The 56,932-nt window shown below is 67.9% G+C and carries 51 protein-coding genes, 1 tRNA gene and 1 pseudogene (2 of these 53 running past the window's edge); 18 read left to right on the forward strand and 35 right to left on the reverse strand.

Annotated elements, in window-relative coordinates; genetic code table 11:
* The 4 genes in view from ACFOMD_RS13840 to mazG are tightly spaced (at most 52 nt apart) and all read left to right on the forward strand, a layout consistent with a single transcriptional unit that may run on beyond the window.
* On the forward strand, nt 1-94 hold the final stretch of the coding sequence (locus ACFOMD_RS13840) for a TatD family hydrolase (RefSeq protein WP_380862363.1). Its footprint begins 683 nt before the window's first position; the window shows 94 of its 777 coding nt (coding positions 684-777); its start codon lies beyond the left edge, outside the window; the stop codon is at nt 92-94.
* A gap of 11 nt (nt 95-105) precedes the next feature.
* The gene (locus ACFOMD_RS13845) at nt 106-858 is read left to right on the forward strand and encodes an MBL fold metallo-hydrolase (RefSeq protein ID WP_380862365.1); all 753 of its coding nucleotides are present in this window, start codon (nt 106-108) and stop codon (nt 856-858) included.
* Nucleotides 858-1,469 carry a TIGR02281 family clan AA aspartic protease gene (locus ACFOMD_RS13850; protein ID WP_380862367.1) on the forward strand — a complete coding sequence of 204 codons (612 nt, stop codon included), beginning with the start codon at nt 858-860 and terminating at the stop codon, nt 1,467-1,469. The genes ACFOMD_RS13845 and ACFOMD_RS13850 overlap by 1 nt, the downstream gene beginning before the upstream one ends.
* A 52-nt stretch (nt 1,470-1,521) precedes the next feature.
* Nucleotides 1,522-2,310 (forward strand): nucleoside triphosphate pyrophosphohydrolase, encoded by a 789-nt coding sequence (mazG, locus tag ACFOMD_RS13855; protein WP_380862369.1) that lies wholly within the window; start codon nt 1,522-1,524, stop codon nt 2,308-2,310.
* Here mazG and hflX read toward each other — a convergent pair.
* From hflX to dusB, 7 genes and pseudogenes are all read right to left on the reverse strand, one after another.
* The gene (gene hflX, locus ACFOMD_RS13860) at nt 2,307-3,560 is read right to left on the reverse strand and encodes a GTPase HflX (protein WP_380862371.1); all 1,254 of its coding nucleotides are present in this window, start codon (nt 3,558-3,560) and stop codon (nt 2,307-2,309) included. The genes mazG and hflX overlap by 4 nt on opposite strands.
* A 147-nt stretch (nt 3,561-3,707) precedes the next feature.
* Nucleotides 3,708-3,923, reverse strand: a pseudogene (gene hfq / locus ACFOMD_RS13865) (RNA chaperone Hfq); the annotation flags it as partial.
* Between the two features lie 161 nt (nt 3,924-4,084).
* Nucleotides 4,085-5,491 carry a nitrogen assimilation response regulator NtrX gene (ntrX, locus tag ACFOMD_RS13870; protein ID WP_380862373.1) on the reverse strand — a complete coding sequence of 469 codons (1,407 nt, stop codon included), beginning with the start codon at nt 5,489-5,491 and terminating at the stop codon, nt 4,085-4,087.
* A 2-nt stretch (nt 5,492-5,493) separates the two neighbouring features.
* Nucleotides 5,494-7,761 (reverse strand): sensor histidine kinase, encoded by a 2,268-nt coding sequence (locus tag ACFOMD_RS13875; RefSeq protein ID WP_380862375.1) that lies wholly within the window; start codon nt 7,759-7,761, stop codon nt 5,494-5,496.
* Between the two features lie 65 nt (nt 7,762-7,826).
* The gene (gene ntrC / locus ACFOMD_RS13880; RefSeq protein WP_380862377.1) at nt 7,827-9,284 is read right to left on the reverse strand and encodes a nitrogen regulation protein NR(I); all 1,458 of its coding nucleotides are present in this window, start codon (nt 9,282-9,284) and stop codon (nt 7,827-7,829) included.
* The gene (locus ACFOMD_RS13885) at nt 9,281-10,390 is read right to left on the reverse strand and encodes a two-component system sensor histidine kinase NtrB (RefSeq protein WP_380862379.1); all 1,110 of its coding nucleotides are present in this window, start codon (nt 10,388-10,390) and stop codon (nt 9,281-9,283) included. Before ACFOMD_RS13885 ends, ntrC begins: the two co-directional genes overlap by 4 nt.
* The gene (gene dusB, locus ACFOMD_RS13890; RefSeq protein ID WP_380862381.1) at nt 10,387-11,385 is read right to left on the reverse strand and encodes a tRNA dihydrouridine synthase DusB; all 999 of its coding nucleotides are present in this window, start codon (nt 11,383-11,385) and stop codon (nt 10,387-10,389) included. Before dusB ends, ACFOMD_RS13885 begins: the two co-directional genes overlap by 4 nt.
* A gap of 85 nt (nt 11,386-11,470) precedes the next feature.
* Here dusB and ACFOMD_RS13895 point away from each other — a divergent pair, with 85 nt between their 5' ends.
* The gene (locus tag ACFOMD_RS13895; RefSeq protein WP_380862383.1) at nt 11,471-12,619 is read left to right on the forward strand and encodes a bifunctional 2-C-methyl-D-erythritol 4-phosphate cytidylyltransferase/2-C-methyl-D-erythritol 2,4-cyclodiphosphate synthase; all 1,149 of its coding nucleotides are present in this window, start codon (nt 11,471-11,473) and stop codon (nt 12,617-12,619) included.
* A gap of 1 nt (nt 12,620) precedes the next feature.
* The gene (locus ACFOMD_RS13900; RefSeq protein ID WP_380862385.1) at nt 12,621-13,118 is read left to right on the forward strand and encodes a CinA family protein; all 498 of its coding nucleotides are present in this window, start codon (nt 12,621-12,623) and stop codon (nt 13,116-13,118) included.
* Here the strand turns inward: ACFOMD_RS13900 and ACFOMD_RS13905 are convergent.
* Nucleotides 13,073-13,540 (reverse strand): type II toxin-antitoxin system RatA family toxin, encoded by a 468-nt coding sequence (locus tag ACFOMD_RS13905; RefSeq protein WP_380862387.1) that lies wholly within the window; start codon nt 13,538-13,540, stop codon nt 13,073-13,075. The genes ACFOMD_RS13900 and ACFOMD_RS13905 overlap by 46 nt on opposite strands.
* A gap of 144 nt (nt 13,541-13,684) precedes the next feature.
* Nucleotides 13,685-14,590, reverse strand: a complete 906-nt coding sequence (lipA, locus tag ACFOMD_RS13910; RefSeq protein ID WP_380862389.1) for a lipoyl synthase — start codon at nt 14,588-14,590, stop codon at nt 13,685-13,687.
* A gap of 140 nt (nt 14,591-14,730) precedes the next feature.
* Between lipA and ACFOMD_RS13915 the strand changes: the two genes are divergently transcribed.
* The 3 genes from ACFOMD_RS13915 to ACFOMD_RS13925 all read left to right on the forward strand — a co-directional run bounded on the left by ACFOMD_RS13915 (nt 14,731) and on the right by ACFOMD_RS13925 (nt 17,617).
* The gene (locus ACFOMD_RS13915; protein ID WP_380862391.1) at nt 14,731-15,372 is read left to right on the forward strand and encodes a carbonic anhydrase; all 642 of its coding nucleotides are present in this window, start codon (nt 14,731-14,733) and stop codon (nt 15,370-15,372) included.
* Nucleotides 15,373-15,418: 46 nt separating this feature from the next.
* Nucleotides 15,419-16,495: a PA0069 family radical SAM protein gene (locus ACFOMD_RS13920; protein WP_380862393.1), complete on the forward strand. Its 1,077-nt coding sequence runs from the start codon at nt 15,419-15,421 to the stop codon at nt 16,493-16,495.
* A 75-nt stretch (nt 16,496-16,570) separates the two neighbouring features.
* Nucleotides 16,571-17,617, forward strand: coding sequence for a hypothetical protein (locus ACFOMD_RS13925; protein WP_380862395.1), 1,047 nt, complete (start codon nt 16,571-16,573; stop codon nt 17,615-17,617).
* Here the strand turns inward: ACFOMD_RS13925 and ACFOMD_RS13930 are convergent.
* The 4 genes from ACFOMD_RS13930 to ACFOMD_RS13945 all read right to left on the reverse strand — a co-directional run bounded on the left by ACFOMD_RS13930 (nt 17,614) and on the right by ACFOMD_RS13945 (nt 21,625).
* On the reverse strand, nt 17,614-19,245 hold the full coding sequence (locus tag ACFOMD_RS13930) for a 3-(methylthio)propionyl-CoA ligase (RefSeq protein WP_380862397.1): 1,632 nt from the start codon (nt 19,243-19,245) through the stop codon (nt 17,614-17,616). The genes ACFOMD_RS13925 and ACFOMD_RS13930 overlap by 4 nt on opposite strands.
* Before the next feature lie 75 nt (nt 19,246-19,320).
* Nucleotides 19,321-19,647, reverse strand: coding sequence for a hypothetical protein (locus ACFOMD_RS13935; protein ID WP_380862399.1), 327 nt, complete (start codon nt 19,645-19,647; stop codon nt 19,321-19,323).
* Nucleotides 19,648-20,045: 398 nt separating this feature from the next.
* Nucleotides 20,046-20,891 carry a CDP-alcohol phosphatidyltransferase family protein gene (locus ACFOMD_RS13940; protein WP_380862401.1) on the reverse strand — a complete coding sequence of 282 codons (846 nt, stop codon included), beginning with the start codon at nt 20,889-20,891 and terminating at the stop codon, nt 20,046-20,048.
* Nucleotides 20,888-21,625, reverse strand: a complete 738-nt coding sequence (locus ACFOMD_RS13945) for a phosphatidylserine decarboxylase (RefSeq protein WP_380862403.1) — start codon at nt 21,623-21,625, stop codon at nt 20,888-20,890. Before ACFOMD_RS13945 ends, ACFOMD_RS13940 begins: the two co-directional genes overlap by 4 nt.
* Before the next feature lie 85 nt (nt 21,626-21,710).
* On the opposite strand from ACFOMD_RS13945, the gene ACFOMD_RS13950 reads away from it, so the two are divergent.
* From ACFOMD_RS13950 to ACFOMD_RS13960, 3 genes are all read left to right on the forward strand, one after another.
* Nucleotides 21,711-22,253, forward strand: coding sequence for an LOG family protein (locus tag ACFOMD_RS13950; RefSeq protein WP_380862405.1), 543 nt, complete (start codon nt 21,711-21,713; stop codon nt 22,251-22,253).
* Nucleotides 22,254-22,331: 78 nt separating this feature from the next.
* A complete protein-coding gene (locus ACFOMD_RS13955) occupies nt 22,332-23,543 on the forward strand; it encodes an NADP-dependent isocitrate dehydrogenase (protein WP_380862407.1) in 1,212 nt (403 codons plus the stop codon).
* A gap of 75 nt (nt 23,544-23,618) precedes the next feature.
* Nucleotides 23,619-25,424, forward strand: coding sequence for a cation:proton antiporter domain-containing protein (locus ACFOMD_RS13960; protein WP_380862409.1), 1,806 nt, complete (start codon nt 23,619-23,621; stop codon nt 25,422-25,424).
* Nucleotides 25,425-25,563: 139 nt separating this feature from the next.
* Here ACFOMD_RS13960 and alaS read toward each other — a convergent pair whose 3' ends face one another.
* The 11 genes from alaS to dapA form a co-directional block, all read right to left on the reverse strand.
* Nucleotides 25,564-28,230, reverse strand: coding sequence for an alanine--tRNA ligase (alaS, locus tag ACFOMD_RS13965; RefSeq protein ID WP_380862411.1), 2,667 nt, complete (start codon nt 28,228-28,230; stop codon nt 25,564-25,566).
* Nucleotides 28,231-28,280: 50 nt separating this feature from the next.
* Complete coding sequence (locus ACFOMD_RS13970) at nt 28,281-28,697, reverse strand: hypothetical protein (RefSeq protein ID WP_380862413.1); 417 nt, start codon at nt 28,695-28,697, stop codon at nt 28,281-28,283.
* Between the two features lie 59 nt (nt 28,698-28,756).
* Complete coding sequence (locus ACFOMD_RS13975) at nt 28,757-30,367, reverse strand: ShlB/FhaC/HecB family hemolysin secretion/activation protein (protein ID WP_380862415.1); 1,611 nt, start codon at nt 30,365-30,367, stop codon at nt 28,757-28,759.
* Between the two features lie 61 nt (nt 30,368-30,428).
* Entirely contained in the window at nt 30,429-31,862 is a 1,434-nt protein-coding gene (locus ACFOMD_RS13980) for a hypothetical protein (RefSeq protein ID WP_380862417.1), read from the reverse strand.
* Between the two features lie 340 nt (nt 31,863-32,202).
* Nucleotides 32,203-33,891 carry a hypothetical protein gene (locus ACFOMD_RS13985; protein ID WP_380862419.1) on the reverse strand — a complete coding sequence of 563 codons (1,689 nt, stop codon included), beginning with the start codon at nt 33,889-33,891 and terminating at the stop codon, nt 32,203-32,205.
* Nucleotides 33,892-34,049: 158 nt separating this feature from the next.
* Nucleotides 34,050-34,126: transfer RNA gene (locus ACFOMD_RS13990), tRNA-Pro, on the reverse strand.
* A 93-nt stretch (nt 34,127-34,219) separates the two neighbouring features.
* Nucleotides 34,220-36,307 (reverse strand): M13 family metallopeptidase, encoded by a 2,088-nt coding sequence (locus tag ACFOMD_RS13995; protein ID WP_380862421.1) that lies wholly within the window; start codon nt 36,305-36,307, stop codon nt 34,220-34,222.
* A 79-nt stretch (nt 36,308-36,386) separates the two neighbouring features.
* Entirely contained in the window at nt 36,387-37,034 is a 648-nt protein-coding gene (locus tag ACFOMD_RS14000) for a sulfite oxidase-like oxidoreductase (RefSeq protein WP_380862423.1), read from the reverse strand.
* A gap of 8 nt (nt 37,035-37,042) precedes the next feature.
* On the reverse strand, nt 37,043-37,579 hold the full coding sequence (locus ACFOMD_RS14005) for a DUF2062 domain-containing protein (RefSeq protein WP_380862425.1): 537 nt from the start codon (nt 37,577-37,579) through the stop codon (nt 37,043-37,045).
* A 111-nt stretch (nt 37,580-37,690) separates the two neighbouring features.
* On the reverse strand, nt 37,691-38,170 hold the full coding sequence (gene smpB, locus ACFOMD_RS14010; protein WP_380862427.1) for an SsrA-binding protein SmpB: 480 nt from the start codon (nt 38,168-38,170) through the stop codon (nt 37,691-37,693).
* Nucleotides 38,170-39,042: a 4-hydroxy-tetrahydrodipicolinate synthase gene (gene dapA / locus ACFOMD_RS14015; RefSeq protein ID WP_380862429.1), complete on the reverse strand. Its 873-nt coding sequence runs from the start codon at nt 39,040-39,042 to the stop codon at nt 38,170-38,172. Before dapA ends, smpB begins: the two co-directional genes overlap by 1 nt.
* Nucleotides 39,043-39,140: 98 nt before the next feature.
* Between dapA and ACFOMD_RS14020 the strand changes: the two genes are divergently transcribed.
* Together ACFOMD_RS14020 and ACFOMD_RS14025 are read left to right on the forward strand one after the other, a co-directional pair.
* Complete coding sequence (locus ACFOMD_RS14020) at nt 39,141-41,153, forward strand: lytic transglycosylase domain-containing protein (RefSeq protein WP_380862431.1); 2,013 nt, start codon at nt 39,141-39,143, stop codon at nt 41,151-41,153.
* 10 nt (nt 41,154-41,163) lie between these two features.
* Nucleotides 41,164-41,649, forward strand: coding sequence for a GreA/GreB family elongation factor (locus ACFOMD_RS14025; RefSeq protein WP_380862434.1), 486 nt, complete (start codon nt 41,164-41,166; stop codon nt 41,647-41,649).
* Here ACFOMD_RS14025 and ACFOMD_RS14030 read toward each other — a convergent pair.
* The 4 genes from ACFOMD_RS14030 to aspS form a co-directional block, all read right to left on the reverse strand.
* Nucleotides 41,646-42,431: a polyphosphate kinase 2 family protein gene (locus ACFOMD_RS14030; protein ID WP_380862436.1), complete on the reverse strand. Its 786-nt coding sequence runs from the start codon at nt 42,429-42,431 to the stop codon at nt 41,646-41,648. The genes ACFOMD_RS14025 and ACFOMD_RS14030 overlap by 4 nt on opposite strands.
* Nucleotides 42,428-42,868: a hypothetical protein gene (locus tag ACFOMD_RS14035; protein ID WP_380862438.1), complete on the reverse strand. Its 441-nt coding sequence runs from the start codon at nt 42,866-42,868 to the stop codon at nt 42,428-42,430. The genes ACFOMD_RS14030 and ACFOMD_RS14035 overlap by 4 nt, the downstream gene beginning before the upstream one ends.
* A gap of 97 nt (nt 42,869-42,965) precedes the next feature.
* Nucleotides 42,966-43,526 (reverse strand): hypothetical protein, encoded by a 561-nt coding sequence (locus ACFOMD_RS14040; RefSeq protein ID WP_380862440.1) that lies wholly within the window; start codon nt 43,524-43,526, stop codon nt 42,966-42,968.
* Between the two features lie 102 nt (nt 43,527-43,628).
* Nucleotides 43,629-45,401 carry an aspartate--tRNA ligase gene (aspS, locus tag ACFOMD_RS14045; RefSeq protein WP_380862442.1) on the reverse strand — a complete coding sequence of 591 codons (1,773 nt, stop codon included), beginning with the start codon at nt 45,399-45,401 and terminating at the stop codon, nt 43,629-43,631.
* Between the two features lie 89 nt (nt 45,402-45,490).
* Between aspS and rnd the strand changes: the two genes are divergently transcribed.
* On the forward strand, nt 45,491-46,657 hold the full coding sequence (gene rnd, locus ACFOMD_RS14050) for a ribonuclease D (protein WP_380862444.1): 1,167 nt from the start codon (nt 45,491-45,493) through the stop codon (nt 46,655-46,657).
* 147 nt (nt 46,658-46,804) lie between these two features.
* Here the strand turns inward: rnd and ppx are convergent, their stop codons facing one another.
* Genes ppx through ACFOMD_RS14075 form a run of 5 tightly spaced genes read right to left on the reverse strand, consistent with a single transcriptional unit; the run spans nt 46,805 to nt 53,526 of the window.
* Nucleotides 46,805-48,322, reverse strand: a complete 1,518-nt coding sequence (gene ppx / locus ACFOMD_RS14055) for an exopolyphosphatase (protein ID WP_380862446.1) — start codon at nt 48,320-48,322, stop codon at nt 46,805-46,807.
* Nucleotides 48,323-48,375: 53 nt separating this feature from the next.
* On the reverse strand, nt 48,376-50,511 hold the full coding sequence (locus tag ACFOMD_RS14060) for an RNA degradosome polyphosphate kinase (protein WP_380862448.1): 2,136 nt from the start codon (nt 50,509-50,511) through the stop codon (nt 48,376-48,378).
* A gap of 35 nt (nt 50,512-50,546) precedes the next feature.
* Nucleotides 50,547-51,149 (reverse strand): HdaA/DnaA family protein, encoded by a 603-nt coding sequence (locus ACFOMD_RS14065; protein ID WP_380862450.1) that lies wholly within the window; start codon nt 51,147-51,149, stop codon nt 50,547-50,549.
* Nucleotides 51,146-52,225 (reverse strand): AI-2E family transporter, encoded by a 1,080-nt coding sequence (locus ACFOMD_RS14070; protein ID WP_380862452.1) that lies wholly within the window; start codon nt 52,223-52,225, stop codon nt 51,146-51,148. The genes ACFOMD_RS14065 and ACFOMD_RS14070 overlap by 4 nt, the downstream gene beginning before the upstream one ends.
* On the reverse strand, nt 52,225-53,526 hold the full coding sequence (locus tag ACFOMD_RS14075) for a heavy-metal-associated domain-containing protein (RefSeq protein ID WP_380862454.1): 1,302 nt from the start codon (nt 53,524-53,526) through the stop codon (nt 52,225-52,227). The genes ACFOMD_RS14070 and ACFOMD_RS14075 overlap by 1 nt, the downstream gene beginning before the upstream one ends.
* Before the next feature lie 74 nt (nt 53,527-53,600).
* On the opposite strand from ACFOMD_RS14075, the gene purM reads away from it, so the two are divergent.
* Genes purM through ACFOMD_RS14090 form a run of 3 tightly spaced genes read left to right on the forward strand, consistent with a single transcriptional unit; the run spans nt 53,601 to nt 55,942 of the window.
* Nucleotides 53,601-54,722 carry a phosphoribosylformylglycinamidine cyclo-ligase gene (gene purM, locus ACFOMD_RS14080; RefSeq protein WP_380862456.1) on the forward strand — a complete coding sequence of 374 codons (1,122 nt, stop codon included), beginning with the start codon at nt 53,601-53,603 and terminating at the stop codon, nt 54,720-54,722.
* Entirely contained in the window at nt 54,712-55,296 is a 585-nt protein-coding gene (purN, locus tag ACFOMD_RS14085; protein ID WP_380862458.1) for a phosphoribosylglycinamide formyltransferase, read from the forward strand. The genes purM and purN overlap by 11 nt, the downstream gene beginning before the upstream one ends.
* A complete protein-coding gene (locus ACFOMD_RS14090) occupies nt 55,289-55,942 on the forward strand; it encodes a hypothetical protein (protein ID WP_380862460.1) in 654 nt (217 codons plus the stop codon). Before purN ends, ACFOMD_RS14090 begins: the two co-directional genes overlap by 8 nt.
* On the opposite strand, the gene ndk is transcribed toward ACFOMD_RS14090, so the two are convergent.
* Entirely contained in the window at nt 55,909-56,331 is a 423-nt protein-coding gene (ndk, locus tag ACFOMD_RS14095; RefSeq protein WP_380862462.1) for a nucleoside-diphosphate kinase, read from the reverse strand. The two genes, ACFOMD_RS14090 and ndk, sit on opposite strands and share 34 nt — an antisense overlap.
* A 307-nt stretch (nt 56,332-56,638) precedes the next feature.
* On the reverse strand, nt 56,639-56,932 hold the 3' portion of the coding sequence (locus ACFOMD_RS14100; protein WP_380862464.1) for a DNA polymerase III subunit chi. The gene runs 159 nt beyond the window's last position; only the last 294 of its 453 coding nucleotides appear in the window; the start codon falls outside the window, past its right edge — the gene reads right to left on this strand; its stop codon occupies nt 56,639-56,641.

A 56,932-nucleotide genomic window follows, 5' to 3' on the forward strand; every position in this document is an offset into this window, starting at 1 on the left:
CTTCGTTGCCGAGCTGCGCGGCATGTCGGATACCGCGCTGCGTGAGCTCACCACGACCAACTTCTTCAATCTGTTCGGAAAGGCCCGCGCCTAGTGCGGGTGACGATGCTGGGCTCCGGCACGTCGAGCGGCGTGCCGCGCATCGGCAATGACTGGGGCACCTGCGATCCAAGCGAACCGAAGAACCGGCGCCGCCGCGTATCGATCCTGGTGGAAGAGGGGGCTACCCGCGTGCTGGTCGATACCAGCCCGGATTTCCGCGAGCAGATGCTGTCGGCGAATGCCGACCGGCTCGACGCCATCCTGTTCACTCACGACCATGCCGATCACACGCACGGCATCGACGACGTTCGCCAGATCTTCCACGCGATGCGGCGGCCGGTCGATTGTTATGCGCATCCGGCGACCTGGAAGCGGATGCGGTCGCGCTTCGACTATGTGTTCGAAGGGCGCGACGGCTATCCGCCGACCTGCTTCGCGCACGACATGCCCGAAAAGCTGGTGATCGGGGCGTTAACCATTACCCAGTTTGAGCAGGTGCACGGTAACATCGGCTCGTCGGGTTTTCGCTTCGAGGCCGGCGGCAGGGCTGCGGCTTATTCGACAGATGTGAATGAATTGCCGCCGGAAGCGGATGGCGCGCTGCAAGACCTCGACCTGTGGATCGTCGACGCGCTGCGCCGCACGCCGCACCCGACGCATGCGCATCTCGACCGAACGCTCGGCTGGATCGAGAAGTATCGGCCGGGGCGCGCGGTGCTGACGCATATGGACCAGTCGATGGATTATGCGACGCTGCGTGCCGAGCTGCCGGCCGGAGTCGAGCCGGGCTATGACATGCTGGTGATGGAGCCCTGATGTTCGACGGCCTTGGCGATATGGACAAAGCGCAGGCGCTGTACCTGTCGATCATCCTGGTGGCGGTGCTGCTTGGCTCGCTGTCGCTGCGCCGGATCGGCTGGCGGCGCGGCTTCGGCATGGCGGCGGCGTGGATCGCGATCTTCGCAGTAATTATCACCCTGGCATCCTATCGCGATGATCTGGGCGGGATTTTCGGCCGCATGATCGGCAATGTCGATCCGGCGAGCGGTTACACAGAGGGCAATGAATTCCATGTCCGCGCACGCGACGACGGCCATTTCTGGGTGCGTGCCCAGATCGACGATCAGTCAGTGCTGTTCCTTATCGATACCGGCGCCAGCGGCATCGTGCTGACCGAGGATGCGGCGCGGCGCGTCGGCATTGATCCGGCTGCACTGACCTTCACCGGCTTGGCGTCGACCGCCAACGGCCAGGTGCGTGTCGCCAGCACGCGCGTCGCGAAGCTCGAGGTCGGCGACATCGTCCGCACCAACGTCGTGGTCAACGTCACCGAGGGCGAACTTGACGCCAATCTGCTCGGCATGGCGTTCCTGCGGACGCTCGGCAGCTGGCGCGTCGAGGGCGAAACGCTGGTGATGCGCCCCTGAATATAATATTAACTTAACATAATATATATTATCGGACTTGCGGAGTGATTGAATGACGGCCCCCTCAGGCGACGATTTCGCCCCCGCCGGCGCGGCGTTCGCCAGGCTCGCCGCCGTCATGCGCAAGCTGCGCGATCCGGATGGCGGCTGCCCGTGGGATCTTGAGCAGAATTTCGCGACGATCGCGCCCTACACGATCGAGGAAGCCTATGAGGTCGCCGACGCCATCGAGCGCGGTGACATGGCCGAGCTGCGCGAGGAACTCGGCGATCTGCTGCTGCAGGTCGCCTATCACGCGCAGATGGCCGCCGAGGCCGGCGCCTTCACGCTCGCCGATGTCGCCGCCGGCATCGCCGACAAGATGGTGCGCCGCCATCCGCATGTGTTCGGCGACGCCGAGGTTGCCGACGCCGCGGCGCAGACCGACGCCTGGGAAAAGCTCAAGGCCGCCGAGAAGCCGCGTTCCGGCGCGCTCGACGGCGTCGCGCTCGGCCTGCCGGCCATGATGCGGGCGCAGAAGCTGCAGAAGCGCGCCGGCCGGGTCGGCTTCGACTGGCCCGATGCGGACGGCCCGCGCGCCAAGATCGACGAGGAACTGGCCGAGATCGCCGAGGCGTCGGACGACACCCGCGCCGAGGAAGTCGGCGACCTGTTGTTCGCGGTGGTTAATTACGCCCGCCATCTCGGCATCGACGCCGAGGAAGCGCTGCGCGCCGCCAACGGCAAGTTCGAGCGGCGGTTCGTGGCGATGGAAGCCGCCGCCGGCACCGGCTTCGCCGCGCTCGACCTCGACGCCAAGGAAGCGCTCTGGCAGGCGGTCAAAGCTAAGAAATCAGGTTAACGATTGCCCTCAAAGCGTGCGCGGGCCTCGTCTTCAAGCCGGACGCGTAAGGTAACGCTGCCGTCCTCCTCGTCGCGGCGTTCGACCACCTCGCCATGCTGGTGCAGCCAGGCGATGCGACGCCCCTCTTCCGGCTTCAGCGTGTAGTCGTAGACGCGCGCCGAGCGCTGCAGGGTGGCGCTGATCTGCGCCTGAAGCGCGTCGACACCCTCCCCGGTCACCGCCGAAATCGCCACCGCGTCGTCGTCGCGCGCCGCCTGCTCGACCAGCGCGGTGCGGGCCTCGCCGTGCAGCAGGTCGATCTTGTTGAGCGCCTCGATGATCGGCGCATTGTCCTTGCCGGCATCGACCACGCCCAACTCGCGCAGCACCGTCTTCACGTCAGCAAGCTGCGCCTGGCTGTCGGGATGCGCCACGTCGCGAACATGAACGATGACATCGGCTTCCAGCACCTCCTCAAGCGTGGCGCGGAACGCCGCGACCAGCTGCGTCGGCAGTTCGGAGACGAAACCGACGGTGTCGCTGAGGATCACCTTGTCGAAGCCGGGCAGTTCGATCGCGCGCATCGTCGGGTCGAGCGTGGCGAACAGCAGATCCTCGGCCATCACATCGGCGCCGGTCAGCCGGTTGAACAAGGTCGACTTGCCGGCATTGGTGTAGCCGACCAGCGCCACGACCGGATACGGCGCCTTCTGCCGCCGGGTGCGGTGAAGCGAGCGGGTGCGCTTCACATCGTCGAGTTCGCGCTTCAGCTTGGCGATGCGGTCGCGGATCAGGCGCCTGTCGGCCTCGATCTGCGTTTCGCCGGGACCGCCGAGGAAACCGAAGCCGCCGCGCTGCCGTTCGAGGTGGGTCCAGGACCGCACCAGCCGGCTCGCCTGATAGTTGAGATGCGCCAGCTCGACCTGCAGCGTGCCTTCGCGCGTGCTGGCCCGTTCGCCGAAGATTTCCAGAATCAGCCCGGTGCGGTCGATGACCTTGGCGCAGAGCGCCTTCTCGAGATTGCGCTGCTGGATCGGCGAGACGGTGCCGTCGATGATGACGACTTCCGCCTCCATCGCCGCGATGGCGGCTGCGATCCGCTCCGCCTGCCCCTTGCCGAACAGGTGCGACGGCGACGCCTTGCGAATCTTGACGATTTCGCTGTGGACGACGTCGAGGGCGATGGCCTCGGTCAGGCCGACGGCTTCGGCGAGCTTGGCTTCCGAATCCCTCCCCTCCCCGGTGCCCCGCCCGAAATCGGGCAGCACGACGACGGCGCGGCTTCCGGTGCGGATGCCGCGCTGCGCGTCGAAGCCGCCCTGCGGGGCGACTTCCTGACGTTCGGTTTTGGACGACTCGACGGGGGCGTCAGTCAGGACTCAATCCTCCTCTTCGCCCCCCTGCGGTCCCTCGAACAGCTGCACGGGATTGGCCGGCATAACGGTCGAGATCGCGTGCTTGTAGACGAGCTGCGAATGCCCGTCACGGCGCAGCAGCACCGAGAAGTTGTCGAACCAGGTAATCACCCCCTGCAGCTTCACGCCGTTGACGAGGAACATCGTCACCGGAGTCTTCGCCTTGCGGACGGTGTTGAGGAAAACATCCTGCAGATTGTTCGATTTGTCAGCCATTTGCGGCCTTTCTCTTATTGGCAGGCTCCACTGGCCTGCGCCCGCACCGTTAAGCCGGCGTCGGGGGTTACACGCGAAAACGCTGCGCTGAATCAACGAGTAGCCGAGCGCAGTGTTGCGCGGCAATCGCAAAAAGCCTTCACGATGGTCTAATCTAGGTATCAGGCGACGATGTCGTCGCCCTCCTCCCCTTCTCGCGCGCCATCGGTGAGGCCGAGGGCCTTCAGCTTCCGGTGCAGCGCCGACCGCTCCATGCCGATGAAGGCGGCGGTGCGCGAGATATTGCCCGAGAAGCGGCGGATCTGGACGCGCAGATACTCACGCTCGAACGCCTCGCGCGCCTCGCGCAGCGGCGTGCCCATGATCGAGCGCGCCGCCTGGTTCGGGAACAGCTTCGCCGGTTCGCTGGTCACCTCGGCGGGCAGCATGTCGATCTCGATGCGGCCGATGCGCTCCGAGGGGCTGAGGATCAGCGTGCGCTCGACGACGTTGCGCAGCTGGCGCACGTTGCCCGGCCAGTCATAGGCCTGCAGCGCCGCCAGCGTGTCCTCGCTGATCGTCGGCGTCGGCAGGCGGCGTTCGGAAGCGAGCCGCGCGAGGAAGTAATGGACGAGGTCGGTGACGTCCTCGCGCCGCTCCTGCAGCGCCGGCAGGCGCACCGGCACGACGTTGAGACGATAGTAGAGATCCTCGCGGAAGCGGCTGTTGGCGATCTCCTGCGCCAGATCGCGCGCGGTCGAGCTGATGACGCGCACATCGACGCGCACATTGTGCGAGCCGCCGACGCGCTGGAACACCTGCTCGGTCAGCACGCGCAGAATCTTGCCCTGCGTCGGCAGCGGCATGTCCGCCACCTCGTCGAGGAACAAGGTGCCGCCATGCGCCTGCTCGAACAGGCCGGTGCGCTGGACGGTGCCGCCGTCCTCACGACCGAACAGTTCCTCCTCGACGCGCTCCGGCGTCATGCGCGCGGCGGAGACGACGACGAAGGGGGCGTTGTTGCGCGACGACCATTGGTGGAGCAGCCGCGCCGCGACTTCCTTGCCCGACCCGGCCGGGCCGGTGATCAGCACGCGGCTGCCGGTGGCAGCGACGCGCTTGATGGTGGCGCGGACGTTGTTGATCGCCGCCGAGCCGCCCGACAGCTCAGTGTCGAGGCCGGCGCGGATGCGCAGCTCCTCATTCTCGCGCTTCAGCCGCTCGGTCTCGGTGGCGCGTTCGACGGCCAGCAGCAGCTGGTCGGCCTGAAACGGCTTCTCGATGAAGTCGTAGGCGCCGCGCTTGATCGCGGCGACGGCGGTTTCGATGTTGCCGTGGCCGGAAATGATGATGACCGGCAGGGTCGGATCGCTGTCCTTGACCTGCTCCAGCAGCTCGATGCCGTCGATCTTCGATCCCTGCAGCCAGATGTCGAGCACGATCAGCGACGGCCGCCGCTCGCGGATCGCCGCCAGCGCCTCGTCGCTGTTGGCGGCGGTGCGGGTGCCGTAGCCGTCGTCCTGCAGCACGCCGGCGATCAGCTCGCGGATGTCGGCCTCGTCGTCGACGATCAGGATGTCCAACGCCATTCCTACCCCTGTCCTCGCTTCGGCTCGGGCATCTCGCTGCCCGCGTCCGCTTCCATCCGTTCGATCAGTGCCTTCGGGTCGAAGATCATGCGCGCGACGGTGCCGCCACCCGGCGCATCTGCCAGGTCGAGCGTCCCGCCATGCTCCTCGACGATCTTCTTGACGATCGCAAGGCCAAGCCCGGTGCCCCGTACCCGCGTCGTGACGTAGGGTTCGGTAATCCGGTCGCGCAGCTCGGGTGGCAGCCCGACGCCATTGTCGGTGACCGCGATCACCAGCCGATCGCCGCTGGCCTCGACCGACAGGCTCACATGTCCGGGTGCGCCGTCGCGCTCCTGCCGGGCCGCGACGGCTTCGGCCGCGTTCTTCAGCAAATTGGTCAGCGACTGGGCGATCTGGCGGCGGTCGCAGACCAGCAGCGGCAAGGTTTCGGGCACCTTCATCGCAAAGGTTACCGCCGGATGCGCGACCTCCTGCATGAACAGCGCCTGCCGGGCGATATCGAGCACCGGCTCGGGGCGGAACACCGGCTTCGGCATGCGCGCGAAGGAGGAGAATTCGTCGACCATGCGGCGCAGGTCGCCGACCTGACGGATGATCGTGCCGGTCAGGCTGCCGAAGGTCTCGGGATCCTCGGTGATCTGCTTGCCGTATTTGCGCTGCAGCCGCTCGGCGGAGAGCTGGATCGGGGTCAGCGGGTTCTTGATCTCGTGCGCGATGCGGCGCGCCACATCGGCCCAGGCGGCGCGGCGCTGGTCGGACAGCTGCTGGCTGATGTCGTCGAAGGTCAGCACGAAGCCATTCGCGAAGGCCGCGACCTGCACCGCGAGCGTCTGCGTGTCGGCGCCACGGGCAATGCGCGCCTCGCCGCGGGCATGGCCGGCGCCGGTCGCCTCGTCGAGCAGGTCGGCCAGCTCGGGCACCGCTTCGGTGAGCGGCACGCCCGACAGGTCGACGGCGTCGCGCTCGAGCAGCTCGCAGGCCGACTGGTTGGCGATGCGGATGATACCGTCGTCGCCGATCGACAGCACACCGGCCGACACGCGCGACAGCACCGCCTCGGTAAACTCGCGGCGGCGATCAAGCTGCTCGTTGGCGCTGACCAGCGCGTTCTTCTGCGCGTCGAGCTGCGTCGTCATGCGGTTGAAGGTGCGCGCGAGCGTCGTCATCTCGTCGGTGGTGCCGCGCACCGGCACCCGCGCCCCGAAATCGCCGGCGCCGACGCGCTCGGCGGCGTCCACCAGCCGGCTCATCGGGGCGACCAGGCGATTGGCGAGCCACAGCGCGAACCAGATCGCGGCGGCGAGGATCAGCAGCGACACGACGACGAGCATCAGGTTGAAGCGCCACTGCATCGCGCGCGACCGCTCGATCAGCGACTTATACTCGCTCAAGGCATTCTGGGTGCGCGCCACCTGGTTGAGCACCTGCGGCGACACCTTGCGGCTGACATAGACGTAGCGTTCGAAGATCGGGTCGATGCGGGCGATCGCCTCGACGCGGTCGCTGGCGCTGGCGATCACCACCGCCTCGCCGGACTGGGCGCGCTGCAGGTCGAGCGTCAGGATGCGGCTGCGCAACGGGCGGTTGTCGAGGCCCGAGGCCGCATAGACCACCAGCTCCTCGCCCTGCGGCGAGAACACCGCCGCCTCGGTCAGGTTGCGGTAAAGCACCTGCAGGTCGAGGTTGTCGCGGAAGTCCTTGCTCAACAGGCCGAACTGCTCGGTATTGGCGCGAAGATCGGCGGCCATCGGCAGGATATCGCCGACGATGCGCTGCTTGTTCTCCTGCACATAGGCCTGCGCGACGCGGTCGGCATTCTCCAGCACGGTGCGCGCCCGGTCGGAGAACCAGAACTGCACGCCGAACTGGAACAGCAGCGAGGCGAACACCACGACCAGCAAGGTCGGTACCGCGGCGATGGCCGCGAACAGCCCGACGAGGCGGACGTGGAGGCGCGCGCCGGCCTGCCCTTCCCTGCGCTTGCTGAGCAGGATGGCGAAGCGGCGGGCGATGAGCACGATCAGGCCCATCAACGGCACCAGGATCGCGACCAGCAGCAAGGTCACCATCCACGGGTCGAAGCCCTCGGCGGGCGCCCTCTCGCCGGTCAGCACCGCATAGCCGGTGATGCCGAGCACGGTCGCGAGCAGCGCGAAGCCGATTTCCAGCCGCGGATAGAAATCGACGCGCGTCACCCAACGATTGAAGCGTCGGCGCCACATGCGCCAGCGAAGCGGCGTCGAGGCAGACGGGTTGAGCGGCGTCATCGCGGACAGCCTAGCAAAGTTCGTGGCGCTTTGACCACATTGTTGCCGTGGCGCGACGCTTCACCTCAGCGAACACCGCGCAAGGTGGCGGCATCGATGCGCAAATCGTTCAATTTCTTGCGCAGCGTATTGCGGTTGATCCCGAGCAGCTTCGCCGCGCGGATCTGATTGCCGTTGGTGGCGAGCAGGCTGAGCGTCAGCAGCGGCCGTTCGAGTTCGGCGAGGACGCGGTCATAGAGTCCATCGGGCGGAAGATCGTCGCCGAAGGTGATGAAATAGCGCGACAAATGCGCCTCGACCGATCCGGCAAGGCCGCGGCCGTCGCCGGTGTCGACATCGCTCGCCACCGGCCCGCCTTCGCTGAGGCCGTTCTCGACGGCGGCGGCGGTGATCGTCTCCTCGCGGGCAAGCGCTGCGAGGCGGCGCATGAGATTTTCCAGCTCGCGGACGTTGCCCGGCCAGCTGTGCGCGCGCAGCCGCTCGATCGCGGTCGGGTCGAGCAGCTTCCTGGGCAGCCCTTCCGCCTCGGCGCGGGTCAGGAAATGCCGCGCCAACTCACCGATGTCGTCGGCGCGGGCGCGCAACGGCGGCAGGCGGATCGGCACGACGTTGAGGCGGTAGAACAGGTCCTCGCGGAACTGGCCGGCATCGATCAGGCGGCGCAGGTCCTTGTGGGTGGCGGCGATGATGCGCACGTCGGCGCGCATCGCCCGGCTGCCGCCGACGGTGGTGAACTCGCCCGACTGCAGCACGCGCAGCAGCCGCGTCTGCGCATCCATCGGCATGTCGCCGATCTCGTCGAGGAACAGTGTGCCGCCCTGCGCCTGCTCGAAGCGGCCCGACACGCGCGCCGCCGCGCCGGTAAACGCGCCGCGCTCATGGCCGAACAGCTCGGATTCGATCAGCTCGCGCGGGATCGCCGCCATGTTCACCGGCACGAACGGCCCGGTGCGGCGCGGCCCCATATTGTGCAGCGCCTGCGCCACCAGCTCCTTGCCGGTGCCGCTTTCGCCGAGGATCATCACCGTGAGGTCGGTCGGCACGACGCGCGCCATCGTCCGGTAGACGTCCTGCATCGCCGCCGAGCGGCCGATCAGCGGCAGATTGTCGTCGACCCCGCCGCGCGTGTCCGCCGCCTTCGACCGCGCCATGCGCGACTGTTCGAGCGCACTGGCAACCGCGCGGGTCAACTCATCAAGATCGAAGGGTTTCGGCAGATATTCGAACGCGCCCTGCTCGGTCGCGCGCACTGCCGTCGCCAAAGTGTTCTGCGCGCTCATCACGATCACCGGCAGGCCGGGCCGCTTGTCGAGCAGCGCCGGAATGGCGTCGAGGCCGTTGGCGTCAGGCAGCATGACGTCGGTGATGACGACATCGCCCTGCCCGTCCTCGGCGAGCTTCCACAGCCCGGCGACGCTGTCGGTGGTGCGGACGTTATAGCCGGCGCGGACCAGCGCCTGCCGCACCACGGTGCGGATCGCGGCATCGTCGTCGGCGACGAGGACGGTGGCGGCCTCGCTCACGCGCGGTTCTCCTGCTGCATCGGCAGCAGCACCCGGAAGATGGTGCGCGGCGGCAATTGCGTCCGCTCATATTCGACGATGCCGCCATGCTCGCCGATGATCTTGGCGACGAGCGCGAGGCCCAGCCCCTGGCTCGACCGCTTCGAGGTGACGAAGGGATCGAACAGATGCTCCTCCATGTCGGCGGGCGCGCCCGGGCCGTTGTCGATGACGCAGACCTCGAGCGGCACCGACACCCGGCGCTCGGAGCCCTTCACCGCGACCTTCAGGCCATGGCGATAGGCGGTGGTCATCATGATTTCCCCACCGTCACCAGCCGCTTCGGCGGCGTTCTTCACGAGGTTGAGGAACACCTGGATCAGCGCGTCGCGGTTGCCGAGCACGGGGGGGAGCGACGGATCATAGCGTTCGCGAAAGGTCAGCGCGTTGGCGAAGCCCTGCTCGGCGACGCGGCGGACGTGGCTCAGCACCGCGTGGATATTCTCCGGCTCGCGCTCGACACGGCGGGTGTCGGTGAAGCTCTCCATGCGGTCGACGAGATTGCGGATGCGGTCGACCTCGGTGCAGACGAGGTCGGTCAGCTCGCGGCCATCGTCATCGACATTGTGCGCGAGCAATTGCGCCGCGCCGCGGATGCCCGACAGCGGGTTCTTGATCTCGTGCGCCAGCATCGCCGCCACGCCCACCGCCGAGCGCGCCGCGCCCTGGTGGACAAGCTGCCGGTCGACGAGCGAAGCGACGGCGCGGGTCTGAAAGGCCACCGTCAGCCAGCCCTGCTGATAGCCGATCGGCGCGATCAGCACGTCGGCACGGAAGCGCACCCCGCCGATCAGGTGCAGATCGAGGTCATAGGCGGCGAAATTGCCCTCCCCGCCCTGCGCATCGGCGAGCAGCGCGCGGAACGGGCTGTCGGCGGACAGCAACGCGTCCCAGCCTTTCTCGCGCAAGGCGGCCTGCGAGGTGTTGAACAGGCTCTCGGCGGCGATGTTCGCCTGCGCAATGCGGCCATCCGGGTCGATGACCAGCACCGGGATCGGCAGGAAGCTGAGGATATCGGCCGCGGCCGGTGCGTCGTGAACCAGCGTCGGCGACGCCGCCGGGTTCACGCTGCCGCCCGAAGGCGGTACGGCGCGTAAAAGGCCTCGATCATCGACAGCGCGCGCTTCGGATCGTCCTGTTGGTTCACCGCATGGCGGAACTCAGCCGAATCCGGCATCCCCTTGGTATACCAGCCCAAATGCTTGCGCATCAGGTTGACGCCATTCTGCACGCCATAGTGCGACAGCATCATGTCGTAATGCTCGACGATCAGGTCGTACTGCTCCGACAGTGACGGCTCGGCGGGCCGTTCGCCGCGCGCCAGCCAGGCCATCGCCTGGCCGAGCAACCACGGTTTGCCATAGGCGCCGCGCCCGATCATCACCGCGTCGGCACCCGACTGTTCGAGCGCGGTGTCGACGTCCTCCAGCGAGCAGATGTCGCCGTTGACCACCACCGGCAGCTTGACCGCTTCCTTGACGTTGCGCACGAACGCCCAGTCCGCCGTGCCCTTGTAGAGCTGGCAGCGGGTGCGGCCGTGCACGGTAATCAAATGAACGCCCAAATCCTCGGCAATGCGCGCCAGCTCGGGCGCGTTGAGGCTGGCATGATCCCAGCCCATGCGCATCTTCAGGGTGACGGGCACCTTCACCGCCGCGACGGTCGCCTTGATGATCGCGGCGGCGAGCGGCAGGTCGCGCATCAGCGCCGAGCCGGCGTCGCCGTTGACGATCTTCTTCACCGGGCAGCCCATATTGATGTCGATGATCGCGGCGCCGCGATCCTCGTTGAGCTTGGCGGCTTCCGCCATCACGCCGGGCTCGCAGCCGGCGAGCTGCATCGACACCGGCTCCTCGCTCGGGTCCCAGGCACATTTCTGCAGCGACTGGCGCGTCTCGCGCACCATCGCCTGGCTGGCGATCATCTCGGTCACCGTGAGCCCGGCGCCATAGCGCTTCACCAGCTTGCGGAACGGCAGGTCGGTCACGCCGGTCATCGGCGCGAGGATGACCGGCTCGTCGATGGTCACGGGACCGATGCTGATGGGCTTAAGCTTGGGCATACCGACATTCTGCACAAAAATGAGGCGTCGCAGATAGCGGCAACGGCCCTTTTCGGCAAGGCGGGGGCGCGGTAAGAGCGCGCCCATGTCGCGGCCCCGCACCCTTGCGCTGATCGTCGCCGCCGGCCGGGGCCACCGCGCCGGCGAGGGATTGCCCAAGCAGTATCGGACGATCGGCGGCCAGGCGGTGTTGCGGCGGACGGTGCAGGCCTTTCTCGCGCACCCGCAAATCGACGGCGTTCAGGTGGTCATCCACCCCGATGACCGCGAACTTTATGACGCGGCTGTCGAGGGTCTCGACTTCCTCCCGCCGGTGAACGGCGGCGCGAGCCGGCAGGAATCGGTGAAGCTCGGCCTCGAAGCGCTCACTGCCGATTGCGTGCTGATCCACGACGCCGCCCGCCCCTTCGTCGCGCCGGCCGTCATCGATCGCGTGCTGGCGGCGCTCAACAATGAGGACGGCGTCATCCCCGCCCTCCCCGTCAGCGACAGCCTGCGACGCGGCGGCAGCCATATCGAGGCGGAGGTCGAGCGCGAGGGTCTCTACCGCGCGCAGACCCCGCAAGGCTTCCGCCATGCCGCCATTCTCGCCGCGCACCGCGCGGTGAGCCTGGCGGCGACCGACGATGCCGCCGTGCTGCGCGCCGCCGGTGGCAGGGTGGCGATGGTCGAGGGAGACGAGGCCAACATGAAGCTCACCACCCCCGCCGACTTCGCCCGCGCCGAGACGTTGCTCGCCGCCGCCATGACGTCACGGACGGCGATGGGTTACGATGTCCACCGCTTCGGCCCTGGCGACCATATCTGGCTGTGCGGGCTGCAGATTGCGCATACGCACGGCCTGATCGGCCATTCCGACGCCGACGTCGGCCTCCATGCGATCACCGATGCGCTGCTCGGCACCATCGGCGATGGCGACATCGGCCAGCATTTCCCGCCGAGCGATCCGCAGTGGAAGGGTGCCGCCTCCGATCGGTTCCTCGCGCATGCCGCACAGCTGGTGCGGGCACGCGGCGGCCGCATCGACCATGTCGACCTGACCATTATCGCCGAGGCGCCCAAGGTCGGCCCGCATCGTGACGCAATGCGGCAACGCATCGCCGCCATCCTCGGGATCGGCTTCGGGTCGGTCAGCGTCAAGGCAACGACGACCGAGGGGCTGGGCTTCACCGGCCGCCGCGAAGGCATCGCGGCGCAGGCGGTGGCGACGGTGCGGTTGCCGGCGGAGGATTGAGATGATCGACGCGGATATCCTGAAGCTCGCCGAAGAGGTGCTGGCCGCCAATCGTGCCGCCGGCAAGACGATCGCGGTCGCCGAAAGCTGCACCGGCGGGCTGGTCGCGGGCGCGCTGACCGAGATCGCCGGCTCGTCCGACGTGTTCGACCGCGGCTTCGTCACCTATTCGAACGAGGCCAAGCACGAGATGCTCGGCGTCAGCCACGACATCATCGATACCTTCGGCGCCGTGTCGATCGCGGTGGCCTGGGCGATGGCGCAGGGCGCGCTGGCGAAGAGCAATGCCGATGTGGCGGTGGCGATCACCGGCATTGCCGGCCCCGGCGGCGGCACCGAGAAGAAGCCTGTCGGCACCGTGGTGTTCGCCCGCGCGCGGCGCGGCGCCGACCCCAAGGAGATCGTCGCCGACCAGCATCAGTTCGGTGACTTGGGTCGCAGCGCGGTGCGCGCTCAGGCGGTACGGATGGCGCTCGAACTGCTGATGCCGGCGCCGTAGAGCTGCTGCGCGCGCGTTTCGAAGGCGCCGATCATCTTCTTCAGCGCGTCCGCAAACACCGCGCCGGCCAGCGCCTCAAACACCCGCGAGCGGAACTCGAAATCGACGGTGAAGTGGACGAGCGTGCCGCCGTCGGGCGCGGGCTCGAACCGCCAGTCGTTGTAGAGCTGCTTCAACGGCCCTTCGAGATAATCGACATGCACATGGTGCGGCCGTTCGAGCAGCACCTTCGAGGTGAAGGTCTCGCGCAGCATCTTGAAGCCGACGACGAGGTCGGCGACCAGCTCGTCCTCGCTCTTCGAGCGCACGCGCGTACCGATCACCCAGGGCAGGAACTGCTGATATTTGCCCACGTCGGCGACGAGATCGAACATCTGCGCTGGCGTGTAGGGCAGATGGCGGGTCTCCGAATGGCGCGGCATCAGACCGGCCCCCACCCATCCGTCATCCCCGCGAAGGCGGGGACCCAGCACAAGCAGAAAGCGCCTGCGAAAGCAGGCAGCATCTTTGCATGGACTGGGTCCCCGCCTTCGCGGGGATGACGATAGGGAGCGGATCGCACCGCGTTACTTCACCTTCGCCATGCGCGCCGCGCGCAGCCGCTCGAAGTCGGCGCCGGCGTGATAGCTCGACCGGGTGAGCGGGCTCGACGCCACCAGCAGGAAGCCCTTTGCCTTCGCGATCGAGGCGTAGGCGCGGAAGGTGTCGGGCGTTACGAACTCCTCGACCTTCGCATGGCGCGGCGTCGGCTGCAGATACTGGCCGATGGTCAGAAAATCGATGTCTGCCGAGCGCATGTCGTCCATCACCTGATGGAGTTCCAGCCGCTGCTCGCCGAGACCCACCATCACGCCCGACTTGGTGAACACCGTCGGATCGAGCTTCTTCACCGTCTCGAGAAGGCGCAGCGAATGATAATAGCGCGCGCCGGGGCGGATGGTCGGATAGAGCCTCGGGACGGTTTCGAGATTGTGGTTGTAGACGTCGGGCCGCGCCTCGACGATCGCCCGCACCGCATCCTCCGCCTTGTTGCGGAAGTCGGGCGTCAGGATCTCGATGGTGGTTTTCGGCGCGCGGGCGCGCAGCTCGCGGATCACCTTCACGAACTGCGAGGCGCCGCCGTCGGGCAGGTCGTCGCGATCGACGCTGGTGATGACGATATGCTCGAGGCCCAGTTCGCCCGCCGCTTCGGCGACATGCACCGGCTCCAGCAGGTCCACCGCCTTCGGCATGCCGGTCTTGACGTTGCAGAAGGCGCAGGCGCGCGTGCAGGTGTCGCCGAGGATCATCACCGTCGCGTGCTTCTGCGTCCAGCACTCGCCGATGTTCGGGCAGGCCGCTTCCTCGCAGACGGTGTTGAGGTTCAGCCGCCGCATCAGCTTGCGGGTTTCGGCAAAGCCGGTGCTGGTCGGCGCGCGGACGCGCAGCCAGTCGGGCTTGCGGACGCGGATGGCGGGATCGCTCTCGGACATGGGGGCTAGATAGCGACGGTAACGTCCCCTGCCAACCGATGGCGGCGACTTGCCCATGCGGTGCGGACATGGCGGCGATGCACGGTGCGGTTGGCCGGTGAAGGCTTGCGCCGCGCGCAACAGCGGATTACCCCGCCGCCATGGCCGATTTCTCCTCGCTCCTCGACGGCTACCGCCGCTTCCGCACCACCAACTATCCGGCGCAGCGCGCGCGCTATGACGCGCTGGCCGGCGGGCAGGCGCCGAAGACGATGATCATCGCCTGCTCCGACAGCCGCGTCGATCCGGCGCTGATCTTCGACGTGTCGCCGGGCCAGGTGTTCGTGGTGCGCAACGTCGCCAATCTGGTGCCGCCCTACGAAACCGGCGGCGGTCGCCACGGCGTTTCCGCCGCGCTGGAATTCGCGGTGACGCAGCTCGAAGTCGAGGACATCGTGGTGATGGGCCACGGCGGCTGCGGCGGCGTCGCCGCCTCGCTGTCGCACCGCTTCGACGACGCCGGCGTCGGCGAAGGCTATTTCATCCGCCACTGGATCGACCTGCTCGACGACGCCCGCGACAGGATCGAGGCCGCCCACCAGCACGACCCGTCGCTCAACGCCCAGCGCGCACTGGAGCAGGACGCGGTGCGCGTCAGCCTTGCTAACCTACGCACCTTTCCCTGCATCCCGCCCCGCGAAGGCAAGGGCCGCCTGAGGCTGCACGGGGCGTACTTCGCCATCGGCGAAGGCGTGCTGCATGTGCTGGATGCCGAGACGGATAGGTTCGCACCCGCCGTCTAGCGGCGTTTGTTCTTGTTGTGTTCTCATGTCGCCGTAGAATGGCGGCATGGCGACTCCCCCACCCCTGCGCGGCCGCGGCGCGACGTTCAACGCGAAGTCGTCGCGGTTCGACGACACCGCGCGGGAGGATGATGGCGACTGGCTGGATGCGCGCGAGGACATCGACGGCGGGCCGCCGCCGCTTCGGACGACGGTGACGATCGAGAAACCGAAGACCATCGTCAGCTATCAGCGCTCGCCCGACATTCCCTTCGACCGCTCGATCAACGCCTATCGCGGCTGCGAGCATGGCTGCATCTACTGCTTCGCGCGGCCGACGCATGCCTTCCACAATCTGTCGCCGGGGCTCGATTTCGAGAGCAAGCTGTTCGCCAAGCCGTCGGCCGCCGACTTGCTGCGCGCCGAACTGATGAAGCGGACCTATGAATGCCGGCCGATCGCGATGGGCACCAATACCGATCCCTATCAACCGATCGAGCAGCGCTGGAAGATCACCCGGCAAATCCTTGAGGTACTGCAGGAATTCAACCACCCCTTCACCATCACGACCAAGTCGGCGCGGGTGACGCGCGATCTCGATATCCTCGCGCCGATGGCGGCGATGAACCTGGCCGCGGTGATGCTGTCGGTCACCTCGCTCGACCCGAAGATTGCCCGCACCTTGGAGCCGCGCGCTTCGGCGCCGCACCAGCGCATCCGCGCGATCAAGGCGCTCGCCGACGCCGGGGTGCCGGTGTTCGTGTCGATTTCGCCTGTCGTGCCGGCGATCACCGATCATGAGATCGAGGCGATCGTCGAGGCGGCCGCCGAAGCAGGGGCGCGCGGCGCCTTCTCGTTGATGGTGCGGCTGCCGCACGAGGTGGCGCCGATCTTCCGCGCCTGGCTCGACGAGCATTTCCCCGACCGCAAGGCGAAGGTGATGGCGCTGATCCGCGAGGCGCGCGGCGGCAAAGACAATGAGGGCCATTACTTCGCGCGGTTCCGGCCGCAGGGCGCCTATGCCGCCATGCTGCGGGCGCGCTTCGAGAAAGCCTGCCGGAAACATGGGCTTATCCATGATCGGATGACACTCGATACCAGCCGCTTCCGGCGCCCAGGGCCGGAGCAGCTCGGTCTGTTCTGAGCGCACCGCAACCTTTTCGCGGCAGCAATGGTTTCGGATTTCGAGGGTATGTTTTGCGTTGAGGGAGATAGGCCGGTGAACAGGCCGTTGCTCTGGTTGATCCTGCCGCTGCTGGCGGCCTGCGGAGGCGGCGGCTCGAATGAGGGCAGCAGCGGCACCCCGCCGATCGCCACGCCGAGCCCCGCGCCAGCCCCTGCCCCCGCTCCTGCGCCGGCGCCAGCCCCGACGCCGTCACCGACGCCCACGCCGACGCCCGGCGATTTCCTGTCGCGCGCCGCGGCGCTCTATGACGAGGCGCCCGACATCGCCGCCTGCCGCGCCGGCCGCATGAAGCCCGCCGTGACCGCGCAGGTGCTGGCGACGCTCAACGAGATCCGCCGCCTGCATCGCCTGCCCGCCGTCGGCTATTCGACCGCCGACGACAGCACGGTCATGGCCGCCTCGCTGGTGCTGTCCGCCAACGAGGCGCTGACCCACGAGCCGCCGCCCAGCTACCGCTGTTACACAACGGCGGCGCTCGCCGGCACGCGGTCGAGCAACCTCTATGGTGGCGCCTCGCCTTTCCTCGGCTTCGAGACCGACGACAATATCATGATCGCCTGGCTGACCGACGTGACCAACGCGGTCGCCGACAGCGTCGGGCACCGCCGCTGGCTGCTCGATCCGTTCCTCGGGACGGTCGCCTATGGCCGGGTCGCCGGGGCCTCGGCGGCGTCGGGGCGGGTCGATACCGCGTCGCTGCGGGTGTTCAACAGCAGCACGCCCTCGCCTGCGGTGACCAGCGGCCTGCCGCAGTTCGTCGCCTATCCCTATGAGGATTACCCGGCGCGCTTCTTCGATACCCGCGCGCTGCTGTCCTTCGGCGTCATCGTCAGCGCCACCAACCGCAACGCTAACGCCTCGGTCAACTATACCAATGCGACGGTGACGGTGCGGCCTCGCGGCGGCGACGCGCTCGCCATCTCGAACCTTCGCTTCGACAATCAGGGCTTCGGCTTGCCCAACAATATCCAATTCAACGCCGCCGGGCTGCAGCGCAACACCACCTACGACGTCACCATCGGCAACGTCGTGGTGAGCGGGTCACCGACCAGCTACAGCTATTATTTCCGTATCACCTAGGCCGCGGTCGGCAGCGTGTAGCCCTTGAACTGCTCGCGCAGCGCGGTCTTCTGGATCTTGCCGGTGGCGGTGTGCGGGATCGAGTCGACGAACACTACGTCGTCGGGCATCCACCATTTGGCGATCTTGTCCTTCAGATGAGCCAAAATCTCATCCTTCGAGACGCTTGCGCCGGGTTTCCTGATGATGATCAGAAGCGGACGCTCGTCCCACTTCGGGTGCGGCAGGCCAATGACCGCGGCCTCGGCGACGCCTTGGCAGCCGACCGCGGCGTTCTCCAGCTCGATCGAGCTGATCCATTCGCCGCCCGACTTGATGACGTCCTTCGACCGGTCGGTGATCTGCATGTAGCCGCGCGGATCGATGGTCGCGACGTCGCCGGTGTCGAACCAACCGTCGGCATCGAGCACCACGCCGCCGTCGCCCTTGAAATAGGTCTCGACGATCCACGGCCCGCGCACCATCAGCCGGCCGAACGCCTTTCCGTCGCGCGGCAGCTCGTTGCCGTCATCGTCCTTCAAGGTCATCTCGACGCCGAACAGCGCCCGGCCTTGCTTGCACTTCAAATCGAGCTGCTTCTCCGGCGTCTCGGCGAGCCCGCCGGCGCAGAGCATGCCGACCGAGCCGAGCGGCGACATCTCGGTCATGCCCCAGGCGTGGGCGACGGTGACGCCATGGTCGCGCTCGAACGCCTCGATCATGAAGCGCGGCGCCGCCGAGCCGCCGATGACGACGCGCTTCAGCTTGCCGAGCTTCTTACCCGTCGCCTCGAGGTAGGTGAGCATGCCGAGCCAGACGGTCGGCACCGCGGCGGTCAGGTTGACGCCCTCGTCGATGATCAGGCGATGCAAGGTCTCGGCATCGTTGTTCGGTCCACCCATCACGAACTTCGCGCCCGAGGCGGCCGCTGCATAGGGCAGGCCCCAGGCGTTGGCGTGGAACATCGGCACCACGGGCAGCACCACGGTGTTCGACGACATGGCGAAGGCATCGACCTGGCAGGCGGCGAAGGTGTGGAGCACGTTCGACCGGTGGGTGTAGAGCACGCCCTTCGGATTGCCGGTGGTGCCCGAGGTGTAGCAGAGGCCGGCCGGGGTGTTCTCGTCGAACTCGGGCCAGTCGTAGGCGCCGTCCTCGGCGGCGAGGAGATCCTCGTAGCAGAGCAGGTTGAGCGATGAGTTCGCGGGCATATGCGCGCGGTCGGTCATCAGGACATAGTGCTTGATGCTCTCGAAGCGCGGCGCCAGCTCCTCGACCAGCTTGAGGAAGGTCAGGTCGAAGAACAGGACCTGATCCTCGGCATGGTTGGCGATATAGGCGATCTGGTCCTGGAACAGCCGGGGGTTGATAGTGTGGGCGACCGCCCCCATGCCCGAGATGCCGTACCAGCATTCGATATGGCGCCAGGTGTTCCAGGCCAAGGTGGCGACGCGATCACCCGGCTTGATGCCAAGGCGGATCAGCGCCTGCGCGATCTTCTTCGACCGGCCGTGCAGCTCGAGCCAGTTCGTGCGGTGCAGCGGCCCTTCGACCGACTGCGTCACGATCTCGACGGTCGGATAGGCGCGCGCCGCATGGTCGATCAGCTTCGACACCACCAGCGGCCAACCCTGCATCGCACCCAGCATCGAAAACCTCCCCTTTGTCTGTTGGGGAGACGCTAGCGCAGCGGGCGCCGCGCGATCAATCCGCGCCGTACAGGTTCAGTCTGCGAAAGTCAGTTTGCCGCGCATCTTGCAATGGGTGCAGACGATGCGCTTGGTGCCCGACGACAGCCGGACGCGGCCGTTCTCGCGCAGCGGTCCCTGCCACACCGGCTCGACCACCGAGGTGGCGACGCCGATGTCGTCCTCGCACGTCCGGCATAGCCACATTTTCGGCGCCGGCGGCGCCTCGACCGGCCGGCCGCCGTCGATCACCGCGAAGCGGCCGGGCATCCGCACGACCTTTCCGCCGTTGGCAGCGACCGCCAGATCGAGCTCGGCTTCGGAAAGCGGCGGCGCGGCCCCCGCCGCACGCCCCGTCATCATTCGATCATTGTCTACGCAGTCCATGCTGGTCCCCCGACCCTGCTTGTCCTGATTGCGAGCTTAACCCGCCGGTCTTTCGCTGTCCTGAACCAAAATTACCTGCGGCCAACGGTTCGTCGATTCCGACGAGCCGAAAAGCCGTAACGGAGGCGATTTGACAGGAGAGAACAAATCATGAACATTGGAACTGTTGATTCGGGAGATGGTTCTCAACCCATCTCGCAGGGTTTGGTGGGAGGCTTGAATGGTTGAGGTCGTTTTCGGGTCGGTGGTAAGCATCGGCGTTACCTTGTTCGCGCTGTCGGCGATCGCCGGCGAATTCAAGGCGCGGTGGACGCAGATCGGCGCCGCGCTCGCTTTCGATGCGAACGCACAGGCCCTCTCCCAGCTTCAGAAGATCAGACCGACGGCGGCTCCGGCTCGGTCCTGGCCGGCGCCGGCTCGGATTGGGGCACGGATTGGCTTCCGGCCGCAGCCGCGCGCCGCTGCCGCTTGACCTTGCCGTAGGCGAGAACACTGAACGGGATCGACGCGGCATAGGCGACGATCGTCAGCGACAAGGTCATCCACGGCGCCGAGAACAGCGCGCCCGCATAGAGCGCGACGGCGAGCAGCGCGAAAATCCGCCACTCGCGACGGATGCGCACCTTCTTCCACGAATAGGTCGGCAGCGCCGACACCATCAGCAGCGCAGCGCCCGCGACGATCGCGCCGGTTACCACCGGCTGGCGGAAGAATTGCGTGTCGAGCCACAGGTCGAGCGCCATCGGGCTCAGCGCCAGGCCGGCACCCACCGGCGCGGGAACGCCGGTCAGGAAGCCGGCCTGCTTGTGCGGCCCGGCCTCGAGATCGATGCCGGTGTTGAAGCGCGCGAGGCGCAGCGCGGCACAGGCGGCCAGCGACAGTGCGATCAGCCAGCCGGCCCCCGGCAGATACTGCAGCGACCAGAGATAGAGGATCAGCGCCGGCGCGACGCCATGCGCGGTCAGGTCGGACAGCGAATCGAGCTCGGCACCGAAGCGGCTGGCGCCCTTCAGCAGTCGCGCGATCTGGCCGTCGATGCCGTCGAGCACGCCCGCCAGTACCACCGCGGCGATCGCCCGCTCCCAGTCGCCGGCAATGGCGAGGCGGACACCGGTGAGGCCGAAGCACAGCGCGGCGAGCGTGATCGCGTTGGGGATCATCGCCCGCATCGGCAGTGCGCGGCCAAGCCGCTGGCGGCGGGTGAGCACGTCGTCGGTCATTGCGAGATGCCGGCGGCGGCGTCGGTCTGGCCGAGGCGGCCGAGGATCGTCTCACCGGCGATGGCGCGCTGGCCGAGCGCCACCGTCGGCGCGGTGCCGGCCGGCAGGAACACGTCGACGCGGCTGCCGAAGCGGATGAGGCCGATACGCGCGCCGGCGGCGACGGTGTCGCCTTCCTTCACGAAGCGCATGATGCGGCGCGCGACCAGCCCGGCGATCTGGGTGAAGGCGATGCGGACGCCGTCGGCGTTCTCCACCACGAAATACTGCCGCTCATTGTCCTCGCTGGCCTTGTCGAGGTCGGCGTTGAGGAATTTGCCGGGGACATAGACCAGCTTGCGAACCGTGCCGGCGATCGGCGAGCGGTTGATATGGACGTCGAACACGCTCATGAAAATCGACACGCGGGTGTAGCTGCCGATGGCGAGCCCATTCTCGCCTGCCACCTGGCGCGGCGCCTCGACTTCGGCAATCTGGCAGACGAGACCGTCGGCGGGCGACACCACCAGCCCCGGCCCCTGCGGGGTCACACGGACGGGATCGCGGAAGAAGGCGGCCACCCACAGGGTGATTCCGGCCATCAGCCAGCCGAGGATATCCCAGTCCACCAGCCACCACAGCGCCGCGGTGATCGCAGCGGCGATGACGACGAACTTGATACCTTCGGGGTGCACCGACGGGGTGCGATATTTGACGGTCGGCGTGGTGACGCCCTGCGTTGCCAGTGAGCTCATGGCTCCATCATTAGACGGTTCGGTCACGGCCTGACAACGCACAGCGCCTTTCATGGTCGCATCGCCCGTGGCATGTCGGTTGGCCATGACCCGAATCCGCTCGCTCTGCCTGTTCTGCGGCTCGCGACCCGGCGCCGACCCCGCGCATGCCGAAACCGCCGACGCGCTCGGCCGCCTGCTCGCCGCCAACGGCATTACCCTCGTCTATGGCGGCGGCGCCGTCGGGCTGATGGGGATCGCCGCGCGCGCCGTGAAGAAGGCGGGCGGCAGCGTCGTCGGCGTCATTCCGCGTACGCTGATGCGCGACGAGATCGCGCAGCAGGGGCTCGACGAACTGATCGTCGTCGAAACGCTGCACGAGCGAAAGGCGCTGATGCACCTGCGCTCCGACGCCTTTCTCGCGCTGCCGGGCAGCATCGGCACCCTCGACGAGCTGTTCGAGGCGCTGACCTGGCGCGAGCTCTCCATCCACGGCAAGCCGATCTGGCTGCTCGGCGCCAACGGCTATTGGTCGCCGTTCATGGCGCTGCTCCGCCACCTCGACACGGAAGGTTTCGCGCCGGCGGACCTGTTCGACATCGTCGAGGAACTGCCCGGCCTGCCGGCGCTCGCAGAGCGATTGATATAAGGCCGCGCCGCCTCTAAACGACGCTCACATAGTTTCGATCGCGCTCCTCCCCAGGGCGCCAGCTCACAAGGGAAACCGATGGCGAAGATCAAGGTAGCGAAGCCGGTCGTCGAGCTCGACGGCGACGAGATGACCCGCATCATCTGGCAGTGGATCCGCGAGAAGCTGATCCTGCCCTACCTCGACGTCGATCTTCATTATTACGACCTCAGCATCGAGAACCGCGACGCGACCGACGACAAGGTCACCGTGCAGGCGGCGAACGCCATCAAGGAGCATGGCGTCGGCGTGAAATGCGCGACGATCACCCCCGACGAGCAGCGCGTCGAGGAGTTCAACCTCAAGAAGATGTGGAAGTCGCCGAACGGCACGATCCGCAACATCCTCGGCGGCGTCGTCTTCCGCGAGCCGATCGTCATCAAGTCGGTGCCGCGCCTCGTGCCGGGCTGGACCGACCCGATCGTCATCGGCCGCCATGCCTTCGGCGACCAGTACAAGGCGACCGACTTCCTGATCCCCGGCGCCGGCAAGCTGACCATCAAATGGGTCGGCGAGAATGGCGAGACGATCGAGCATGAAGTTTTCGACTTCCCGTCGTCCGGCGTCGCCATGGCGATGTACAACCTCGACGATTCGATCCGCGACTTCGCGCGCGCCAGCTTCAACTATGGCGTCGCCCGCAAATGGCCGGTCTATCTGTCGACCAAGAACACGATCCTCAAGGCCTATGACGGCCGCTTCAAGGATCTGTTCCAGGAAGTTTTCGACAAGGAATTCAAGACGCAGTTCGACAAGCTTGGCATCGTCTACGAACATCGCCTGATCGACGACATGGTCGCCTCGGCGCTGAAGTGGTCGGGCAATTTCATCTGGGCCTGCAAGAACTATGACGGCGATGTGCAGTCGGACACGGTCGCGCAGGGTTTCGGCTCGCTCGGCCTGATGACCTCGGTGCTGCTCACCCCGGACGGCAAGACCGTCGAGGCGGAAGCGGCGCACGGCACCGTCACCCGCCACTACCGCATGCACCAGCAGGGCAAGCCGACCTCGACCAACCCGATCGCCTCGATCTTCGCCTGGACCGGCGGCCTGAAGCATCGCGGCAAGGTCGACGGTACGCCGGAGGTGACCAAGTTCGCCGAAACGCTCGAGCGCGTCTGCGTCGAGACCGTGGAGGCTGGCCACATGACCAAGGATCTGGCGATCCTGATCGGCCCGGATCAGGCGTGGATGACCACCGAGCAGTTCTTCGACAAGATCGTCGAGAACCTCGACGCCGCGATGGACTGATAAAATCCCACAATTTTCGTAAGGATTAGGCGTCGGCCCTGCTGACGCCTTTTTCTTTGCGTGTAGAGTGGCCCGATGGCCGTCGATATCCACCCTACCTCCGCCATCAGCGACGCGATCGTTATCCTCGGCGCCGTGGGGCTGGTGATCCCCGCCTTCGCGGCGGTGCGGATCAGCCCGGTGGTGGGGTTCATCCTGATCGGCATGCTGGTCGGGCCCTACGGCCTCGGCGGCCTCGGCGACGAAACCTCGCTGCTCCGCTGGATCACCATCTCCAATCCCGAGACGGTCAGCACCTATGGCGAGATCGGCATCGTGCTGCTGATGTTCGCCATCGGCCTCGAGCTGTCGTTTGACCGCTTGCGGGTGATGCGGCGGCTGGTGTTCGGCCTCGGCACCGCGCAGGTGCTGATCAGCGGCGCGGTGATCGCGGGCGGCCTTGCCATCGCCACCGGCATGGGCGGCGCCACCGCGCTGGTGATCGGCGCCGCGCTCGCCCTTTCCTCCACCGCGATCGTGCTGCCGATGCTCACCGCCGAGCAGGCGCTGGTCACCTGGGCGGGGCGCGCCTCGCTCGGCATCCTGCTGCTGCAGGACCTCGCGCTGATCCCGCTGCTGTTCGCGATCTCGGTCGTCGGCGGCACCGAGACCTTCGACGCCGCCGACCTCGCGGCGCTGGCCGCCAAGGGAGCCGCCGCCATCGCGCTGCTGCTGCTCGCCGGCCGGCTGTTGTTGCGCCCCGCCCTCGCCCGCGCCGCGCGGACGCGCAGCCCGGAAATGTTCATGGCGGCGTCGCTGCTGATCGTCATCGCGGCGAGCGCGCTGACCGCCGCCGCGGGCCTGTCGCTGGTGGTCGGCGCGCTGCTCGCCGGGCTGATCATCGCCGACACCGAGTTCCGTCAGCAGGTCGAGGTGACCATCGAGCCGTTCAAGGGCCTGTTGCTCGGTGTGTTTCTCATCTCGATCGGCATGGGGCTCAACCTCGAACGGCTGGCCGAGGCGCCGATCGGATTCGTTGCCGGCGCGGCGCTGCTCGTCGCGGTGAAGGCGCTGATCGTGTTCCCGCTGCTGCGCGGCTTTATCGGCAACCATGCCGGCCTCGCGCGCGTGTCGCTGCTGCTCGGCCCCGGCGGCGAGATGAGCCTGATCATCCTGTCGGCCGCCGCCGCCGCGCGGATGCTGAGTCCCACGGTCGCCGCCGACGCGCAGCTGGTCACCGCGCTCGCCATGACCACCCTGCCGCTGTTGTCGCGGCTCGGGACCTTGGTCGAGGACCGGCGCAAGCGCGAGCTGACGCATCTGTTGCCGCCCGCCGCCGAAGCGGAAGCGCCGCGCGTCGTCGTCATCGGCTTCGGCCGCGTCGGCCGGCTGGTCGCCGACATGCTGGAGCGGCACAGCATTCCCTATCTGGCGGTCGACAGCGACGTCGACGAGATCGCCCGGTCGCGCGCCAAGGGGCGCTCGGTCTGCTACGGGGACGCCAACAACCTCGATCTGGTCAACCGGCTCGAACTGGGCCTTGCCCGCGCGCTGGTGGTGACGATGGACGAGCCGCGCACCGTGGCGCGCATCGTCAAGGCGGCGCGCGCCGACCATCCCGACCTGCAGATCATCGCCCGTGCCCGCGACGCGCGCCACGCGGCGGAACTCTACCGCCTTGGCGTCACCGACGCGGTGCCGGAGACGGTCGAGGCCAGCCTGCAACTCTCGGAAGCCGTGCTGGTCGACATCGGTGTGCCGATGGGTCCGGTGATTGCCTCGATCCACGAAAAGCGCGCCGACCTGCGCGAGCAGATCCAGGCGCTGGTGCCGGGGCTCGAGGCGCCGCCGACCTTGGGCCGGCGGACGCTGCGGGAAGCGAAGCCGAAGCCGGGGCTTTAGCTGGTCGCCAGTCCCGGTTTTCCACAACTGTCATCCCCGCGAAGGCGGGGACCCACCCTGACACAGCCACCTGCGCTCGAAAGTGGGTCCCCGCGTTCGCGGGGATGACAGTGAAGGAAGAGGCGTGGTGGCTAACAGCTCAGGCCGCGATCGCTGCGCTCTCCAGCGCCGCTTTCACCGCCGCCACGGCCTCGGCCGCCTTCGATCCGTCGGGACCGCCGGCCTGCGCCATGTCGGGGCGGCCACCGCCGCCCTGCCCGCCGAGCGCGGTGGCGGCGACCTTGACGAGGTCCACGGCTGAGAAGCGCGCGGTCAGGTCGTCGGTGACGCCGACCGAGACGCCGGCGCGGCCTTCGTTGACGGCGATCATCACCGCCACGCCGCTGCCGAGCTTCTTCTTCGCCTCGTCGACGAGGCCGCGGAGATTCTTGGCGTCGAGGCCGTCGATGACCTGACCGATGAAGCCGACGCCGGCCACCTGCTCGGTCGCCGAGGCTTCCTCGCTGGCGCCGCGCCCGCCACCCAGCGCCAGCTGGCGTTTGGCGTCGGCGAGTTCGCGCTCCAGCCGGCGGCGATCCTCGACCAGCGCGGCGACGCGCGCCGCCACTTCGTCGGGGCGTGCCTTCAGCGTGGCGGCGGCGGCCTTCAGCCGCTCTTCCTGCTCGGTGAGGTAGCTGCGCGCCGCCTCGCCGGTCAGCGCCTCGATACGGCGGACGCCGGCCGACACGGCGGATTCGGCGATGATCTTGAACAGGCCGATGTCGCCGAGCGCCGTGACATGGGTGCCGCCGCACAGCTCGACCGAATAGCTCCGCTCGTCGCCGAGACCCATCGACAGCACGCGAACCTCGTCGCCGTACTTTTCGCCGAACAGCGCCATTGCACCCTCGGCGATCGCCTCGTCGGGCGTCATCAGGCGGGTGTTGACCGCATTGTTCTCGCGGATATGCGCGTTCACCTCGGCCTCGACCGTGGTGATTTCCTCCGCCGACATCGCCTTCGGATGGCTGAAGTCGAAGCGCAGGCGGTCGGCGGCGACCAGCGAACCCTTCTGGGTGACATGCGCGCCGAGATGCTTGCGCAGCGCGGCGTGCAGCAGGTGCGTCGCCGAATGGTTGGCGCGGGTGCGGGTGCGGCGGTCAGCATCGACCTGCAGCTTGACCGCGTCGCCCACCTTCAACTCGCCGCTCTCGATCGTCGCCCGGTGCGCATGCAGTTTGCCGAGCGGCTTCGACGTATCCTCAACGACGGCCCGCAAGCCATTGTCGCCGCTGATGATACCCGCGTCGCCGGCCTGGCCGCCACTCTCGCCGTAGAAGGGCGTCTGGTTGGTGACGATCGCCACTGTCTCGCCGGCCTTGGCGCTGTCGATGGCCTTGCCGTCCTTGACCAGCGCCACGACGACACCCTCGCCGTCATGGCCGGTATAGCCGATGAACTCGCTGGCACCGTTAACTTCGGCGATGTCGAACCAGACGGTCGCGTCCTTCGCCTCGCCCGATCCGGTCCAGGCGGCGCGCGCGGCGCGTTTCTGCTCGGCCATGGCGGCGTCGAAGCCGGCGCGGTCGACGAGCAGATTCTGCGCCCGCAGCGCGTCCTCGGTCAGGTCGTAAGGGAAGCCGAAGGTGTCGTAGAGCTTGAACGCCACGTCGCCGGCGAGCGTATCGCCGCTTTTAAGCGAGCCCGTCGCCTCGTCGAGCAGGCGCAGGCCGTTCTGCAGGGTCTGACGGAAGCGCGTCTCCTCGAGCTTCAGCGTTTCCTCGATCAGCGGCTGCGCGCGCACCAGTTCCGGGTACGCCGCGCCCATCTGGCCGATCAACGCCGGCACCAGCCGGTGCATCAGCGGCTCCTTGGCGCCGATCAGATGCGCGTGGCGCATGGCGCGGCGCATGATGCGGCGGAGCACATAGCCGCGGCCCTCACTTGCCGGCAGCACGCCGTCGGCAACGAGGAAGCCCGCGGCGCGCAAATGATCGGCGATGACGCGGTGCGATGCCTTGAACGACCCTTGCGTGTCGGTGCTGGTCAGCTCGCCGCTCGCCTGGATCAGCGTCTTGAAGGTGTCGGTGTCGTAATTGTCATGCGTGCCCTGCAGCACCGCGGCGACGCGCTCGAGGCCGGCGCCGGTATCGATCGACGGCTTGGGCAAGTCGACGCGGGTCGCCGGGTCGATCTGCTCATATTGCATGAACACGAGGTTCCAGATCTCGACGAAGCGGTCGCCGTCTTCGTTCGGCGATCCCGGCGGGCCGCCCGGGATGTGGTCGCCGTGATCGTAGAAGATCTCGGAACAAGGCCCACAGGGGCCGGTGTCGCCCATCGACCAGAAATTATCCGAGGTCGGGATGCGGATGATCCGGCTGTCGGGCAGCCCGGCGATGCGCTTCCACAGATCGAAAGCTTCGTCGTCGGTGTGATAGACGGTCACCGTCAGCCGGTTGGGATCGACGCCCCACTCCTTGGTGACGAGGCCCCATGCCAGCTCGATCGCGCGTTCCTTGAAATAGTCGCCGAACGAGAAATTCCCGAGCATTTCGAAGAACGTATGGTGGCGCGCGGTGTAGCCGACATTGTCGAGGTCGTTGTGCTTGCCGCCGGCGCGAACGCACTTCTGCGACGAGGTCGCCGTCGAATAGGGGCGCGTTTCGAGGCCGGTGAACACGTTCTTGAACGGCACCATGCCCGCGTTAACGAACATCAGGGTCGGGTCGTTCTGCGGCACCAGCGGTGCCGACGGCACGATCGAGTGGCCGGCCGAGCCGAAATAATCGAGGAATGAGCGACGGATGTCGTTGGTCGATGTCATAGCCGGGATGACTTAGGCGACGCGCGCGCCCGTGAAAAGGCCGCGCGTCGTCAGGGCGTGAGGCTGAGCGGCAACTGTTGTGTCCGTGCCGCGCGGCGCACCGGGCGCCGCAAAGGCTTGGCGGGTGGTGGCGTAGCCGCGCCGACCGCCAGTTCGAACTGCCCGTCCCCGTTCATCGGCGGCAACGGCGGCGGGCGACGGAACACGACGATCTTCGGCGGCGGCGCCTCCCCGCCCCGGCGCCAACGGTCCAGATATTTGCGGGCGTCGCGCAGCGGATCGCCGCTGGCGGGCGCGACGCCGGCGTCGGCTGCGCCGTCGAACGGGCCGACCCACACGCCGCCGCGCGCCACGCGGAAATACCAGCCGGCGGGATTGAGCGGCGGCACCGCATCGTCGGCGCACCACAGCTCGCCCTCGTCGAACGAAGCGATCTCGCGCTCGCGCTGCCTGCCGACCGCCGTCACGCCGACTCCCTTGCCACCTCGCGCCTATAGACGATGTTCTCGTCTTGTTCGCAAGATGATCAGAGCGACAATTGCCAGCTCACCGCCACGCGCCAGCTGTCGCCGGTGCGGGCGAACGGCTCTTCGAGCGCATAGGCGCCCTCGACACCGACCCATGACTTGCCGCCGAGCACCGCGCGGACGCCGAGGCCGGCCGAGGCCAGTTCCCAGTCCTGCTGCGCGATGAGCAGCGGGCGCTCGCGATAGCGGGCGAGACCGCCGTCGATGAAGCTGTAGACCTCCGAGCCCTTGAGGAAGCCCGGCATGCCACCCGGTCGCCAACCGAGTTCGGCCGAACCGGCGATGCCGCGGTCGCCCGTCACGATCGCACTTTCGAAGGCGCGGCCGAACTCGCCGCCGAGCGTGAACTGCTCGACGCTGGGCAGATTGTCGCCGCTGTACTGGCCGGCGGCGCGCAGACGCAGCGCGATGCTGTCGGACAGCGCCTGGTCGAACTGGGCGCGGACGTTGATCTTGGTGAACTCGGTCTCGCCGAGCAGGCTGTCGCGGGCGTCGAGGATGTCGAGCCCGCGACTCGCGGTGACGCTGCCGCCCATCGTGCGCTTCGCCGAACCTTCCACCGCGGCGATCGAGGCGCGCAGCGCGCGGCTGTGCTCGCTGGAGAAGGTCTGGCCGAACACCGCGTTGTCGCTGTTCACGCCGTCGAGCGAGCCGATCAGGGTGACGTTGCGCGTGTAGCCGCGGACCAGCGGGTAGCTGAGCTGCAGGCTGGCGGTGCGCGCGTCGCCGTTGATCGGCGGGCTCTTGGGGCGGGTGCGAAGGTAGCCGAAGCTGCCCTGCGCGCGCATCCCCTCGCTGCCGAGCGGCGTCGAATGGGTGATCGAGGCGTAGCGGTATTTCTCGAAATCGCTCGCCGACGAAGCGTAGAGCTGCGTCTGGTCGCCCTCGCGCAGCGCGCCGTTGGCGGTGAGCGTCGCGCCGAACTGCACCCGGCCCAATCGCGCGGTGCCGCGGTTGTCGAGCGACGTGGTGAAGGTGAGCGGCTTTTCCTTGAGGTCGAGGGCGAGATTGACGGCGCCCGGACGCCCGGCGCGCAGCAGCTCGGCCCCGACGGTGAGGCCGGGTATGTCCCGCATCAGCGACATATAGCGTTCCAGCGTCGCCTTCAGTAGCGGCTTTTCGCCCTTCAGCTTGTTGGCGTAGCGGCGGACCAGCTTGTGGTCCCCTTCCCCCTTTATCGTCACGTCGGCGATATAGCCTTCGGAAACGACGAGGCGGACGACGCCCTGCGACATGTCCTGCTGCGGGACATAGACGGTGTAGAGCGCGACGACCGAGTCCGCGTAGACGGCGGCGACCGCGTCGCCGAGCTGCTTCAGCAGCGCCGGGGTGACCGGCTGGCCGATGAACTTCTGGGTCGCGCCGCCGATGGCGTTGCGATCGACCGAGGCGCCTTCGACGCGCACCTGCTGCAAGGCGACGCCGGTGGCGTCGGCACTGGATTCGGTTTCGACCTGGCCGCGGTCGACGGGCGGCGTGGTCGGAGCCGGGGTCGGCAGCGGCGCCCGGTCGGGACGGTTTCGATCGATGATCAGCGGCCCGGTCTGGGCGAACGCCGCGTGAGAAAATCCGATGAGGCCCAGGACAAGGGCGCGGCGCGCGTTGATCATTCAGCTTCCTGTCGTGATGGATGGGGCGGAGGCCCCGCGAACGAAGCCTCCGCCACCGGGACTAGTTGTTAGGGCCGCCGAGCAGATTGCCGACCTTCGCGTCGAGCAGCTTGCCGTTGGTGCCGACGCCGACGCCGACAGCCGCAGGCGTGCTGCTGTTGCCGAGGAGCTGCGTGCCTCCGACGTTGACGTTGGCGATGCCGCCCAGCGCATTGCCGAGCGCCGAGGTTGCCGAGGCCGCCGGGGCGGTGACCGGCGCGATCGCGGCCGGTGCCGGGACGCCGACGCTCACCAGCTCGCCGCCCGAGGCCACGCCAACCGTGGCAAGGCTGCCGGCGGGCGTGGTCGGGGCGAGCGCACCGACACCGACCAGCGGCGCCGCGCCGCCGTTGACGACCGTGGTATTGCCGACGCCGACCGTGGCGAGACCGGCGGTCGCGCCATTGGCGCTCGGCACTGTCGCCGTGACCAGCGACCCGCCCGAGGCGACGCCGACCGTGGCGACGCTGCCCTGCGGCGTCGTCGGCGACAGGGCGCTGACCGCGATCGCCGGGGTGGTACCCGCGGCCCCGCCGATCACGTTGCCGCCGCCGACGTTGACGTTAGCGACTTCGCCGAGCGAGACGGCGCCGGCGCCCGAGCCGACCGTGGCATCGATCAGCGAGCCGCCCGAGGCAACGCCCACCGAGGCGAGGCTGCCGGCCGGTGTCGCCGGCGACAGGGCACCAACGCCGACGAGCGGCGTGTCGCCCGCCTGGCCGGAGCCGACCAGCGTCGTTCCGGCGACGTTGACGTTGGCGACCGCGTTGGTCAGCCCGTCACCGACACCGGCGACCGTGTCGACGACACCGCCCGCGACCGGCAGGCCGCCGAGGCCGTTGTTCTGAAGACTGCCGCCGACCGTCGTGACCGTGTTGCCGACGGTCTCGACGAGGCCCGCGGCCGGGGTGCCGGACGTGGCGCCCGCCACATCGAGCAGCGCGTTGCCGGTGGTGACGAGCACGCCGCCCGCCACATTGCCGGTCGCATTACTGACGCGGTCGATCAGGCCGGTGCCAACGACCACGGTGCCGGTGCCGCCGCCACCGTTGTTACCGCCGCCGTTGTTACCCCCGCCGTTGTTGCCGCCGCCGTTGTTGCCGCCGCCGTTGTTACCACTGCCATTGTTACCACCGGTCCCGCCGGAACCGCCGCCGGCGCCGTCACCGCCGGAGCCGCTGCCCGAGCCGCCGCCCGAACCATCGCCTCCACTGCCCGAACCCGAACCGGTCTGGCCGCCGCCCGAACCGGCGCCGCCCGAGCCGTCGTTCGCGCCGTTGCCGGACGAACCACCGGAGCCATCCGACCCGGCGCCGCTCGATCCATCGGAACCGCTGCCGCCCGAGCCGTCGCTGGAGCCATCGCCATTACCGCCGCTGTCGCCGGCCGGGCCGCGCCCGGAATCGAGGCCGAAGCGGCTGGAACTGTCACAGGCCGCGACGGCGAGCAACGCCACGATCGAGGCCGTGCGAAGTAGTTTCGAAGCAACTGAATACTCTGACATCTCAACCTCCTGGTACCTCCGGCAGGAGCGCCGGAGGGGCGAAATACTGGGCTGCAAAATCAGATACTTCTCAGCGTTTCTTTGGTTGTAGGTGTGTCCGGAACGGAGCAAGAAGTTCGGCCGCGCCCGAGAGCCGGCGCCGAACGGCCGCTCGCTCCATTTCGGAGAGAAACCGGTTCACCCGCCGTTGCGAGGCGCGGAGCATCGCCGGCGTGAACAAGCATAAGCGCTTCATGAACGGCGGAATTCGCGTGGGTGGCGGAGGCCGGCGAACCGGCCCCCGCCCCCCGCCTCAGTTCTTGCGACCGAACAGCCCGCTGATGCCCTGCGCGACGCCCTGCGTCGGCGAAGACGTCGGGCTGGTCGCGCCGGTCAGGCCGCCGAGCACGCCGGTGACGGTGCCATTCACCGCGCCGACCGTGCTGCCGACGACGCTATTGACGGTGCCGACGACAGCCGCCGTCGTCCCGTTGAGCGCGCCGGCCGTACCGCCGACGCCGCCATTGACGACGCCGCTCACCGCCGCGCCCGCATCGGGCAGCACCGAGGCGGCCGGGGCTGCAGGGGTGACGCCGGGAACGTCGACGCTGAGGATGTTGCCGCCCGACAGCGCGCCGACCGAGGCGACGCTGCCGTCTGGAACCGACGGCGACAGCACACCGATGCCGATCGCCGCCGGCTGGCTGCCGATGACGTTGGCGTTACCGACGTTCAGGTCGACGACGCTGACGGCCGGCGCCGACGGCGGCGCGACCGAAACGTCAATGACCGAACCGCCGCTGGCGATACCGACCGCCGCGACCGAACCCGACGGGGTGGACGGCGACAGGATACCGACGCCGATGGCCGGGGTGGCGCTGCCGCTGCCGACGACGCTGTTGCCGCCGACCGAGACATTGGCGATGCCGACATTGCCGGTCGGGGTGGCGACGCTGGCATCGATTAGCGCGCCGCCCGAGGTGACGCCGACCGAGGCGACTGAACCGGTCGGGGTGGTCGGCGACAGGATCCCGACGCCGAGCGCCGGAGTCGCGCCGGCGCTGCCGACGACGGTGGCGCCAGCGACGCTGACATTGGCGATGCCGACATTGCCGGTCGGGGTGACGATGCTGACATCGACCAGCGCATCGCCCGAGGCGATGCCGACCGAGGCGACGCTGCCGGTCGGGGTGGTCGGCGCGAGCACGCCGACGCCGATCCCCGAGCTGGCGTCCAGCTGGCCCGAACCGACGACGGTAGCGCCGCCGACGTTGACGTTCGCCAGCGCATTGGTGAGGCCGTCGCCGACCGCGGTGACGCTGTCGACGACACCGCCGACCAGCGGCAGGCCGCCGAGGCCGTCGTTCTGAAGATTGCCGCCGAGGCCAGCGACGGGGGTGCCGACGCCCGCGACGGTGTTGACTACCGTGCTGACAAGGCCGCTCGCCGGGGTGTCAGGCAAGGTCGGCAGCGCCGCCGCGACATCGAGCACCGCGTTGCCGACGGTGACGAGCGCCGGGCCGGCGATGCCACCCGCTGCGCCGCTCACCCGGTCGAGCAGGCCGTTGCCGCCGACGATGACTGTGCCGCCACCATTGTTGCCGCCGCCATTGCCGGGACCGCCGATGCCCGGGCCGCCCGTGCCCGGAATGCTGGTGCCAGGGCCGCCCGTGCCTGGAAGGCCCGTGCCGGGCCCTGTGCCGCCGTTGCCGCCGCCGAGACCGCCGCCGGCGACCGTGACGATATCGTCGCCGTCCGCACCGGTGCCGGCGCCGCCCGACGAGCCGCCCGAACCGGCGGCATCGGCCATGCCCGAGCCCGAGCCGCTGCTCGACCCGTTGCCGTCAGCTTCCCGGCTGTCGCCATCATGATTGTTGCCGGAATCTTCGGCGGTCGCTCCGCGGCCGGCATCGAGGCCGAAGCGGGCGGAGCTGTCGCAGGCTGCCACGGTGAGCAGCGCGACGATCGAAACAGAACGCAACAAGGTAACCGACTTATACATACGCAACCTCCCTGACCCGCGAACAAAACGGGCGAATACACTGGGTTGCGGCCAGCCATCGACATCATTGGTAAGTTTCAGATTAAGCTTGGACCGGAATGGACCGGATAGCGGCGCGCGCTCTCAGGGGCGGCGGCAATATCCATTTCGGAAAGGAGTGGTCGGGGAGACAGGATTCGAACCTGCGACCCTCTGGTCCCAAACCAGATGCGCTACCAGGCTGCGCCACTCCCCGACGGCGCTCAGGTAAGCGCGCACGGCGCAGTCGTCAAATGAAAGGGGCCGGTGGAGTGATCCGCCGGCCCGCCTTCTAGCTTTTGGCCCGTTCTTACCAGACCTTCACCCGCTTGTCGGGGGCGAGGTAATATTTGCCGCCCGGCTTCACGTCGAACGCAGTGTACCAGGCGTCGAAGTTGCGCACGACGTAGGGGCGGAAGTGGCCCGGGGTGTGCGGATCGGTGGCGATATACTGGACCAGCAGCGGGTCGCGGTACTTGTTGCGCCACACCTGCGCGAAGCCGAGGAAGAAACGCTGGTCGCCGGTGAAGCCGTCGAGCACCGGTGCCGGCTGGCCGCCGAGCGACTTGTGGTAGGCATTGAGCGCGATGGTGAGGCCGGCGAGATCGCCGATGTTCTCGCCGAGCGTCAGCTCGCCGTTGACCTTGTTGCCCGGCAGCGGCTCATAGGCGTTGTACTGCGCCACCACCTGGTCGGTGTAGGCCTTGAAGCGGGTGACGTCGCCCGGCGTCCACCAGTCGGTCAGGCGGCCGTCCTTGTCGTACTTGCGGCCCTGATCGTCGAAATGGTGGCTGATCTCATGGCCGATCACCATGCCGATGCCACCGTAGTTGATCGCCGGGTCGGCGTTCGGATCGAAGAACGGCGGCTGCAGGATGGCGGCCGGGAACACGATCTCGTTCATCGTCGGGTTGGCGTAGGCATTGACCGTCATCGGGGTCATGAACCACTCGCCGCGGTCGACCGGCTGGCCGATCTTGGCGAGGTTGCGGTTATATTCGAAGGTGTTGGCGCGCTCGGCATTGCCATAGGCATCGCCGCGCACGACCTGCAGCGCGCTATAGTCGCGCCACTTGTCGGGGTAGCCGATCTTCGGCGTGAAGCTGGCGAGCTTGGCGCGTGCCTTCACCCGCGTTTCGGGCGCCATCCATTCCAGATTGGCGAGCCGCTCGTCCATCGCCGCGATTATGTTCTTTACGAGCTCATCCATCTTGGCTTTTGATTCCGCCGGGAAATATTTCTCGACGTAGAGCTTTCCGACCGCTTCCCCCATCGCGTTGTTGACGCCGTTGACGCCCCGCTTCCAGCGCGGCTGGTTCTCGGGCTGGCCCGACAGCACGGTGCCGTTGAACGCGAAGTTCTCGTCGACGAACGCCTTCGACAGCATCGGCGCCGCATCCTTGGCGGTGTGCAAGGTCGCCCAGTCCTTGAGCGTGGTCAGCGGTGTCGAGGCGAACACCTTCGCCATGCCGGTAAAGGCGGTCGGCTGGCTGACGATGAACGCGTCCTGGTTCGCGAAGCCGGCGGCATCGAGATAGGCGGTCCAGTCGAAGCCCGGCGCCTTCCGCGCGAAGTCGGCCTTCGCCCATTTATTGTAGGTCTTGTCGTCGTCGCGGCTCTCGACGCGCGACCAGTGCACGCGGGCGAGCTGGCGCTCGAACTCATAGATGTTCTTCGCCTTCGCCGCCGCGCGCGCGGCCGGCACGCCGGTCAGCTGCAGCATCTTCGCGGCATGCTCGAGGTACTTGGCGCGCGTCTCGACATATTTCGGGTTGTTGACGAGATAATAGTCGCGGTCGGGGAGCCCGAGGCCCGCCTGCAGGAAGTAGGGAATGTAGGTGTCCGGCGCCTTGGCGTCCTGGTTCACGTAGAAGGGGAACAGGCCGGGGCCGAAGCCCTTCAGCGAGTTACCGAGCGCGCGGGCGAAGGCCGCCTTGGTCTTGGCGTTCTGGAACGGCGCGAGGTCGGTCTGCAGCGGGGCTGCGCCCTTCGCCTCGACCGCCGCCTCGTCCATGAAGCTGGCGAAATAGTCGCCGACCTTCTGCGCTTCGGTGCCCGCCGCGGCGTTCGACGCCGCCGACGCCTCGATGATCTCGCGCGTGCGCTCGCGCGACAGGTCGTCGAGCTTGACGAACATGCCGTAGGACGAGCGATCCGCCGGAATCTCGAGGTTCTTGATGTAGGTGCCGTTGGCGAATTCGACGAAATCGTCGCCCGGCGTCACCGCGCGGTTCATGCCGGCGATATCGAGGCCAAAGCTGCCGATCTCGGCCTTCGGCGCGGGCGCAGCGGGTTCGGCGGCAGGCGCCGGCGCGGCGGCGGGCGCCTCGGCCTTCTGCGGCGGCGTGCAGGCGGTCAGCGCCAGCACCGCGGTCGACAACAGCATGATACGCTTCATACGACTCCACTCCCCGGGATTGTCGTTTCTGAGATGGCGGGGAACCTAGCGCGGCGAACGGCGCGCGCAAGAGCGGGCCTTACCCGTAGCGCTGTTCCAGCCACGGATCGCCGACGTTGTGATAGCCGCGGACTTCCCAGAAGCCCGGCTGGTCGGCGGCGAGAAACTCGATGTGCTTCACCCACTTCGCCGATTTCCACAGATAGTAGCGCGGGATGATCAGGCGGGCCGGGCCGCCATGCTCGCGGCCGATCGGCACACCATCATGGCTGTGCGCGATCAGGCAGTCCTCCTCGGCGAAGGCGGCGAGGCTGACGTTGGTGGTGTAGCCGTCGTAGCTGTGGAAGACGACGTGCGCGGCTTGCGGGGTCGGCTTCACCAGATCGATGACATGCCGCGTCGAGACGCCGGTCCAGCGATTGTCGTAGCGCGACCACTGCGTGACGCAGTGGATGTCGGACACATCCTCGGCCTGCGGCTGCGCCATGAAGGCGTCCCAGTCCCAGGTGACGGGATTGTCGACCGCGCCGTCGATGGTCAGCCGCCAGTCGGCCTTGGGCACGTCGGGCTGGATCCCGAGGTCGAGCACCGGCCAGTTTTCAACGAGGCGCTGGCCCGGCGGCAGGCGGTCGGTTTCCGGATCACCGGTCGTGCCGGTCAGCAGCCGGCCGGCGCGCGCCCACGCCTGCTTGGTGGCGATCAGCTTGTCCTTGAAGCCGTCCGCCATCGCTGCCCTCAGCCTTTCCGCGGATGGCGGACGCGGCGGCGGCTCGCCCAGCGGCGGGCCACCCACCAGCGCCAGCCGACATGCGTCGCGCCATAGGCGATCAGCGCTGACACCACCGAGAACAGCAGCAGCCCGAGCGCAGTTGGCAGCGCGAGGTCGCCGAGCCATTCGAGCGTCTGCATCAGCCAGCCATCAGCGGGCGCACGCGCGTGATGCGCCGCCGATTGCAGGCGCAGCAGCCACGACCCCGTCTCATAGGCGCCGAACAGGATGGCCGGCGTGGTGAACGGGTTGGTGATGAAGGTGGCGAGCGCCGCGACCGCGATATTGCCGCGCGTCGGCACCGAGACCAGCGCGGCGACCGGCGTCTGCGCCACCGGCACCATGATGCCGATGAAGATTCCGACGGCGAGGCCGCGCGCCACCGAATGGCGGCTGAAATGCCAGAGGCTGGGGTCGGCCAGATAATGGGCGAACGGGCGCACGAAGCGGTTCTCGAGGATCTCCTCGCGCTTCGGCAGCTTACCCTTGGCCCACTTCCTCAACCGATGTCCTCTCGCTCGGGCGATGCGCCCTTATAGGCCGGTCCTTGGCGAAATTGTGATGACAGCCGTCACGCCAGAGAAACGTGCCGGCCCGCTGGATGGATGCGCGGCTTACCCGCGATCGCGCAGCAGGCGCCCCTGCTCGCGCTTCCAGTCCTTTTCCTTCTCGTGCTCGCGCTTGTCGTGGAGCTTGCGGCCCTTGGCGAGCGCCAGCTCGACCTTGGCCCGGCCGCGCGCGTTGAAATAGACCGACAGCGGGATGAGCGTCATGCCCTGCCGCGAGATGGCGCTGTGCAGCTTCCCGATCTCGCGCTCGTGCATCAGCAGCTTTCGCGGCCGCTTCGGTTCATGGTTGAAGCGGTTGCCGTGGCTGAACTCGGGGATGTTGGCGTTGACCAGCCAGAGCTGGTCGTCCTTCACCTCGGCATAGGCCTCGGCGATCGAGCCCTCGCCGAAGCGCAGGCTCTTCACTTCGGTGCCGGTCAGCGCGATGCCCGCCTCGAACGTCTCGTCGATGGCATATTCGTAGCGAGCGCGGCGGTTCTCGGCGACCGTCTTGACCTTGACGACGTCGTGCTGGGGGCGGGCCATCAGCCGAGGCCGGCGTGGGCCAGCGCCGCATCGACTGCACGGCGCGAGGCGTCCGACGCCGGCGTCAGCGGCAGGCGCAGCTCGCCCGACATCTTGCCGAGCTTTTCGAGCGCGTACTTCGCCGGCGCCGGGCTGGCATCGGTGAACAGCGCGGCGTGCAGCGGATAGAGCTGGTCCTGCAGCTTCCGCGCCGTCGCCCAATCCTCATTGCGGCAGGCGTCCTGGAACTGCGCGCACAGCTTCGGCGCGACATTGGCGCTGACCGAAATACAGCCGATGCCGCCATGCGCCATGAAGCCCAAGGCCATGTCGTCGTTGCCGCTGATCTGCTGGAAATCGGGCCCGCAGGCGAGCCGCTGCGCCGAGACGCGCGCGACGTTGCCGCTGGCGTCCTTCACCCCGACGATATTGGGCAGCTTCGCCAGACGCCCCATCGTCTCCACCGACAGGTCGACGCTGGTCCGCGCCGGCACATTGTAGAGGATGATCGGCAGCTTCGCCGCGTCCGACAGCGCCTTGTAATGCTGGTACAGGCCTTCCTGACTCGGCCGGTTGTAATAGGGCGTCACCACCAGCGCGGCGTCGGCGCCGACCTTGGCGGCGTGATCCAGATGCTCGATGGCGCTTTTAGTGTCGTTCGACCCGCAGCCGGCGATCACCGGCACCCGGCCCCGTGCCACTTCGACGCACAGCGCGACGACGCGATGATGCTCGGCGCGGCTCAGGGTCGCCGATTCACCGGTGGTGCCGCAGGGGACAAGGCCGTGGCTTCCTTCGGCGATTTGCCATTCGACGAAGGCCGAAAAGGCGGCCTCATCGACGTTTCCGTCGCGAAAAGGGGTCACCAGAGCCGGAATGGAGCCTTCAAACATGCACTTCGTCCTTCACCCGCACCGTCAATGAACGTTAAGATGGCGCTCAGTTCGGCGGGCGTATCGTTCGCGCCGTGTTTATGAGGGTGGGGTTAGCCATGTCCAGTGCGCTGCTGTGGTCGGGATCGACGATTGCCCTGTTTGCGGCAGCGGTCGTCGCGCAACCCGCCGGTCCCCTGCCCGCCCCGTCGACCACCGCCGCGCAGGTCGCGCAGGCGCTGATCCCCGCGGTCACCGTCGTGCCGGTCCAGCCGGCCTATGACCCGCTGCGGATCGCGATCGACCAGTGGGACCTGTTGCGCCGCGATGGCCCGGCGAGCTTCGACGAGATCTACCGCTTCCTGGTGGCGCACCCCGGCTGGCCCGCCGAGACAACGCTGCGCCAGCGTGCCGAGCGGCTGATGACCTCGATGACGCCGGCCGATCACCGCATCGATTATTTCCGCCGCTATCCGCCGCTGTCGTCGGCGGCGAAGTTCCGGCTGGCCGAGGCCTATCTGGCGAAGGGCCGCGCCGCCGAAGCGCAGCCCCTGGTGCGCGAGGCGTGGACCTCGGACGGCCTCAACGCCGCGCAGGAGGCCGAGGTGCTGGCGCGTTTCGGCGGGCTGCTGACCCCGACCGATCACGCCGCGCGGGTGGATCGCCTGCTGTGGTCGGGCTTCGCCAGCGCCGCCGAGCGGCTGCTGCCCGCCCTTCCCGCCGATCGCCGCGCCTGGGCCGATGCGCGTATCGCCTTCATCAAGAACGCGCCCGACGCGCCGTCGAAGCTGTCGCTGGTGCCGGGCCACTTCCAGAACGACCCCGGCCTGATCATGGACCGTGTCCAGTGGATGCGCCGCAACAACCAGCCTGCCGAGGCGCGGCAGCTGATGGCCAACACCAACATCTCGCCGGGCACCGCGACGATGCCCGAGAAATGGATGGAGGAAAGGCTGTCGCTCGCCCGCGCCGCGCAGCGCGACCAGCAGTACGACCTTGCCTACCGCCTCGCCGCCAACCACCGCGCCTTCCCGTTGGGCCGTGCGCTCAATTCGTGGAACGCTGGCGAGCGCGACGATTACACCAGCATCGAGTTTCTCGCCGGCTGGATCGCCCTGAAGAATTTGAACCGCGCGGCGGTCGCCACCGACCATTTCCAGAACTACCGCAACGGCGCGCTGTCGCCGCTGACGCAGGCGCGTGGCGACTATTGGGCCGGTCGCTCTGCCGAGGCCGCGGGCAACGCACCGGCATCACGCCGCTTCCTCGAGAGCGCCGCGACCCACCCCGATTATTTCTTCGGTCAGCTCGCCACCGAGCGGCTGGGTCGAAATATCGCGCTGCCGATGATCAAGCGCGCGGCGGTGACGCCCGCGGCGCGCCAGCGTTTCGCGCAGAGTGAGCTGGTGCGTGCGGCGAAACTGCTCGGCGAGCGCGGCGACCGCATGCGGCAGACGCTGTTCCTGACCAAGCTGGCGACCGATGCCCAGACCCTCGAGGAACAGACGCTCGTCGCCGAACTGGCGCCGGCGCTGCGCCGCCCCGACATCGGCGTCATCGTCGGCCGCGAGGCGCGCAACAGCGGGCAACTGGCGCTGATCGACGCCGCTTATCCGCGCCTCGCCGCCGCCTCGCCGTCGGCCAGCGACTGGACGATGATCCACGCGATCACCCGGCAGGAAAGCCGCTTCGACCGCGCCGCGGTCAGCTCGGCCAACGCGCGCGGGCTGATGCAGCTGATGCCCGGGACCGCGCGCGAGACGGCATCGAAGGTCGGCGTCGGCTATGATTTCACCCGGCTGACCGAGGACGAGGCCTACAACGTCCTTCTTGGCTCGACCTATTTCCGCAATCTGCTCGACAATCGCGGCGGCAATCATGTGCTGGCGGTGGCGTCGTACAATGCCGGCCCCGGCAACGTGAACAAGTGGATCCGCGCCAACGGCGACCCGCGCGATCCCAATATCGACGTCGTCGACTGGATCGAGGCGATCCCGTTCAACGAGACGCGCATCTATGTGTGGCGCGTGCTGGAGAACGCCGTGGTCTATGACCTGCTGCACCCCGGCCAGGCGCGAATGCCGGCAAAGGATCGCCTCTCCGCCTATCTCGGCAAGCGCCGGCCCGGTTGATCGAGCAGCGGTGACCGACCGGCCCAATTACATCTCACCGGCGGGGTTCGCGACATTGCTCGCCGAGCACAGGCAGCTGTTCGAGGTCGAGCGGCCGACGGTGGTCGAGACGGTGTCGTGGGCGGCGGGCAACGGCGACCGGTCGGAGAACGGCGACTATCTCTACGGCCGCAAGCACCTGCGCGAGATCGACCGCCGTCTCGCCTGGCTCGGCAAGCGGATGAAGGCGGCGAAGGTCGTCGACCCGGCGCAGCAGGCCGACCGCAGCCGCGCCTTCTTCGGCGCGACCTTGGTGATCGCCGACGAGGATGACCGGCAGCGCACCTTGACGCTGGTCGGCGACGACGAGGCGGATGCCGGCAACGGCAAGGTCGGCTGGAACTCGCCGATCGCGCGGGCGCTGCGCGGCGCCGGCGTCGGCGATCTGCGCCGGGTCGAGTTGCCCGGCGGCGTCATCGAATATGAAATCCTGTCGATCGGCTATCCGGCGGCCTAATCGCCCTTGGGCTTGTAGCCGAATGCTTTCTTCGCCGCGCGGATGAGTCTGGGGTCGGCGGGCGGCGGCTCGGGCGGGACGTGCGCGGCGAGCAGGTCGGCGACATGGTTGAGGACCGCGATGCGCGCCGCATGCTTGTCATTGCCGTCAAACACCGCCCACGGGGCGACCGCCGTATTCGTTTGCGCGAACATGTCGTGCATCGCCGCCAGATAGTCCTTCCGCCGGGCGCGGTTGCGGAAATCGTCGGGCTGTATCTTCCAGCGCTTCCACGGATGGTCGAGCCGCTTGGTCAGCCGGTCGTCCTGCTCCGCCTGCGTCACATGCAGGAAGATCTTGATGACGGCGGTGCCGTGCGCGGCGAGCTGTGCCTCGAAGGCGTTGATCTCGTCATAGGCGCGGCGCCAGTCGCGCTTGGCGGTGAATTTCTCGACGCGCTCGACGAGCACGCGCCCGTACCAGCTGCGGTCAAACACCGCGAGATGGCCGCGCGCCGGCAGCTTCTGCCAGAAGCGCCACAAGAAATGATGGTCGGCCTCCTCTTCCGTCGGCGCCGAGGTCGGCCAGACGGTGACATAGTGCGGGTCCATCGTGCCGGTCAGCCGGCGGATCGCGCCGCCCTTGCCGCTCGCGTCCCAGCCTTCGAAGACGATGACCGCCGAGGATTGATGGACGATGTGCGCGACCTGCGCATGCACCAGCCGCTTCTGCGCGGCAGCGAGCGCTTCGTCATAGTCGCCGCTGAACGGGCGACCCGCTTCATGGTCGGACAGGTTGATCACGCCGGGCGGATGATGGCGTCTCCGTAGAAGCCCTGCAACTCCTGCCGCACCGCCATCCAGCCGCTCACGAACTCCTCGCTGGTGATGCGATCGCTGCGGTTGGCGTCGGCAAGTTCGTAGAAGCCTCGTCGCGCCATGGCCGCTTCGTCGGCGGTCAGCTGGCCGTCGGCGTCGAGATCGAAGCGAAACAGCACCCAGTGGCGCAAGGTCGGGTCGCCGCGCATCCAGCCGTCGAGCTCGGCCCAGCCGCTGCCGTCGTAGCGGAACTGGCCGAAGCGATCGGGCGCCGCGAGCCGGGGCTCCTCACCCCATTCGTCGCTGCCGGCAAGCGCGAAGCCGTCGTCGGCCAGCGTTTCCGCCTGCTCGGTCCAGTCGTTGGCGATGGCGGGCAAGGACAGCGCGCCGCCGAGCGCGAGGGCGATGATGAGCTTACGCAACGCAACTTACTCCTCCGGCTCGAAAACCGATGGCAGTCACAACGCGCGTTTCGGAAAAAAGGGGCCGAGCACCCTGCCCGGCCCTTTTTCGGGTCAGTTACCAGCGGTAGCCGGCATAGGCGCGGCTGCCCATCGCGTGGCGCGCCCAGTCATATTCGCCGCGGCTGATCCAGCCGTCGCGGTTGCGATCGGCGAAGCGGTAGAAGGCCGCCTGCGCGCGCCGCCACTCACCCTCGCTGATGCGGCCGTTGCGGTTTCGGTCGGCGAAGTTGCGGAACACCCAGTCCTGGGTGAAGCGGTCGTTGTAGCCGAAGCCATAGGGCGTCCACTGGCGGTTCCAGCCATAGGCATTGCCGGTGTAGCCGTAGCGATAGCCGCGCCGATCATCCCAATAGTTACGGCGGTCGTCGCGGCGATCGTCACGCCAGTCTCGGCGGTCATCACGCCGGTCGTCGCGGGCTTCCCGGCGGTCGTCGCGACGATCAGCCCGCCGCTCCCAGCGCTCCTCGCGCCGGTCGTCGTTGCGGTCGCCATGGTTGGTCACGCGGTTGCGCAACTGCTCGCCGATGCGGCGCGCGTCATTGTCGGCAGCCAGGGCCGGTGCGGCGGCCGCCACCGCCATCGTGCCCAACACCAACCCGGTCAGAAGCTTACGCATTTTCAGTCTCCCACACGCTCATGGTGGAAGACTGAGCCGAATCCGTTGAACCGTGGCTGAAGCGCGATGAAAGCTGGCGTTCAGCTTATGCTTGCGCCGCCCTTATTTGGGGCCGTCGACGATCTTGATCGACAGCTCCTTTAGCTGCTTCGGCGTCGCCGGTGCCGGCGCGTTCATCATCAGATCTTCCGCCTTCTGGTTCATCGGGAAGACGATGACCTCGCGGATGTTGGGCTCGTCGGCGAGCAGCATGACGATGCGATCGACGCCCGGCGCCGAGCCGCCGTGCGGCGGCGCGCCGAACTTGAACGCGTTGATCATGCCGGCGAAGTCGACGTCGACCTGCTCCCTGGCATAGCCGGCGATCTCGAACGCCTTGTACATGATCTCCGGCCGGTGGTTCCGGATCGCGCCCGACGACAGCTCAACGCCGTTGCAGACGATGTCATACTGATAGGCGAGGATATCGAGCGGGTCCTGCGTCTCCAGCGCCTCGAGCTCGCCCTGCGGCATCGAGAACGGGTTGTGGCTGAACTCGATCTTGCCGCTGTCCTCGTCGCGCTCGAACATCGGGAAGTCGACGATCCAGCAGAAGCGGAACTCGCCCTCGGCGATCAGGCCCAGCTCCTCGCCGATGCGGGTGCGCGCCTGACCGGCGAGCTTCGCCGCGGCATCGACCTTGCCGGCGGCAAAGAAGATGCCGTCGTCGGGCCCAAGGCCCAGCTCGGCGACCAGCTTGCGCGTCGCTTCCTCGCCATGGTTCTTGGCGATCGGGCCGCCCAGCTCGCCGCCCTTCTGCGTGATGTAGCCGAGGCCGGCATGGCCTTCGGCGCGCGCCCACTCGTTCATGTCGTCGAAGAACTTGCGGCTCTTTTCGGCGGTCTTCGGCGCCGGGATCGCGCGAACCACGCCGCCGCCCGACACGATCTTGTCGAACAGACCGAAGCCCGACCCGCGGAAATGCGCCGAGACGTCGGTGATGATGATCGGGTTGCGGAGGTCCGGCTTGTCGCTGCCGTACTTCAGCATCGATTCCCTGTAGGCGATGCGCGGGAACGGCGGCCTGGTCACCGACTTGTCGGAGAATTCGTCGAACACGCCTGCAAGCACCGGCTCGATCGCCGCGAACACGTCTTCCTGCGTGACGAAGCTCATCTCGAAATCGAGCTGGTAGAATTCGCCCGGGCTGCGGTCGGCGCGGGCGTCCTCGTCACGGAAGCAGGGCGCGATCTGGAAATAGCGGTCGAAGCCCGCCACCATCAGCAGCTGCTTGAACATCTGCGGCGCCTGCGGCAGCGCGTAGAACTTCCCCGGGTGCACGCGGCTCGGCACCAGATAGTCGCGCGCGCCTTCGGGCGACGACGCGGTCAGGATCGGCGTCTGGAACTCGGTGAAGCCCTGGTCGATCATCCGGCGGCGCAAGCTGGCGATGACGTTCGAGCGCAGGACAATGTTCTTGTGCAGCCGCTCGCGACGCAGATCGAGGAAGCGGTAGCGGAGTCGAATCTCCTCGGGATATTCCGCCTCGCCGGCGACGGGGAGCGGCAGCTCCTCGGCCGAGGACTGGATCGTCACCTTGTCGGCGACCAGCTCGATCTCGCCAGTGGCGAGGTTGGCGTTGGTCGCCTCCGCGCCGCGGGCGACGACAATTCCTTCGATGGTCACCACCGACTCGACGCGCAGGTGATCGAGCGTGTTCAGCGGCTCGCTGCCCGCCTTGGCGACGATCTGCGTCAGGCCGTGATGGTCGCGCAGGTCGACGAAGAGCACGCCGCCATGATCGCGCTTGCGATGGATCCAGCCCGACAGGCGAACCGTCTGGCCGACGTCGGCGGCGCGAAGCTGGGCGCAGGTGTGCGTGCGATAGGCGTGCATGGGACTTTCCGGGGGTCTCGGGTAAGCCGCGGGTAACACAGGTTCGCACCCGGTTTGTCAAGGCGAAGCGGCCCGTCTATGACGCGGCCATGAAGGTTCATCCGTTGATTACGTCGAGCAAGACGCTCGCCGACCTGTGCGACCGGCTCCGCGAAGCTCCGTTCGTCACCGTCGACACCGAGTTCATGCGCGAGAATACCTACTACCCCGATCTCTGCCTGATCCAGGTGGCGTCGCCCGACGAAGCCGCGGCGATCGACCCCAAGGCGGACATCGACCTGCAGCCCCTCCTCGACCTGCTCGTCGAGGACGAGGTGCTGAAGGTATTCCACGCCGGCGGGCAGGACCTTGAGATCATCTACAATCTCACCGGCAAGACCCCCTACCCGATGTTCGACACACAGGTGGCGGCGATGGCGCTGGGACTCGGCGAGCAGGTCAGCTACGGCAACCTCGTCGCCGCCTACACGCCGGCGCGGCTCGACAAGGGCGCGCGGTTCACGGATTGGGCGCGCCGGCCTTTGGATGCGCGCCAGCTCGAATATGCGATCGGCGACGTCACCTATCTCGCGCAGCTGTTCCCGAAGATGGTCGAGCGACTGCGCAAGACCGGCCGCGGCGCCTGGCTCGACGAGGAGATGGAGCGGCTCGGCGACCCGGCCAATTATGCCAACAGCCCCGAGCGCGCCTGGACGCGCCTCCGCCTGCCCAACCGCAAGCCCGAGGTGCTCGGCCGCCTGAAGGCGCTCGCCGCGTGGCGCGAGCGCGAGGCGCAGGACAAGGACGTGCCGCGCGGCCGCATCGTCAAGGACGAGACGCTCGCCGACCTCGCCGCGCACCCGCCGCGCCAGCAGTCCGACCTCGCACGGATTCGCGGGCTTTCGGCAGCGTGGGCCGGCAACAATATCGGCGAGCGGCTGATGAACGCGATCAGCAGCGCCGAGCCGCTGTCGGCCGAGGAAATGCCGCCCAAGGAAGCGTCGCGCCCCGGCCTCACCGCCGATACCACGCTGATTGCCGACCTGCTGAAGCTGCTGCTGAAGATTCGCGCCAAGGAGGCGGAGGTCGCCCCGAAGCTGATCGCGCGCTCGGATGACCTCGAAGCGCTGGCGGCGGGGGTTCGCGACGGGCTGCCGGTGCTCGACGGCTGGCGCAAAGACGTGTTCGGCCGCGATGCGGTGGCGCTGGTCGAAGGCCGTCTCGGCTTCACGGTGCGCGACGGCAAGCTGATGATGACGAGCGCCGAGGTCGCCTGAGGCGGTATCAACGCATTTTTCCGTCATCCCCGCGAAGGCGGGGACCCAGTCCATCTGCAAAGGAATGCCCGCTTTCGCGGGCGCTATTGTTTGTGGGCTGGGTTCCCGCCTTCGCGGGAATGACGAGGTCGAGCGTGAACGCTCTCCTCAAACCACCTCGAACTTCGAGCTGAGCTCCATCGCCTGCGCAAGGCTCTTCAACCGCCGCGCCACCGTGTCGCCGTAGAGCGCGGCGTGGTGCGGGTTGAGCGTCAGCACCAGGTCACCGCCACGGCGATAGAGGTGCGAATATTCGAGCGCTTCCGCGGTGCCGCCCGACAGCCGCTGCCCCAGCCGCAGCGCCAGTCCCCACAGCCACGCGCGGCGCAGCGACTCGGCATCCGCCAGATGGTGCAGCAGCTGGACGATCGGATGCTGCGCGCTGCCGCCAAAGCAGGCGAACAGCGACGCGGCGAGCATGGCGCGCTCGTCGGTGGTGATCGCCGTCCAGTTGCCGTGCAGCGCCACGTCGACCGCACGCTCGGCACGGAAATCGGGATGGGCGCGCCACGCGACGTCCGACAGCAGGCAGGCGACATGGCGCAGTCGCTTGTCGGCCGCCGTTTCCGGCTCGAACAGGCCGTTCATCCACTCCATGAAAATGTCGCCATGCTCAGGGAAGCGGCCCTGCCGCTCGCCCTCGGCGCGTGCCGCGGCGACCAGCGGGTCCTGCGCCTTGATGTCGGGCGGCAAGGTGTCGAACAGCAGCCCCTCGCGCAGGCCATAGGCCGAGGCGACGAGCTTGCTCGAACCGAGCTTCTGCGTCACCGCGCGCAGCAGCACCGCCGCGCCGGGCAGCGACGGCACGCGCGAGCTGGAGATGTTCGGCACCATCTTCAGCGTCTTGGTCTGCATCTGCGTCACCGCGCGCACCAGCCGGTCGGCTGTCGCCGGCGTCATCGCATATTGATGGACGACGGGGAGCGGATGCTCGGTCAGGAACATGTGCAGCTGGGCCAGCGCCCGCCACGAGCCGCCGACCATGTAGAAGGGCTTGCCCTTCCCTTCCGCCGCCCACTCGACCTTCGCGAGCGCCTTCTTGACGAAGGCAGTCAGCGCGCGCGGTCCCTTCTTCCTCACCGCGTCGAGCTTCAGCGAGCCGATCGGCAGCGAGACGCGCTCATGGGTCCGGCCGTCCGCAATGCGGATCAGTTCGAGGCTTCCGCCGCCGAGATCGCCGACCACCCCATCGGCGCCGGGCATGCCGGCGAGCACGCCGAGCGCGGCATAGCGCGCCTCCGCTTCGCCGCTGATCACCTCGATCTCGAGCCCGCAGCTCTTGCGGATGCGCGACAGGAACTGCTTGGAATTGCTCGCCTCGCGCACCGCGGCGGTGGCGACGGCGCGCAGCTGGTGGACGCCCATGTCCTCGCAGAGCAGCGCGAAGCGGGCGATCGCCTCCTCGGCGACCGCCAGCCCCTCGTCGCTGATCCTGCCGCTGGCGGCGACGCCGCGGCCCAGACCCGCCATGACCTTTTCGTTGAACAGGATCGGCGGGGTGCGGTGGCGGCCGCGATAGACCACGAGTCGAATCGAGTTGGAGCCGATGTCGATGATACCGGTCAGCGTCTCGTCGGCAGAGCGACGGCGCGGGGTCGGCTTGGGCGTCGTCGCGCTGGCGGCCACGTCAGTCGGCTCCTCTTGACCCCGGGGTGCTTAGCCTGCGCCGCGAGGCCCGGCTAGCCCTTGGACTTCTTCAGAACCAGTGTCGGCACCGTTTCACCGCCCTTGCCACGGCCGGACAGCGACGGGTTCGTCATGAAATAGCGGTGCAGGTTGAAGCCGGTTTTGCCATCGCCCACCCGGAGATACTGGCCATCGGGCGCCAGCGTCCACGACTGCTCCACATCGAGCAGATTGGCGACCATCACCTGGTCGAGAATCTGCTCATGCACCGTTGGGTTCTCAATCGGAACAAGAAGTTCGACGCGGCGGTTGAGATTGCGCGGCATCAAATCGGCCGAGGAAATGAACACTTTCGCCTGCCGCGACGGCAACGGTTTGCCGTTGGCAAACGCCAGAATGCGGCTGTGCTCGAGGAAGCGGCCGACGATCGAGCGGACGCGGATATTGTCGCTCATCCCCGGGACACCGGGCCGCAGGCAGCAGATACCGCGAATGACGAGGTCGATCTGCACGCCCTCGCCGCTCGCCTCATACAGTTTCTCGATGATCGGCGGATCGACCAGCGAGTTCATCTTCGCCCAGATCTGCGCCGGCTTGCCCGCGCGCGCATTGGCGATCTCGGCGTCGATCAACTCGACCAGCCGCTCGCGCAGGAACAGCGGCGACAGCGCCACCTTTTCCAGTCGGGTCGGCGGCACATAGCCGGTGATGTAGTTGAGGACCTGCGCGGCATCGCGCGCCAGCTTGGGGTCGGCGGTGAAGAAGCTGAGATCGGTGTAAACGCGCGCCGTCACCGGGTGATAATTGCCGGTGCCGAAGTGGATATAGGTGCGAAGGTCCGCGCCCTCGCGGCGCACCACCATCGACAGCTTGGCGTGGGTCTTCCAGTCGATGAAGCCGTAGACCACCTGCACGCCGGCGCGCTCCAGCGCCGCCGCCCACATGAGGTTCTGCTCCTCGTCGAAGCGCGCCTTCAGCTCGACGACGGCGGTCACCGACTTGCCGGCCTCGGCGGCGTCGATCAGCGCGCGGACGATCGGCGAGTTCTTGCCGGCGCGGTACAGCGTCTGCTTGATCGCCACCACATCGGGATCGGCCACCGCCTGGCGCAGGAAAGCCAGCACCACGTCGAAGCTTTCGTACGGATGGTGGACGACGATGTCCTTGCTGCGGATCGCCGCGAAACAGTCGCCGCCATGCTCGCGAATCCGCTCGGGGAAGCGCGGCACATAGGGCTCGAACTTCAGGTCGGGGCGGTCTTCCTCGACCAAGGTCGCGATGTCGGCGATGCCGAGGATGCCGGTGACCGGCGTCACGTCGCGATCATCGACGTGCAGCGCGGCGCGCAGCATCTTCAGCAGCGATGGCGGCGTCGACGCCTCCACCTTCAACCGGATCACCTGCCCGCGCCGGCGTTGCTTGATCGCCGTCTGGAACGAACGGACGAGATCCTCGGCCTCTTCCTCGACCTCGATGTCGCTGTCGCGAATGACGCGGAAGGCGCCGTCGCCGACGAGGTCGTAGCCGGGGAACAGCTGGTCGAAGAACAGCCGGATGGTGTCCTCGACCGGGATGTAGCGTGCATCGGCGCCCGGCAGGCGGATGAAGCGGCGCAACATGCTCGGCAGCATCAGCAGCGCGTTGAGGCTCTCCCCGTCCGACTGCCGGTGCAGTTCGAGGACGATGGTGAAGCCCTTGTTCGGAATGAACGGGAACGGGTGCGCCGGGTCGATCGCCTGGGGGGTGAGCACCGGGAAAATCTGTTCGAGGAAGTGCGTCTCCAGCCAGTCGCACTCGTCGCCCGTCAGGTCGGCGGGCGTCAGCACGTCGAAATCGGCGCCGACGAGCTGGCGGCGCAGTTCGGCCCAGACTTCCTGCTGCCGCGCCATCAATTGATCGGCGCGCTCGGTGACGGCGGCAAGCTGCTGCGCCGGGGTCAGGCTGTCGGCGCTCAGCGTCTCGACGCCCTGCTCCACCTGCCCGCGCAGGCCGGCGACGCGCACCATGTAGAATTCGTCGAGGTTGTTGCCCGAGATGGAGAGGAAGCGCAGCCGCTCGAGCAGCGGATGGTTGGGGTTCTCGGCCTCTTCGAGCACACGCATGTTGAAGGCGAGCCACGACAGCTCGCGGTTGAACAGGCGCGGTCCCTGGACGGCGGGTTCGATCTTGGCAGCGGCAACGACGGTCATGCGCCTTATCTAGGCGCAGAAAGGTGACGCTTCCACTACTCCAATAGGTCGAGCTGTTCCGGGAGCACGGCGCGGGCCAGCGGCACCGTGACCGCGCGCCCCGCCGCGAGCGCCGCGGTGTCGAGCCGATCGACCACGTCGGCCGCCTTGGCAAAGCTGCGTTCGATGCGCGCCAGCACATAGGCGATGACATCGGGGCCGACGGTCAGCCCGCGGTCGCGGAACTGCTTTGCCATCACCGCGGTGAGCAGCGCGTCGTCGGGCGCGGCGATAGCGACCTGCGGCGTCGCGGCAAGGCGTGATCGCAGGTCGGGCAACGCCACCTGCCATTGCGGCGGCGGCAGGCGCGAGATCAGCAGCAGCGGCCGCTCGCCGGCGCGGTTCCAGGCGTGGAAGACCGCCTCGTCGTCCTGCGTCTCGCCGAGATCGTCGATCACCTCGGCGCCAGTCTGGCGGGCGAAGATGCGGCCGAGATGGCTCTTGCCCGAACCTTCCGGCCCGGTCAGCAGCGCCACCGGCTGCGGCCAGTCGGGCCAGCGGTCGAGATGGATGACGGCGTGCGAATTGGCGTCGGAGACGAAGAAGTCGCGCTCGCCGTCCGCCGCCTTGTAGGCGAGCGGGAGAGCGATCTGGCTCATGACGGCGGCGGGCCCTCGGTCTTGTAGAAGCGGCTGCCGAGATATTGCGTCAGCAGCCAGCGCGCGACGACGCCGGTGACCGCGGCGATCGGCACCGCGAGGAAGATGCCGACCACGCCCATCAGCTCGCCGCCCGCGAAAATCGCGAACAGCACCCACACCGGGTGCAGCCCGATGCGGTTGCCGATCAGGTTGGGCGTCAGCACCGAGCCCTCGATGACCTGGACGATCGCAAAAACGCCGAGCACGAGCCCAATGCGCGTCGGATCGAGCCCGAACTGGCCGATCGCGACCAGCAAGCCCATCGCCACGCCGAAGAACGGCCCGACGAAGGGCACGAAGCCGAGCAGCCCGGCGAGCAGCGCCAGCACGATGAAATAGTCGAGGCCGATCAGGCCCCAGCCGATGGCGTAGAGCCCGGCAAGGCAGAGGCAGACCAGAAATTGGCCACGAACAAAGCCCGACAGCGCCTCGTCCGACTGCGCCAGCAGCTCGCGGATGGTGGTGTCGTAACGGCGTGGCCACCACCCGGCGATGCGGGCGGTGACAATGTCCCAGTCGCGCAGCAAGTAGAAGGCGACGACCGGGGCCACCACGACCAGCGTGATGACGTTGAAGAAGGCCAGCCCGCCGGCGATGATGCCGCCAAGCGCGCCGGTCACCCAGGCGAGCGCCCGCTCCATCAACTGCGTCGGTACCGCGCTGGCGCGCAGCGGCGTGCCGGTACGGCGCGAAATCTCCTCCGCCCACGGCCGCACGCTGTCGATGATCGTCGGCAAATTGGTCATCAGCTGGGTGAGCTGCGCCTGGATGATCGGCGCGGTCGCCAGCACGAGGCCGGCGATGGCGGCGAGGAAGGTGGTCAGGACGAGGCTTGTCGCCAGCCAGCGCGCCATGCCGCGCCGCTCCAGCTTGTTGGTCAGCGGGTCGAGCAGATAGGCCAGAACGAAGCCGGCAAGGAACGGCCCGAGGATGGCGCGGGCGCTGAAAAAGAAGATCAGCGTGGCAAGGCCGACCAGCACCCAGCCCCAGCGGATGCGCGGCAGGATCAGGCGGGTTTCGCTCGGCTCGGCCATTATTGCTCCGGCAGCAGGTTGGTCGGGCCGCCGGCCGGGCGCGGCGTGGCGGCCGGCGCCGGAACCGGGGTGACGTTGGTCTCGCCGCCGTCGATCGCTTCCTCGGTCACGATCGGGCGTGGCACGACGACGTCGCCGGCCACCTTGCGGCGCAGGCGAAGACCGCCCTCGCCCACGTCGATGCGCAGCCCGCGCTGGTCGAGGTTGTAGAGCAGCCAGTCGTAGCTGTCCGAATGGCCGATGCGGATACGCGAGGTGCCGCCCAATGACAGGCTGACGAGCGTGACGCCGCTCACCGTCGGCGTGCTGCGCAGCGCCGATTCGACGCTGCTCCATGTTGTCGCGTCGGGCGTCGCGACGTTGAGTTCGACGCCCGAGGCGGACACGGCCGTCATCGCGATCACCGGCGCGAGGTTCACCGGCGGCGCCAGGTCGGCAGTGAGCGTAGGGTCGGAGCGCAGCCGACCCTCGCGCAGCGCCTGGCCATAGGCCGCGTCGATGCGCGACACCGCCTGATCGAGCATGCGGTCGAGCTGCGTACTGCTGCGGATTTGCAGGCGGAAGCGGGTCAGTTCGGTGGCGTCGGGGCCGTGGCGGGCGACGAAGCTGCCGATCACCGGGCCGCCCGGATAGGTGCGGTCGAGCTTCGCCTCGGCAGTCAGCACGTCGGCGGCGCGGAAGCGGTTGAGGATGTTGCGCCACAGCGCGCGATCGTCGCGGCGCGATTGATAGGCGTTGAGGAGGACCGAATCGCCGACCACCGTCGTCGCGCGGACATATTGCATCGGCGAGCTGCCCGGCCGGTAGCGCGACCAGGCGCGCAGCCAGGGCGACTGCGTCTCATAGACGGTGCTGGCACCGGCATCGGTCAGCACCGGCAGCAGCAGCATCGGCGGCGAGCTCATTGTCGCCACGTCGTTGCCGAAATATTTGCCGGCGCGCACCCGGTCGAAGATCACCGACAGGCGGCCGATGTAGCGCTTCAGCGAGAAGCGCTCGGCATCGACCTCGATGCCCGCGACCATCGAATCGAGCGCACCGTCGTTGAGCTTCGGCGCTTGCGCAGGTGGGTTGCCGGTCATTCGCGCCCAGAGCTGCGGCCACGCCTGGCGCTGCGCCTCGCGGAAGGCGGCGAGCCGCGCCTCGTCGGTCGACTTGCCGGCCACGTCGACATCGATGTTCGAGACGACGAAGGCGCTGCCGCTGCCGCCGTCACCACCGCCGTCGCCGTCCTGAGCCCGCGACGCCACCGCGCCGCAGAGGACCACACCGACGATCGCCAGGAACCGAACAACGCGCAACGCAGACACCTTTTTGCTGCCGGGATTACCCGGTTCTTACGAAATCAGAGTCGAAATCCCAAGGCGACATCTCTATGCGTGCCGCCATGGTCGATCCCAAGCACAATCAGCAGCCCGGCATGACCTATGAGCAGGCGGGCGTCTCCATCGCGGCAGGCAATGCCCTGGTCAAGGCAATCGCGCCGATCGCGCGGGCCACCGCCCGCCCCGGCGCCGACCCCGAACTCGGCGGTTTCGGCGGTTTCTTCGATCCGCTCGCCGCCGGCTACCGCGATCCGCTGCTGGTCGCCGCGACCGACGGCGTCGGCACCAAGCTGAAGCTGGCGATCGACACCGGGCGGCATGAGACGGTCGGCATCGACCTTGTCGCGATGTGCGTCAACGACCTGATCGTGCAGGGCGCCGAGCCGTTGTTCTTCCTCGACTATTTCGCGACCGGCAAGCTGGAGCCGCACATCGCCGCCGTCGTGGTGCAGGGCATCGCCGACGGTTGCAAGCAGGCCGGCTGCGCGCTGATCGGCGGCGAGACCGCCGAAATGCCGGGCCTCTACAGCAAGGGCGACTATGACCTCGCCGGCTTCGCGGTCGGCGCCGTCGAGCGCGGCGAGCAGCTGACCGGCGCCAAGGTCGCGGTTGGCGACGTGCTGATCGGCCTCGCCTCCTCGGGCGTGCATTCGAACGGCTTCTCGCTGGTGCGCCGCATCGTCGAGGATCGCGGCTTTGCACTCGATCGCCCCGCCCCCTTCGATCACGCGCGGCTGCTCGGCGCCGCGCTGCTGGCGCCGACGCGGATCTATGTGAAGAGCCTGCTGCCGCTGGTGCGGCGCGGCCTCATCAAGGCGCTGTCGCACATCACCGGCGGCGGCCTGCTTGAGAACATTCCGCGTGTGCTGCCCGAAGGCGCGCATGCCCGCGTCGACACCGCCGCCTGGGAGCAGCCGGCGCTGTTCGCCTGGCTGCAGGGCCAGGGCCGCATCGAGCCGGGCGAGATGGCGCGCACCTTCAACTGCGGCATCGGCATGGTCGCGGTGGTTGCCGCCGCCGACGTGGCGAATGTCATCGAGCAGCTGACCGAGGCCGGCGAGACGGCGTTCGTGATCGGCGCCATCGACGCCGGCCCGCGCGGCTGCACGGTGTTCGGCCCCGGCGACGGCTGGCACGCGATGCAGCCGTGGGAAGCGACGCATGCCGCCTAGGCGGGCGCGCGTAGGGATTCTGATTTCCGGACGCGGCAGCAACATGAAGGCGCTGATCGAAGCGTCGCGGGCGGCCGATTGTCCCTATGAAGTAGCGCTGGTCGTCTCCAACAACCCCGACGCGCTGGGCCTTGAAGATGCGGCAGCGGCGGGAATCGCCACCTTTGCCCAATCGCACCGCGGCCTGCCGCGTGAAGATTTCGACGCGCTGATGGACGGCGCCCTGCGTGCCGCGCGTGTCGAATGGGTGGCGCTCGCCGGCTATATGCGGCTGCTGTCGCCGGGCTTCATCGGCGGCTGGCGCGGCCGCATCGTCAATATCCACCCGTCGCTGCTCCCCGCCTACAAGGGCCTCGACACCCACGCGCGGGCGCTGGCCGCCGGCGAGCGGGTGCATGGCTGCACGGTGCATATCGTCACGCCCGAACTGGATGACGGGCCCATCGTCGCGCAGGCGGAGGTGCCGGTACTCGATGGCGATACGCCGGCGACGCTCGCCGACCGTGTGCTGATCGAGGAGCATCGCCTCTATCCGGAAGCGCTAAGCGCCCTTATCTTGAAGGCCGATGGCTGACGAGAAGATGACCCCGGCCGAGAAGGCCGAAGCCGCCGCGGTTCGCCGCCGCTGGATCACGCTGGGCGAACTGCTCGCGGTCGCCGCGGTGGTGATCTCCGCCCTCACCTTCTGGAACAGTTATTCCGAGCGGCGCAGCAGCGAGGAAGCGCGGGTCAGCGAGGCGCGCAGCGGCGCCGCCAGGGCGCGCACGCTGATCCTTCGCGCCACCGCGAGCCAGGACGGCGAGGTGCTGACCTTGTCGGCCGCCAGCGACCAGGCGATCCAGAGTCAGACGGTGACTTTCCCTTCCGCGCTGGAGATCGACGCGGTCGAGACCACCAACCCGCGCATCGAGGCCGACTGGTTCGATGGTGCGCTGAGGAAGGCGCGCAAGGATGCCGGGCAGCGCGACGAGGACGCCGGTGACGAGCGGCTGCCGATCGCGGTCACCACGCACTATCTCGCCGACGGCGGCGAGATGCTCACCGACGTGGCGCTCTACGATGTCGGCTATGGGGTGAAGGAACGCTTCCTTCGCGGCGGCGAAGTGCGGCTGCGCGGCCTGTCCTACATCGGACGGGCCCACGCCGATGCGGCGCAGGCCCGTCTCGATTCACTCTGGAAGACGCGTCAGCCGACGATTTCGGCGGGCGAGAAGAAGTAGTCGATCTCGATCTTCGCGTTCTCGAGGCTGTCCGACCCGTGGACGGTGTTCGCCTCGATGCTCTCGGCGAGGGTCTTGCGGATGGTGCCCTCGTCGGCGTTCGCCGGGTTGGTGGCGCCCATCACTTCGCGGTTCTTGGCGACGGCGTTCTCGCCCTCGAGTACCTGAACGACGACCGGGCCCGAGATCATGAAGCCGACGAGGTCGTTGAAGAACGGGCGCTCGCGGTGAACGCCGTAGAAGCCCTCGGCCTGCTCCTTGGTCATGTGGATGCGCTTCGACGCGACGATGCGCAGCCCGGCGTCCTCCAGCATGGCGGTGACCTTGCCGGTCAGGTTGCGGCGCGTGGCGTCCGGCTTGATGATCGAGAAGGTGCGCTCGAGAGCCATTTTTATATTCTCCGTGGGAGGATTGTTTGATTGCGGCTGCGCTCTAGCGGCGAGCCGTTGCAAAGGCAACCGGCGAGGGGGTCGCAGGGGTGGCCCGCTCCTCCCCGGCACCCATCCAATTGTCATCCCCGCGAAGGCGGGGACCCACTAGGCAGCGCTCTCCAGCGTTCGCGCACAACTCACCCGTCGACAGGCTCAGGATGAGCAGCAAGGCATGCGTTGCGCGGCGGTGGGTCCCCGCCTTCGCGGGGATGACAGGTCTTTTTTTTTGGAGTTGGCGCTGAATCTCCCTCCTCGAAGGGGGGCTCTACTGCTTCTTCACCCAGCGGCCGCGCTCGTCCTGCTGCCAGTAGGCGCGGGTCACGCCCTCGCGGTCCTTGAGTGCGCTCCAGCTCTTGCGCGCCGCCGACAGCCGCGCGCCGTCGCTCTCCTCGAACAGATACAGCACGCGCTTGAAGTCGCCGAGGCGGTCGAGGTCGAGCGTATCGATCGCCGCCAGCAGGTCGGCGCCATTGCCGCGCTCGCCCGCCGAGGTGGCGAGCAGGATCGGCTGCTCGGCCGGCGCGTCCACACCGTGCGGCAGGAACGAGCCGTCCTCATA

Origin of the sequence: Sphingoaurantiacus capsulatus, assembly GCF_042648405.1 — a bacterium.
GTDB classification, from domain to species: domain Bacteria; phylum Pseudomonadota; class Alphaproteobacteria; order Sphingomonadales; family Sphingomonadaceae; genus Sphingoaurantiacus; species Sphingoaurantiacus capsulatus.

Coding starts and splice junctions, on each gene's coding strand:
- ACFOMD_RS13845 (WP_380862365.1), top strand. CDS start 106: ATGCTGGGCTCCGGCACGTCGAGCGGCGTGCCGCGCATCGGCAATGAC.
- ACFOMD_RS13850 (WP_380862367.1), top strand. CDS start 858: ATGTTCGACGGCCTTGGCGATATGGACAAAGCGCAGGCGCTGTACCTG.
- mazG (WP_380862369.1), top strand. CDS start 1,522: ATGACGGCCCCCTCAGGCGACGATTTCGCCCCCGCCGGCGCGGCGTTC.
- ntrX (WP_380862373.1), bottom strand. CDS start 5,491: ATGGCGTTGGACATCCTGATCGTCGACGACGAGGCCGACATCCGCGAG.
- ACFOMD_RS13875 (WP_380862375.1), bottom strand. CDS start 7,761: ATGACGCCGCTCAACCCGTCTGCCTCGACGCCGCTTCGCTGGCGCATG.
- dusB (WP_380862381.1), bottom strand. CDS start 11,385: ATGCCCAAGCTTAAGCCCATCAGCATCGGTCCCGTGACCATCGACGAG.
- ACFOMD_RS13895 (WP_380862383.1), top strand. CDS start 11,471: ATGTCGCGGCCCCGCACCCTTGCGCTGATCGTCGCCGCCGGCCGGGGC.
- ACFOMD_RS13900 (WP_380862385.1), top strand. CDS start 12,621: ATGATCGACGCGGATATCCTGAAGCTCGCCGAAGAGGTGCTGGCCGCC.
- ACFOMD_RS13905 (WP_380862387.1), bottom strand. CDS start 13,540: ATGCCGCGCCATTCGGAGACCCGCCATCTGCCCTACACGCCAGCGCAG.
- lipA (WP_380862389.1), bottom strand. CDS start 14,590: ATGTCCGAGAGCGATCCCGCCATCCGCGTCCGCAAGCCCGACTGGCTG.
- ACFOMD_RS13915 (WP_380862391.1), top strand. CDS start 14,731: ATGGCCGATTTCTCCTCGCTCCTCGACGGCTACCGCCGCTTCCGCACC.
- ACFOMD_RS13920 (WP_380862393.1), top strand. CDS start 15,419: ATGGCGACTCCCCCACCCCTGCGCGGCCGCGGCGCGACGTTCAACGCG.
- ACFOMD_RS13930 (WP_380862397.1), bottom strand. CDS start 19,245: ATGCTGGGTGCGATGCAGGGTTGGCCGCTGGTGGTGTCGAAGCTGATC.
- ACFOMD_RS13935 (WP_380862399.1), bottom strand. CDS start 19,647: ATGATGACGGGGCGTGCGGCGGGGGCCGCGCCGCCGCTTTCCGAAGCC.
- ACFOMD_RS13940 (WP_380862401.1), bottom strand. CDS start 20,891: ATGACCGACGACGTGCTCACCCGCCGCCAGCGGCTTGGCCGCGCACTG.
- ACFOMD_RS13945 (WP_380862403.1), bottom strand. CDS start 21,625: ATGAGCTCACTGGCAACGCAGGGCGTCACCACGCCGACCGTCAAATAT.
- ACFOMD_RS13950 (WP_380862405.1), top strand. CDS start 21,711: ATGACCCGAATCCGCTCGCTCTGCCTGTTCTGCGGCTCGCGACCCGGC.
- ACFOMD_RS13955 (WP_380862407.1), top strand. CDS start 22,332: ATGGCGAAGATCAAGGTAGCGAAGCCGGTCGTCGAGCTCGACGGCGAC.
- ACFOMD_RS13960 (WP_380862409.1), top strand. CDS start 23,619: ATGGCCGTCGATATCCACCCTACCTCCGCCATCAGCGACGCGATCGTT.
- alaS (WP_380862411.1), bottom strand. CDS start 28,230: ATGACATCGACCAACGACATCCGTCGCTCATTCCTCGATTATTTCGGC.
- ACFOMD_RS13975 (WP_380862415.1), bottom strand. CDS start 30,367: ATGATCAACGCGCGCCGCGCCCTTGTCCTGGGCCTCATCGGATTTTCT.
- ACFOMD_RS13985 (WP_380862419.1), bottom strand. CDS start 33,891: ATGTATAAGTCGGTTACCTTGTTGCGTTCTGTTTCGATCGTCGCGCTG.
- ACFOMD_RS13995 (WP_380862421.1), bottom strand. CDS start 36,307: ATGAAGCGTATCATGCTGTTGTCGACCGCGGTGCTGGCGCTGACCGCC.
- ACFOMD_RS14000 (WP_380862423.1), bottom strand. CDS start 37,034: ATGGCGGACGGCTTCAAGGACAAGCTGATCGCCACCAAGCAGGCGTGG.
- smpB (WP_380862427.1), bottom strand. CDS start 38,170: ATGGCCCGCCCCCAGCACGACGTCGTCAAGGTCAAGACGGTCGCCGAG.
- dapA (WP_380862429.1), bottom strand. CDS start 39,042: ATGTTTGAAGGCTCCATTCCGGCTCTGGTGACCCCTTTTCGCGACGGA.
- ACFOMD_RS14020 (WP_380862431.1), top strand. CDS start 39,141: ATGTCCAGTGCGCTGCTGTGGTCGGGATCGACGATTGCCCTGTTTGCG.
- ACFOMD_RS14040 (WP_380862440.1), bottom strand. CDS start 43,526: ATGCGTAAGCTTCTGACCGGGTTGGTGTTGGGCACGATGGCGGTGGCG.
- aspS (WP_380862442.1), bottom strand. CDS start 45,401: ATGCACGCCTATCGCACGCACACCTGCGCCCAGCTTCGCGCCGCCGAC.
- rnd (WP_380862444.1), top strand. CDS start 45,491: ATGAAGGTTCATCCGTTGATTACGTCGAGCAAGACGCTCGCCGACCTG.
- ACFOMD_RS14060 (WP_380862448.1), bottom strand. CDS start 50,511: ATGACCGTCGTTGCCGCTGCCAAGATCGAACCCGCCGTCCAGGGACCG.
- ACFOMD_RS14065 (WP_380862450.1), bottom strand. CDS start 51,149: ATGAGCCAGATCGCTCTCCCGCTCGCCTACAAGGCGGCGGACGGCGAG.
- ACFOMD_RS14070 (WP_380862452.1), bottom strand. CDS start 52,225: ATGGCCGAGCCGAGCGAAACCCGCCTGATCCTGCCGCGCATCCGCTGG.
- purM (WP_380862456.1), top strand. CDS start 53,601: ATGCGTGCCGCCATGGTCGATCCCAAGCACAATCAGCAGCCCGGCATG.
- purN (WP_380862458.1), top strand. CDS start 54,712: ATGCCGCCTAGGCGGGCGCGCGTAGGGATTCTGATTTCCGGACGCGGC.
- ACFOMD_RS14090 (WP_380862460.1), top strand. CDS start 55,289: ATGGCTGACGAGAAGATGACCCCGGCCGAGAAGGCCGAAGCCGCCGCG.
- ndk (WP_380862462.1), bottom strand. CDS start 56,331: ATGGCTCTCGAGCGCACCTTCTCGATCATCAAGCCGGACGCCACGCGC.